We start from the raw sequence: 57,671 nt of genomic DNA, 5'->3' as shown, positions 1-57,671 counted from the left end.
GGCCGGCGATAACTGGAAGTGGGTTACCAGCGCTTTTGCTTCGCACAATCGGATGACGTTGTGGAACAACTTCACGCATTATCTGGACGATCCCGTTAATGGCGATCAACATCAGCAGGATGAGACGCGCACGATGCTGGGAGGCACATCGACTTACTCGCGAAATGACCATATCGGACGTTTTGAGAGCGAGACATCCGTGGGTGTCCAGGGGCGTTATGACATCCTGTACGTTGATCGCCGTCATACCCATGAGCGTGTAGCGCTTCGGGATTGTCCCGGCAGTTTGAATGATAGCGCTCAGTATGCGTGCAACGCCGACAACATTAATCTCGGTGCAGTGGGCTTTTACGTACAGAATACGACTCACTGGCTTCCATGGTTGCGAACAGTTGTGGGGCTTCGGGAAGACTATCAGGGTGGCATCGACGATAACCTTATCGATGGTTCGCGTACCGTCAAACATCAATGGCTTTTTCAGCCAAAGGGAAGTCTGATCTTTGGTCCATGGAAGCGAACGGAACTGTATCTCAGTGCTGGTCGAGCCTACCATTCGAACGACTTTCGTTCGGTATCGGGTTCGTACAATTCGGGCGAATTTACATCCGTCAGTGTACCCCTGATGACCTCAGCCGTTAGCGGCGAGATAGGCGTGCGCACAACTCCTGTGGATCATTTCCATATGCAGGCGGCTGTGTTCATCATCGATTTCGATTCCGAATTGAGTTAAGACGGCGACGACGGGGTGAATTCGCCAGGCCCTGCAAGCCGCCGGGAAGGTGTCGAGTTTTCTGCACAATACAATCCTCTTTCCTGGCTTGAATTCAACACAGACCTGTCTTTCGCGCGGGCCCGCTATCGGACGCACGATCCGGCTTATTACGGGATTGACGGGTTGTTCGTGACAAATGCCCCCAAGTTTGTATGGTCGTTTGGCGTTCTGGCTGATTCTCATGGTCCCTGGTATGGAAGCCTGCAGGTGCGCTGGTTGGGCGGATATCCGCTGGTGGAAGATAACTCTCTCCGGTCCTCAGGATATCAGGAGCTCAATATGATGGTTGGATACAGGTTCACAAAAAATCTCCGACTTGAAGCCAATGTTTTCAATATGTTCAATAACAGGGGGTACGCAGCGCAATACGCGTATGACTATCGCCTGACTCCGACTTCCACTGAAAGTAGTGGAGCGACAGGGCACCCGGTTGAACCAGTTTCCGCGAGATTTACGTTGACCGCGAACTTCTGATCTACGCAACCGATAAAATTCATCTTAGTATCCTGCTGATAAACCGTGCATTTACTCGCCCTGGCTGCAACAGGGTCAACTAATTGTTCGCTGGGCTCAGGACTCATAACCAGAACAAGACGGTTGCAGCGAGGCAGATGGCTGAGAAGAAGACGGTCGGGCATCTGTCATAGCGTGTTGCGACCCGCCGCCAGTCCTTGAGGCGGCCGAACATGATTTCGATGCGGTTGCGTCTTTTGTATTTTCGCTTGTCGTATTTGACTGGTTTTCCGCGGGATCTTCTTCCCGGAATGCAGGGCCTGATCCCTTTTTCCTCCAGGGCATCCCGGAACCAGTCAGCGTCATAGCCCCGATCTGCCAGCATCCATTCGGCCGGTGGAAGACCGTCCAGACGGGCAGCCGCCCCGGTGTAATCACTGACCTGCTGTCATGAAGAAGTCGAGCGGACGTCCGTTCCGGTCGGTGACGGCATGCAGTTTCGTATTCATCCCGCCTTTGGTCCGTCCGATCAGACGGCCTGGCCCCCCTTTTTTAACCGCAGGCTTGACGCCGTGCGATGGGCCTTGAGATAGGTCGCATCAATCATGATCGTCTGAGGCTCTACCTCGCCGGTAGTCAGTCCCTCCATCATGCGGATGAATATCCCCATAGCACTCCAGCGCTTCCAGCGGTTGTAGAGCGTCTTGTGTGGACCGTATTCCCGGGGAGCATCACGCCAGCGCAGACCATTTCGGTTCACGAAAATAATCCCGCTCAACATACGACAGTCGTCAACACGAGGTTTGTCATGGCTCTCCGGGAAAAAGGGTCGCAGACGATCCATCTGCTGGTCCGGCAGCCACTACAGATCACTCATCTTCTGTCTCCTCAAGGAGCCTGAATCACATCCTTCCGTCCATATCAATCGGTCCTGAGCCTAGTGCAAGCCACTACTTACTGCACCTTTGAAGCAAGAGTTCAGAAATTAAAAACCAATAGAATTCCTCTTTCATCGTGGCTCATGCGTTGACGGCGGTTCAACCGTTTTTGGAATGATGGCTTTATAATCTCGTTTTTTGTTTTCTTTTTCCAGTATCGATGGATTTTCAAGGATATTAATGGCTGTTGCAGCCATGATTTTGGCTGCATGCAGCATGCCCTTATGAGCAAGGGAGGACTTCCCCTGTGCAGTAGCCTGCCATGAATGAAGCGAGGTTCCGACTGCCATGGTGGTTGCAAGTAATTGCACGGTTGGTACAATCCAACTCACATCGCCAACGTCTGTTGAACCTAAGATATTTTTTGTGAAATAAGGCCGGTACGGAATAATCTCATTAAAGATAGAGACATTTTCCTGATAGGGAATTTCCATCATGCTATACGCGGATACGATGTCGGTTTGTGGAATGGTTGCCTGAATATCCTGAGCATAGTGATAGTCTGTCGGGCTTAAAGGTAGTGGACCAAGCTCTTCAATATTATGCTGCATCAGTTTTTCCAGCTTTGGCGCGGGCATGAGGTTAGCCATACCGCTTAAAACCTGGATATCAACTTGTGTTTCAGTCATCAGCGCGGCGCCATGCGCAATATTTTCCACTCGCTTTTGTAGCGGAAAAAGATCTTCCAGTTTTTCAGCGCGTATCATGTAACGAATACGCGTTTCTGACTGAACGACATTCGCCGCTTTTCCACCTGCATTTATATAAGCGTAGTGGATACGGGAGGTTGGCAGCATGTGTTCGCGTAAGTAATTGACACCGACATTCATAAGCTCCGCTGCATCCAGCGCTGAACGCCCGAGATGAGGGGACATCGCAGCATGGGATGACCGGCCGGTGAAAACAAAGTCCATGCAGACATTGGCAAGAGAAGAGGGAGGGCAGACAGTGGTAAAAGCGAAAGGGTGCCAACTAATAGCACAATCCACGCCATCAAATGCGCCATTACGGATCATGAACACTTTTCCCGCACCGCCTTCTTCAGCGGGGCAGCCGTAATATCTCACCGTGCCTGGTGTTCCCGTCTGTTCCAGCCAGTCTTTTACCGCTGTTGCAGCTGCCAGCGCACCCGCGCCTAATAAATTATGCCCACACCCATGCCCATTACCGTCTGGAGTAATCGGGGCAGGGTGGGAAACATTGGCCTGCTGACTGAGGTTGGGGAGTGCATCAAACTCCCCCAGAAAAGCAATGACCGGACCGCCTTTGCCACTTTCCCCCATGACAGCAGTTTTTAGGCCTCCTGCACACTCTGTAACCCTGAACCCTTGCTCCAAGAGCGTTTCTCTATGAAGTGCACAAGAAGAAACCTCCTGAAAATTTGTTTCGGGCACGTCCCACACACTCTCACTTAAAGTTTCAAAAACGGGGCCTTTCTGGTCAACTAGTTGCCAGATTGTTTTCTCATTTTGCAATTTCACGATCCTTTTTGTGGAAACTTATCTAAATTAGGGAGATTGGTAGCGTCATTTTTGGCCCGTTAAGGCATTAATATTTATTCATCAAAAAACCATCGTGAAATCATGCGCCCTTATTGACGGAAGATTGTGTGGGTGTATTTTATATCAACTATATTAAATAGTTAAATTATAAAGGCGCAGGGTAATGTCGTTGAGTGGTGATCTTTTTTTTCAACATATAAACCACACAAAAAAGCGGTATTTGCTTATTGGCGTCTGTGCGGCTCTTCCTCTTTCTGCCGCCCATGCTCAGAATACTCGGTATAGTAATAATGCCTCTGTTGCTCCGGCCGATGTGGTGGACGCAGGGACGTCTTCCAGTGAAAAATCAGAATCTGTCATTGTTACAGGGACCCATGCGACCAACCGGAAAGCCCGCGATAGTACATCGCCTATAACCGTTGTCTCTGCCGCAACTTTACGGAGGTCAGGCCAACTGAATCTGGCTGATGCAATAACGCGTGTTGACCCGTCCATTACCATGGCAACTTTACCGACAGAAACAGGGGCGCTTACCTCTGCAATTCGTATGCGTGGGTTGAACCCTAATGAAGTTTTGGTTCTTGTGGATGGCAAGCGCAGGCATACAACAGCCAATCTGACGGCAGCAGCAGGTCCACAGCAAGGGTCAACAGCTGTGGATCTGAATATGATACCAGCTAACGCAATTGACCACATAGAAATTCTGCGGGATGGTGCGGCCGCTATGTATGGGTCAGACGCCATTGCCGGGGTTGTCAATATCATCACAAAGAAAACAGACCATGGTCTGGATGCTTCGGCTCAAACAGGAGCGAATGCCTATAACGGTGACGGCTGGCAATATTCTGTTGGTATAGATGGCGGAATGAAGTTGGGGCGGGATGGCTTCCTGCATTTGAGTGGCCAAGTGTACCATACAGACCATTTCATCAACAGTTCTAAAAGTGTCTGGAGCCACCAATGGTCGCCAGGGTCTTCCTGGGCACCTACGTCTGATAAAAGTCTTTCCACGCCAGAAGAAACAAGAGGCAACCTTGCTCTGGAATGGGCAAAGCCTATTACGGAAGGGATAGAAAGCTACGGCTTGATTACTTATGCGCATCGTCATGCTGAGGCCATAGAGCACTACCGCCTGCCAACAGTAGCACCAACAGCATTCCCAGCAGGCTTCTCACCGCTAGAAATCATTGATGAGGACGACTACCAGGCCAATATTGGCCTCCGTGGCAAAAACCTTCTAGGATTTGATTGGGATATTAGCACTCTATACGGAGAAGATAATGACCGGATTGATAACAAAGATACCTTCAATTCGGGCTATTATAAAAAATATGGCTATTCTCCCACTAAAGTAAGAGCATCAAATTTCACCTTATCCCAATGGACCAGTAATCTTGATCTAAGGCGTAATTTCTCTATTGCTCATGCCATACCTGTCACTCTTGCCATGGGCGCTGAGCACAGGCTGGAAATGTATGGCATTCGCGCAGGCGATCTGGCTTCATATTCAGAAGGGGGGATGGCCTCTTCTACAGCGCTCTCACCCTATAATGCTGGCCATTGGGACAGAAATGTATGGGCCGGTTATATAGATGGAGATTTCCACCCACTTAAACATTGGGATCTCGATTTCGCTGGCCGTTTTGAGCATTATACGGACTTTGGCAACACAGAAAATGGTAAAGTCAGCACACGTTACGACTTTACCAAGCGTATTGCCATACGTGGGACAGTTAGTAACGGGTTTCGTGCGCCATCTTTGGCTGAAGAGCATTTCAGTAACCTCGGCGTAACCCCCACCGGAGCTTCGGGGCTGTTGTCAACAACCAGTGAGGCTGGTCGCTCAATTGGGGCACAACATCTCAAACCTGAACGATCTACCAATGTTGAAGGTGGCATTATTCTGGAGCCGATTGATGGCTTCCATATCTCGGCAGATGTTTACCAGATCAATATTCGAGACCGCATCATTGGATCAGGATTTGTGAATGGTCAGACGGCGTATGATGCTATTGCCCTGACAGGCATGGAGCTTCCTACAGGCGGAAATGTCGACCTTAACAACATCAAAGCCAACTATATGGCAAACGCAGCAAGCACCCGCACACAAGGTTTGGATCTTCAGGCTGACTACCTTCTGCATTTGCACCAATATGGAAACCTTACACTTTCCATGATGCTTAATCTCAATCGTACCCGCCTGCATCATGTTAATACAAATGCTGATGGCAACCCCTTGGTAAGTGCCCAGACAATTGGTTACCTCACCACAGCCTCGCCACGGAGCAAAATTGTGCTGAATGCATTCTGGAGCAACGGTGTGTGGGATGTAAATGTGCGCCAGACACGTTATGGGCAGACTACATCGCTGCTAACATATCAGGATCTAGCGCCTGCGGCCGTCAGATATTCCACATCTCAGTTTTCTGAATTCAGCAACACACCTGTCTGGATGACTGATCTGGAAGTGGGGTATCGCTTTAACCGACACTGGCATGCTTCCATTGGCGCGAATAATATTTTCAACCAACGGCCACGGCATGTTCCGACACAAAACAACTATCTTGGCACACGCCCGTATGATCAGGTTGCATCCAGTCTGCCTATTTATGGCGCATATTACTATGGACGCGTTAATGCAAGTTTCTAAAAGCAAGTCACTTTTTTCATGAAGAAAGAGGTGTTTTGTGCGGGTGTTCTTATGGTTCTAGGCCTTTTTCTGGTTCAGAACTTAGGGCGCAAGGCGGAAAATTTTATTCCGTACCAAACAGATATTTCCGTGCCTGTTGCACAGGATCTGCAAAAGCGTGTCCCGGCTGAATACAGGCGCAGTGGAGCGTTGTTGGTTGCCACTCACCCGACAACGCCACCCACGGTGTTTCTTACGCCAGATACGATGCAGTTGCAGGGCAGGGAGATCGATATCATGGCAGCTGTAGCCCAACTACTGGGGTTAAAGCTGTACTGGGCGAACCCTGGAAGCTTGGGAAGCACGGTCCTTGGGCTTGCCAGCCATCGTTATGATGTCGCTTTGGCTAACCTGAATGTAACAGAAACACGGCTCAAAAAAATAGATTTTGTTTCCTATTTTGATGACAAGCGCCTTGGCCTCCTAGGTTTGGCTACAACGCAAGGACAGGTGACCCAGTGGCATGATTTATGCGGTTTCACTATAGGAGCAGGATCTGGCACAGAAAATGCAACTGTGCTGCAAAACCATAGTCGAGACTGCAAACAAGCGGGGGCAGCGCCTATTACTGTCATGCTTTTTCCATCCCGCCCAGCAGGTGTTCAGGCTATTATTAGTGGGCGTGTTCCTTATTTTCTTGGCCCTTACGAAGGCGTAAAGGCCATGGCGCAAGGCAGCCACGGCCAAGTTGTTCTTACTGCTACACTAGACCGCCACGGAAGCTATGTTGGAATGGGCTTACCCCGCCAGTCCTCGCTAACACCGGTTATAACAGATGCAGTTAATCGTTTAATAGAGCTCGGCATTTACCAGAAAATACTTGGTAAATGGGGTATTTCTTACGGTGAAATTGGAAAAAGTTATAGCAATATGGATATTCTAAATTCCGTAGGCGCACAAAATGATGGAAGGGCCTTACATGAGCCATAACCTTGTTATTGTGCCCAAAACAAAAATTGCGGAACGCCTTGCGACCATAGTGGTTGCCGCCTGTGTTGCCGCACTTCTGTATTCAATTTTTAAAAACCCTCGTTTTGAATGGCAGATCGTTTTTGCAGATTTTACTGCACCAGCCCTGCTCAAAGGCTTGCTGATCACGCTTGAACTGACATTCTTTGCAGTTTTTTTTGGCTTTCCACTTGGTACTGTTTTAGCAGCAATGCGGCAGGCCGATAGTAGGCTACTACAAAGTGTAAGCTGGTTTTATGTATGGGTTTTTCGTTCTGTTCCCATGCTTGTACAGTTATTTTTCTGGTTCAATATTGCCGCGTTGTATCCGCGCTTAGTTTTGGCCCTGCCCGGTTTGGGCGAGCTATATTCTTTCCCAACAAACCATGTGTTGACCGGCTTTTCCGCAGCAGTTCTAGCATTGGTTCTTCATGACGCCGCATATACCAGTGAAATTATACGTACCGGCTTACGGAGTATTCCAACTGGACAGCGGGATGCCGCTCGGGCGTTAGGGTTTACCAATTCTGGCGTGATGTATAGCATTGTTTTTCCACAGGCATTCAGAGTCATTTTACCTGCTGCGGGCAATCAGATTATAAGCACATTAAAAGCAACATCTGTTGTTTCTGTGATAGCATTGCAGGATGTACTGTATTCTGCTCAGGAAATTTATGAACGCACATATGATGTTATACCGCTCCTGATTGTTGCCTCTCTCTGGTATCTTGTTGTCACGTCTCTCTTATCCATAGGGCAATACTGGGTGGAGGGGCGACTTTCGCGTAAGGATCAGCCGTTATGAGCGGTCTTGAAATATCAGGTGTTTCCAGAAAAATTTCAGGGAAAACCATCCTTGATGACATCAACTTAATTGTACCATCGGGACAGACTTGTGTGCTACTTGGCCCTTCGGGTTCTGGAAAGTCCACATTACTACGGTGCATTAATCATCTTGATCGTATTGATAGTGGCATTATTCGGCTGAACGGTGAAATCATCGGTTACAGACAAACTGGTGACAAGCTATACGAACTCTCCGGTCGAGAAATTGCACGCCAGAGAACCCAAATAGGCATGGTTTTTCAACAATACAACCTTTTCCCACATCTTTCCGTTTTGGAAAATATTGTCATTGCGCCAATTAAAATCCTCAAGAAAAAGAGAGGGGATGTTATAGATCAGGCATTGGCTCTTTTAAAAACTGTGGGTTTGGAAAGTCACGCAAATGCTCTCCCGCCATCACTCTCTGGTGGTCAGCAGCAGCGTGTTGCCATTGTCAGAGCGCTTATCATGCAGCCTGAAGTCATGTTGTTTGATGAGCCTACGGCGGCATTAGACCCGGAACTGGTGCAGAGCATGGCGAGATTGCTGAAGCAATTAAGCGAGCAAGCAATGACCATGGTGATTGTAACACACGAACTAAGTTTTGCCCGCGCTTTGCAAGGTAACGTCGCGTTTATGGAGAATGGTCGCATTATCGAACACGGCCCCTCACATGACTTATTTACCCATCCACAACATGTGCGCACTGCCGATTTTCTTCGTCAGTCTTGATAGTGAAATTTTGATAAGGACAAAGCTATGTCAAAACAAATGCATTTAGGCGTTTTTGTGCAAGCAACAGGGCACCATGTTTCAGGATGGAGAGTGCCAGAAGCGGAAACGGGGTCAGAAAACCTAGCACTTCTCCAGAAAATCGCCGCGATAGCAGAGCGTGGCAAGTTTGATCTTTTCTTTCTGGCGGATGGCCTGACATCAAGCCTGACAGCACATCCTTCCACCATGGTCCGATTTGAGCCTACAACTTTGCTGGGCGCAATTGCCATGTCCACCCGGCATATAGGACTGGCAGCGACGGTCTCTACTACTTATAGTGAGCCTTATCAGGTGGCGCGTACGTTCGCTTCCCTTGATCACCTCAGTAATGGCCGTGCAGCCTGGAACGTGGTCACAACCAGTTACGCACGCTCTGCTGCTAATTTTACCCGGTCCACCCACCCGGGTCACGACAACCGTTATGAAATAGCGGAAGAATTTGTCGACGTTTGCAAAGGGTTGTGGGACAGTTGGGACGATGGTGCAATTGTGGCCGACAAGACCAGCGGAACTTTTGCTCTGCCAAGCAAAATGCACCAACTAAACCACAAAGGGCAATTTTTTACGGTTCAGGGTCCGCTGAATGCATCGCGACCACCACAAGGGCATCCAATTATTATTCAGGCAGGTTCCTCAGTGCCTGGACAAAATCTTGCGGCACGTACAGCGGACATCGTTTTTACCGCACAAGGAGATTTGGCAGAAGCGCAAGCATTTTACGCAAGCCTTAAAGGACGCCTTGTAACCTTTGGTAGAGAGCGTAACGACCTTGTTGTTATGCCCGGTGTCTTCCCGGTTATTGGTCGTGACGAAAAGGAAGTAGAAGAAAACTATCAAAAACTAAAAGAATTGACGGATCTACCCAGTGCGCTTGGGCTTCTTTCAGAACGTCTTGGGCACGATGTTACGCAATTTGACCTTGATGGCCCACTTCCAGCAGATCTTGCTATTTCTGATGAAATCCAAAGCAGGGGTGAGCTCTTGAAGGCTCTTGCCTTAAGAGAGAATATGACCGTGCGCGAGTTAGCGTTACATGTTGGGATGGCACGTGGTCATAATGTACTAAAAGGCACCCCATCTGTTATTGCCGACCATTTGCAGCAGTGGTTTGAGAGTAACGCGGCTGATGGCTTCAATATCATGCCAGCATGGTTTCCGGGACAATTTGAACTTTTTGTAGACTATGTTGTTCCTGAATTGCAGAAAAGAGGACTGTTCAGGAAAGAGTATGAGGGCGCAACATTACGCGACATTTTAGGTCTGGAAAGGCCACAAAACAGCTTTGTCTCCAAAGTGTAGGAGCCGTTTTTTTATGCCTTATTCCCTAACATATCGTTTTTCAGAGCTGGCTTTAACGACACATCCTCCAGAAAGTGTGATTGAGCTTTCTCGGTCGGGTTTAATCGATTACCTAGGCTGCGCTTTTGCGGGCATTGATAATCCAGCCTATCAGAAAGTGAGAGCAGCTTTTTTGCCGCTGGCTGGGCAAAAAGGCAGCTTCCTCCTTGGTCAAGAGACAGTAGTGGACCCGGCAACAGCGGCATTATTAAACGGGACACTTTCGCATGTTCTCGATTTTGACGATATCCATTCCGACGTAAGAGGCCACCCCAGCATTGTGGTATTGTCCGCTCTGTTTGCATACTTGCCAAACATTCCGAATGTCACGGCTATCCAGTTCTTAGCGGCGTATTGTGTGGGAGTGGAGGCCATGGCGCGGTTAGGGCGTGCCATGCGCCATAGACATTACGAGACAGGCTTTCATGCAACAGCAACTTTGGGTCCTTTAGGTGCTACGGTTGCCCTTGGGTATTTATTAAACGTGACACCCGATTTGCTAAGTAATGCTTTAGGAATAGCGGCTACTCAAGCAGCGGGATTACGCGCTCAGTTTTCAACTGAAGTGAAGCCTATTCATGCAGGTTTTGCTGCACGTTCTGCTATATCAGCTATTCTCTTAACTCTTGCTGGTGTTGAGGGAAATAGAGATATTCTCGACTCTCAATTTGGATTTTTTAAAACATTAGGCATGGATGACGCACTGCCATCAATATGCCTGAACGGTTGGGGAAAAGAATGGGCCTTTGAAAATCCCGGACTAATTTTCAAGCTATATCCATGTTGTGGCGCTAGCTATTTGCCGATTTCTGCTTTCCTAGAGTTGCGTAAAAATAATAATTTTTCATTGGATGAAATAGAAAAAGTAATTGTTACGTTTCCTTCTGGAGGAGATGCAGCCTTGACTGTAACAAAACCAGAAACGGGTAGAAAAGGACAATTCAGTATTGAGTATATTTTGGCAGCTTTTCTTGTCAAAAAAAATGTTGATTTATCCTTGTTTAAAGATGACGCCATAGCACCAGACATTTTGTCTGTAATGTCACTCATTGCAAGAGAAACAGATTTTCAGGCTCCATCTCTGCAAGAAGCTCCAGAAAAGCGTTTTGCAAAAGTTACTGTCGTTTTGAAGAACTCCAGATCAATTTCCTATGCCTCACGTTCGTTGCCTGATGTTTCTAAGCAAGACATAAAAAATAAGTTTTTCCAGAACACAAAGTCTGTATTGAAGAAAAATTCCGACGTTTGGTATAGTGTTTACTTCATGAGATCAGTTGAAGATTTAGATTTATTTCTTAAATTTCTGAAGTAAAAAGTTGGTTTTCGTTACGTTTTTCCATGAAGTCAGAATTTATGGGCAACTCTGCCTTTCGGATATAATGATTGAGGGGCTTCATCTGAGGAGAAGCTGGAATTGCGGGTGTCTGGGATTCTGGCAGGCCAGAAGCGGCTCGCGCGTTCACCGGAATTACATCAAAACTGTGCTGCTCAAGGAATTCGTAAAACAGGATCTATAAAACAGGATCTAATAGTGAATTGCCCTAGGTTTTGTGGAGACAGAAAGAGCTGTGAGGTGAGAAGAATTCATGGGCAATAAACCGAAGCGTTTTCTGCCTGAATTTTACGAACTTGCAGCCTGCATGGTTCTGGAGGAAAAGAAGAACCGTCCTTCGCGGTGGTCTGCGGTGATGATGATCGCTCCAAAGCGGGATATTGATCCTAACATGCTGTCGAAATGGACCCGTCTGCATGGCGCGCCAATGGGCCTGCGGTGAGTGACCCGCGAACTGCAGCAGGCGAATGAAATCCTGCGCAAGGCGTTAGCATATTTTATGCAAGGAGAACTCGGCCGCCGCTTCAGACCATGACCAGCTTCATTGATGAGCACCGGCAGCCAGTATGTTATCGATGCATTAGATGCGGTTGCTCCTGCCCTGAATACATGGCCACGCAAAACACTCGGTTGGTAAACACCAGCAGAGGCACTCGACCAACTGCTCAAACAACATATAATCGAAAGTGTTGCGACGACCGGTTGAATCCGTCCAATATGTACCCATTTGCTACACGCAAAGACTGGCTGACGCTGAACTGGTCGCGTCTGTCGGAAGTGTTGGGGATCTCTATGATAACGCCCTCGCAGAGACTATTTAACGGACGTTATAAAACCGAACTCGTCTATCGACCGGGGGTCATGGAAAAACAGGGAAGCTGTTGAGTAGGCAACGCTTAAATGGGTCGCCTGGTTCAACAATCGGCGCCCCCTGTCCTCCACTGGAAACATCCCTCCAAGTGGCGCCCCCGCTCTTCTGCCAAAGCGAAAGCGTTACTCCGTTTTCGTGGCCTGTCCGTCATGAATGCTGTCTTTTTATCTTTCCGGGAGACCGGAGAGCGATCCCATCATCGGGCAGGCGGAAGGGCCACTGTATCACCTGTCCGGATTGTATGCATGTGGTGCGGAGGAGCCTGAAAGTACGGGACATCTTTGTTGAAATGGGATATACATGATGCATATCCATTGGGAGGGATGTGCCAATGCTGACCCGTACGACACTCTTTCTATCCAACCGCTCGCAGGCAGTGCGTCTGCCAAAGATGGTCGCCTTCGGGGAGCAAGTGCGTGACGTCGTCATTGTGTCCGAAGGTTCACGACGGATCATAGCCCCCGCTGACGCAGCGTGGGATAATTTCTTTGCGGCTCCCGGGTTGGATCTGGGAGAGCGGAACCAGCCGGTCATGCAGGAACGTGAGGCGCTCTGAATGCTGCGTTACCTGCTGGATACGAACCTCTGTATCCGGGTATTGCGAGATCGGCCGCAGGGGTTGCGTCCGAAGTTCAACAGTTGTGCGGAGGAACTTTGCATCTCGGACGTGGTTCTGTATGAACTGCTTTATGGCGCGGAACGCTCGTCTGATCCCGTGCGCACAAGACGTGAGGTCGAGCACTTTGGGGCAAGGCTGGCGATCCTGCCATTCGACAGTGAAGCGGCCGCCCATACGGCAGACATTCGGGCCGAACTTGAACGGAATGGCCGTATCATAGGTCCATATGACCTCATGATTGCCGGGCATGCCCGGAGCAGAGGGCTGATTGTGGTGACCGGTAATCTGCGTGAATTTCAGCGGGTAGAGGGTCTTCGAACCGAGGACTGGCTGACTGACACGGTCTGATCGAAAGAGGGCGCAGCGAGATAGAATATTGATAAAAACGATTGTTTATCAATCGACTATGTCATGCAGCGAGCCTCTCTACGAACCCGCTGACAAGCAGCAGTTTTCTTTGGTTGCAGGCCCCCGCAACCATTGATACCCTCAAAACCCCGCTAAGTCCCTGACTTGACGGGGTTTTTTGTTGCGCGTAACACCACACGCCTATCAAATTCCCCATCATTTCAATGACTTGGCGCCAGTAGGTTCAAATCGGGGTACCTGATACCCGCAACCAACTGCTTCGTATATTGGCGTAGAGGGGCGGGGCAGCGCGTATCCGGGCGCAGGAGAAAGAGCGGGGAGGGGGGAGAGAGTGACAACCTAACAGCTAGCTTGCTGGGAAGAATTGTTTCTGTCTGGGAGATATATTCCAATGAGGATAGAATAGCAAATGCTATATATATGATTATATACATGATAATTTTGTATATACTTTTTAATATAGCATATTGCATATAGTCGCAGTGTACGATCTACTGGGTCATCATGGCCCATCGCACTCACGTCAGCACTCCGTCTCCTGTCTCGAAACCTAGAGTCTCGCGCTTTGCCAAGCTGACGGAAACCGACAGTAACAGCCTGCCGGAAGCCTTTGCCACGGTGCATCTGTCGTCTGGCGACGCATCTTGGCTCCGGCGTTTTCTGGCCTTCGTGGGGTCGGGTTACATGGTCTCGGTCGGCTATATGGATCCCGGCAATTGGACGACCGATCTCCAGGACGGTGCGCAGTTCGGCTACACCTTGCTTTCCGTTATTATGCTGTCGAACCTGATGGCGATCCTACTCCAGGGCCTGTCAGCACGGTTGGGCATCGCGACCGGGCGGGATCTCGCACAGGCCTGTCGCGACCATTTTCCACCGGCCATCAACATCATACTGTGGCTGGCCTGCGAACTGGCCATCATCGCCTGTGATCTGGCCGAGGTCATCGGCACGGCCGTGGCGCTTCAACTCCTGTTCGGGATTCCTTTGCTTGCGGGCGCCGTGATCTCGGTGCTCGATACCTTCATTATCCTGTTCCTGATGAACAGGGGCTTCCGCTATCTGGAAGCCTTTATCATCGGGCTTCTGAGCATCATTGCCATTTGCTTCGCCGTTCAGGTCGTGGCGGCAGCCCCGCCTCTGGCGGGTATCGTGAAGGGTTTCCTTCCGTCGCCTGAGGTCGTGACCAATAGCCAGATGCTGTACATCGCGAGTTGCTGCTGTTCAGCCAAGTCATCCTGTCGATACAACTGCCCTTTGCCGTCATTCCTCTGGTCCTGTTCGTCTCCGACCGCCGAAAAATGGGCGAGTTCGTCATTTCCAGGAAACTCGCCGCGCTCTCGTGGATCGAGGCGGTTGTCATTCTGGTTCTCAACTTCAAACTGCTTTTCGACACGATTTCCTAGGCTCAACCGCCCTCGGGGCACCCTTCACAGAAGAACCATATCCTCATGCTCACCTCGAAATATAGCAAATGCTATTCCTATAAGCACAGGCATTCCGGGGAGAATTCCGGTCATAAATGCATCCGACTTCGCGCGAGTTCACGCGCTATGCTGTGTTCCTGCGTGGCTGCGGGACTGAGCTGGTTCTGCATGAACACGGCAAAGGCTGATGAAACTATCGCTCTGGGTACGGGCACTATGACCGTCAAGCCCGCATCAGCGACGCAGAATGTCGAATCTGCCCGCCACGAGAGAAAAAAAAGCGCACGGAAGAAGGCCACACCGTCTGGAAAATCGGCTCCGACCGACTCAAGCGCCCCTGAGCACATCAATGTCGTCGGCCACCTTAACCAGGAGCGCGCGCGCATTTTCCCCGGCTTGGGAGCTGTCGATTACCACATCGACCAGCACCAGATTACCACCACACCTGGGGGACAGAATGCGGCCTTCAGCCAAATCCTTCTGCGTGTGCCCGGCGTCGTGCTCGACAGTTATGGCGAGGTCCATGTGCGTGGAGAGCACGGGGGTCTCACTTACCGCGTCAACGGTGTGCTGCTGCCCGAAGGACTGAACGGCTTCGGGCAGGAACTTGATACCCGCATCATCCAGTCGGTGGATCTACTGACCGGAACCCTGCCAGCACAGTTCGGCTTCCGCACAGCAGGCGTGGTGGATGTGACCACCAAGACCGGCGACAGCCTGAAGCACAACCAGGTCTCGCTTTATGGCGGGAGCTACAACACGTTCGTGCCGTCCGCGCAGCTTGGTGGCCAGCATGGAAAGCTGGATTATTTCACCACGCTGTCGTTCACCCGTAACAATATCGGTATTGAAAACCCGAGCGATACCTTCCGAGCCGTTCATGATGTGACGGAGCAGGAAAAAGCCTTCTCCTACCTGTCCTACCATATTGACGATGTCAGCAGGGTGACGCTGCTCACCAGCGCCTCCTATGCGGATTTCGAAATTCCCAATTCGTTCAAGACATTCGATGTGAACAGCCCCGACTATACCACCATTTATGCTGTGGCCGGCGTGAATCCTCATGATCCGTCAATGAACTGGGCGAAGATGAATGACAGCCAGACGGAACAGAATTACTACGCTGTGCTCTCCTATCAGCGTACAACGGACAAGCTGAACTTTCAGGCATCACCCTATTTCCGTTATGGCCGGATCGATTACACGCCCGATCGCGATCGTGACCTGATTTATCAGGGTGTTTCCGAACATGAGGTCAACGACTTCACAACCGGCGGCATGCAGTTCGATCTGTCATACGAGGTAGCGCACCACCATACGTTGCGGGCCGGTCTTCTGGGGCAATACACGTCCGAACGGCTGGATACCAATACGTTGGCCTTTCCCGTCGATGCGCAAGGAAAACAGAGTTCGAATGTACCGGTGCGCCTGATCGACAACACAGGCAACTGGTCGGTCGAGGCCGGGGCGTATATCCAGGACGAATACAAGATCACCCGTAATCTGACGTTCAATTATGGTATCCGTTACGACCGGTTCGCGTCCTCCTTTGGCAACGAGGGACAGTTGAGTCCCCGTGCGAACATGGTCTGGAAACCGACACGAACCACGACCCTTCACATCGGTTATTCGCGCTATTTCGCTCCACCTTCACCCCAGTATGTCTATCCATCAACATTGGCCAAATTCGTAGGCACAACCAATGCTGCAGCTAACCTGATCAATGACGCGACGAAGGTCGAAAAATCAAACTATGTGGATGGGGGCATTCTTCAGCGCATCACGCCCGAGTTCCAGATCACACTCGATGCCTACGCCAAATGGGCGCACGATCTCACCGATCTCGGACAGTTCGGCCGTGCGGTGATCCTGGCACCATTCAGCTACAAACGTGGCCGGGTCTACGGTGCCGAATTCGGAAGTTCATGGAAACATGGGCCATGGTCATTATTCGGGAATTTTTCCTACGTAAAAACGTCGGCTCGTGACATCAATTCCGCACAATACCAGTTTGATACGGCTGAGCTGGCCTATATCAAGAGTCACGCCATCCAGCTTGACCATCAGGGAGAATTCACCGCGACAGCCGGCGCTTCGTGGACCACGAAGCACGATATGGCCTATGTCGATTTCGTCTATGGTTATGGCCTGCGCAGCGGCTTTGCGAACCTTGAGAAAGAGCCGGAATATGACGTGTTCAACATTGGCTACCAACACACCTTCACAAAGGTTCCATTCGGACACGACATCAAGGTGCGGGCTGATGTCGTTAATCTGTTCGATAAACGCTATCAGCTCAGGAACGGCAGCGGGGTCGGAATCTATCAGGCACAATATGGTCAGCGGCGCGGAACGTTTTTCTCAGTTGTTTCGGAGTTCTGACCGTTCATCACCGTATGGTTAGTATTCTCAAGCGAATGGAAGATAATAAGGGGCCGCGTAGTCGCAGGAGGCGCATGCACAAATCGCAGTTTCAAAGGGATTGGTCGGCCCCATGTCTGCTCTCTGGCAACGCAGATCGAAGGTCAAATGGCTGAGGTGAGGCGTAAACGGAACATCGGTATCGAAAGGAAAAGAGAGAAACCGGACATCGTAAAAAAGCAGAGACGCGAAGATATTCTAAATGTGAATTTCGGAAACAATCCTTAACGATCTGAATGAGGTGAAGCGGCGAATTCGATAAAATCTCGCAGATATTGAATCTCTTCGTCAGTTTCGCGGCGACCAAGAAATATCTGTTTCGCAATGCCTTTTTTGCCAAGTTTTACAGGGTAAAGTTCAAAGCGGGAGGCATACTCTTCCACCAGCCAGCGCGGTAGCGCTGCGACGCCCCTTCCATGGGTCACCATCACCAGCATGATGTCCGTCGTCTCAATCTGCTTTTGCTGCCGTGGGCCAATCCCGGCTGGTTGCAGAAACTGCGTGTAAATATCAAGCCGTTCTGACGGAACGGGATAGGTAATCAATGTTTCATCTGCAAGCTGCTCCGGCAATACGAACTTTTCCTCACGTAAAGGATGTTCGGGACCAACAGCCAGAACGAGTTCATAATCAAAAACCGGTGTGAACGTCAGGCCGGGTTTGTAAAGCGGATCAGGTGTGACCAGAATATCAACTTCATTACTGAACAGCGCGCCAATCCCACCAAACTGGAACTTCTGTCGCACATCCACATCAACCTTCGGCCATCTATCTAAATAGGGAGAGACCACCTTCAGGAGCCACTGATAGCAGGGGTGGCATTCCATGCCGATGCGTAGTGTACCGCGCTCGCCATTTGCGAATTGTTCAAGGCGATTTTCTGCAAGTTCAAACTGCGGAAGCAGACGGTTCGCCAGTGATAACAGCCATTCCCCTGCCTGGGTGAGCACGAGTGACCGTCCCTCTCGCCGCCATATCTTTACGCCGAGCTGCTGCTCGATCTTGCGGATAGAATGGCTGAGCGCTGGCTGGGTCAGATTCAAGCGCATCCCGGCGGCCGTCAACGAGCCCTCTCGCGTGACTTCCCGAATGATTGTCAGATGACTGCGCTCCAGAATACTCATGTCTCGTCCAATAAATGCATAAAATTCATATAATGATAAAAATATATCATTTTAATTCATTTTTATAAATGCTTATCGTGACGCTTCTGCGCGATCCATTCGGATAGTTTCCCATGGTTTCGACTGACAACTACCGCTTTCTTCGTTCTGGATTTAAATGCGGCCTCAATCTTCCGCCTGAAGCCTTCAGGAAAAAAGTGGGCGCTGCACCTCTTTCCGCCTGACATGACTGACACACTAAAAAGCAGGCTATCGGAAGAGTGCACCGACGTGGTTGTCTCTGCGCCTCTTCCTCCCACCGAAATCCCAATCCAGCGGTCTCTCAGACCGAGAGCTCTTTGCGAACAATTTCCACGCCTGCGCCTAAGGCATTGAGTTTGCCTCGCGCCACTTCGCGCGACAAAGGAGCCATACCGCAGTTGGTGCAGGGATAAAGCTTGTCGGCATCGACAAACTGAAGTGCCTTTCGCAAGATGTCAGCGACCTTCTCGGGCGTCTCAATGGTATTGGTTGCCACATCAATAGCGCCGACCATGACCTTTTTTCCACGAATGAGTTCAATCAGATCCATCGGAACGCGGGAGTTCTGACATTCCAGTGAAATCAGATCGATATTGGATTTCTGCAGTCTGGGAAAGATCTCTTCATATTGTCTCCATTCCTGACCAAGAGTATTTTTCCAGTCAATATTGGCTTTGATGCCATAGCCGTAGCAGATATGGACTGCGGTTTCGCATTTCAGTCCTTCAATAGCTTTTTCTAATGTTGCGATACCCCAGTCATTCACCTCATCAAAGAAAACATTGAAGGCGGGTTCATCAAACTGGATGATATCGACGCCTACCGCCTCCAGCTCTTTGGCTTCCTGATTGAGGATTTTGGCGAATTCCCAGGCCAGTTTCTCGCGACTTTTATAGTGGCCGTCATAAAGTGTATCGATCATGGTCATAGGGCCAGGCAGCGCCCACTTGATGGGCTTCTTCGTCAGTGTGCGTAAAAACTTCGCATCCTCGACAAAGACCGGCTTCTCACGCGTCACGGTGCCTACGACTGACGGCACACTTGCATCGTAGCGGTTGCGAATTTTAACCGTCTGACGGTTTTCGAAGTCGACACCACTGAGATGCTCAATAAACGACGTGACGAAATGCTGACGTGTCTGCTCACCATCGCTGACGATATCAATTCCGGCACGATCCTGATCGTCCAGGGTTAGACGCAGCGCATCCTGTTTACCCTTGATCAGTTCCTCACCCTGCAATTTCCAGGGTGACCAGAGCGTCTCGGGTTTGGCAAGCCATGAAGGTTTGGGCAGGCTGCCGGCCGTTGAGGTAGGGAGCTGTGTTTTCATAAGGGATGGCCTTGTGTTTCTGATTGATCAAACGGCGTAACTGGCAGACCACTGCTCAAGAACATCGTGATACGGCTTGATGAAATTCTCTTCCGTATATTTCCCCTGTGCGGTCGCCAGCTGGCTGCGCTCCTCGCGATCGTAGACAATTCGGGTATTTGAATAGTCCTGATGCTTCAGGCTCGGCTGATAACAATCAGCAGCAACAGAATTGGCATTGTAAATTTCAGGACGGTAAACTTTCTGGAAAGACTCCATCGTGCTGATGGTGCTGATAAGCTCAAGAGCGGAGTAATCAGACAGCAGATCGCCGGAGAAATAGAACGCCAATGGTGCCATGCTATTGGGCGGCATAAAATAGCGAACCTGCATTCCCATTTTTTCAAAATAGTAATCCGTCAGGGAAAATTCGCGCTGCTGATATTCAATACCCAATACAGGATGCTGATTTTCTGTCCGATGATAGATCCGATTGGTTGAGACACTAAGGCATATGACAGGGGGCTTCCTGAAATTATTTTTGTACGCCGTGGAATTCACAACGCTCTTAAAAAGATTTCCATGCAAGTTCCCGTAATTATCAGGAACACTAAATTCTGGCTTATCTTTGTTATATTTCGGTAGCAACACGCTGAAGTCATAGTCCCGCACATACGAGGAAAAACTGTTCCCTGTGAGACCTTCTATGCGCTTGTTGGCTTTTTTATCGACAATCGTCGTGTTCAGAACTTCGATCAGCGGAAAGCTGTCGCTTTTGCCAGAAAAATCGATATCCATGTCGACGGAAATGATTTCAAGCTCGACGGAATAGCGATCCCTATTGGGATTATCCCAATGGGCCAGATCATTGAAACGATTGTCAATCATCAGCAGGACATTACGCAGGTTTTCCTGACGGCTTTCCCCTCTCGCCAGATTGGCGAAATTGGTCGTGAGGCGCGTCTTATCGGATGGATGATAGTTCTCATCAAAGCGAAGTCGATTGATACTGAATGTAAAGTCCTTAATCATTATGGCTCTGCATCCCTTTTACCACGAAAAACCAGAATTTGATTTATGGGGATTCAAGATGGCCCCAATTTTCGTTTCCAGTTCTCTCAGGTCGTGGTCATCATCATGTGTACTGGTAAGCGCGGTGTCTGCTTTATGCCCGAATGATACAGTGAACAAAAATGATTTTATTTCATAAAAACATAAATATCGTTCATGGGTTGATGGAAGCAAAGCCTTACCTGGAGGAGATAAAGCCAGAGACATTATCAACGGGGCGCTTGTTTTCCGGCGTGTCGGCGAGCCAGACGGATGTTCTACATGCGAAAAACTGATATCTGCCTTCTGCCCCATCCATGATGTTCCAGCTTGCACGCTGGATGCGTTTGGCGGCATGTTACAGAGGCAAACGCTTCAATGGTCCCGCGCAAGCGGGTTAATAGGGAACTCCGTCACGCACTGGTCAGACGACCGTCCAGGCGCAAAGTCGGAGGCTGCTCCCGCAACTGTAGGCGGTATGCCGCTGGTTCGTTCGCTCTGAACGTGGACCACTGTTCCCATAGGGGACGGGAAGGTTGGAACCGGTTGGCCATGATCCGTGAGCCAGGAGACCTGCCATTGCTCAGCCACCAACCGTCGGGCGGGATGACCGAAGGGAGGAGAGAATATATGCCTGTCTGCCTCATGCCTCGGTCGTTCCTGATGAATCAGGCGACGGCTTTTTTCAGGCCAGAGTTTTTTACCCCATCATTTGTGGCCGATATACGAATGACGCTTTTGTGCTGCAGACAGCATTGATCCGTTAGACACTTGAGATTCAGTCACCGGACAGGGACGCATTCTGTCCGGTATTGGTAACGGGTACACTTGCTCAGAGAAACTGTGAGAGACGGTATGACGCTCCATGTCGGGGTGTTGCTTCGTTTCGCTTTGCGCTGAGCCAGTTGAAATGCCGAGGCAATGGAAAACGAGCTTCACCAAATTTCAGACCATTCAGCGTGCGCGGCAGAGATCGATTTAAGACGTGTCAGAACCAATCCTGACTTCTGGTATCCTGTCGCCTGGTTCCGTGAATTGGGACGGGAAAAGGCAATCGATGTCCGGTTTGCAGGACGGCATATCGTCGTCGTGCGTCCCAAAAGCGGTGTGCCTTACGCTCTGGATGGCCTGTGCGCCCATCGGCAGGTTCTGCTCGCCAAAGGAGAGGTCCATGGTGATCTTCTAAGCTGTATCGCTCATGGTTTGAAATATAATCGATACGGACAATGTGTTTCGCCCAATGTTTCTGCCGAAGCGCAATGTCTGCGTCTCAGGACCTGGGCCTGCCGGGAAAAAGATGGGCTCATTTTTGTTTTTATGGGGGATCAGTCTCTTGCGGACAAAACCCCATTCCCTGACTTTCCAAGGGTGAGAGACAGACGTTACCGCACGCGGCGCTTCGGCCAGGTGGTGAACTGTCATTACAGTTTCATGCATGAAAACCTGATGGATATGAATCACCAGGTTCTGCATAGCCGACTTGTCGGCAAAATGAAGCCACGGTTTCTGGGAATGGATCACGGAGATGATTTTGTTGAGGCCCGTTACACGTTTGCACGAACGGGCGGCAAGCAGCCTTTGAGTGAGGCGCTGATTTACGGCCAGAGACGCCGTGACGGTCGGGATTTTGCCTATCGGGACGTCATGACCATCAGGACACAATATCCCTATCAGAGCCTGCGTATTGAAACGCAAGGGATTGAGGATCCCGTGATGGAACTGTGGATCTCGTATCTCCCGCAGGACCGTGAGGAGCTGACCAACCGTGTCTTCGGTCTGTTGTCGATCAAACGACTGAAAGTGCCTTTTTTACTGGATATTGCCTGGCCAATAGTGGTCGCATTCACGGAGCGCGTCTTCTCTGAAGATCGCGAGATTGTCGAGTTGGAACAGGCCGCCTGGAAAGACCTCGGCGGAGATCACAATCAGGAAGTCTTCCCGGTTATCAAACAACTTCGCGATTTGCTCAGGCGGTGTGGTCAGATGCCAAAGAGCGCAGAAGAGGCCGACCCATGAGATTGCCTATTATCGAGCGGTCTTCGCATGTTCTTCATCCTTTGCTTGAGAAGATCCTTCTTCTGGCACCGGATCGAACCTGTGTGGTTTCCCTTTTGGGAAGTGATGTGTCTTTGCCAGAAGAAGAACAATTGCAGCAGAATGGTTATGAACTGTTTCAAATGATGGTAGCCGATTTACCAATCACGTATCACGAACGCGGCAACTATCTGGAAGCACATTTCAGGCCGCTTCTGGACGCGGCGATGGAGATGATAATGGCTCTTCCCGATATATCAGCAGACGCATCAGGGAAACATTACGCGCAAGCCTATATTGCGGTCCAGAACCTGATCGGGGCGCAAAAAGGCGCGATGAGCATGTATTGTCGCACATAGCACCGGACTATTGATGTCATGATCTCGTTGTCCTGAATTTCCGTTGTTCCGTTAGACGAAGTTTGCCGCCAGCAAGTGGACACAGGCTAGACGTATGATTGTTTAAAGAATTCGAACTAATAGGAGACAGGCCGTGAGTAATGTCATGGATTTCCCCGTTCAAAGCGGGGCCGCTAGACCCTATCTGGGCGCAAAAGATCTCACAAAAGAACAATGCCGATTCATCCTCTCCCTTCCGATAAGTGGCGAGTATGGTGTCCCCAAAGGGGATCATGGTAGCATTCGTGCATCATTGATATTGATGGGATATGTGGCCGCCGGATTTTCCGCGCGGTGGGGAAGCGCGGCGGCGCGTCTTACGCGTAGAGGCTGCAACTTGCATCGCAAATTGCTATCAGATGGTATTCTATGACGGAGTAAATAGAATATTTCAGACAAGATATTATCATTTATCACTAAAACTTATTATTCATTAGAAATGATATTTCTCTCGTTTATTTGAACATTTACCGGCGCTTTATAAAACCGAGACGTCTCATACCGATCGTGACGCCGGTTATATAGATGCTCAAAACACAGCACAGGGTGGGGAATATCACCATCAAACGAGCAGTAGGAGACCGCAACCACGACCAGAAGTCCATGTTGTGCGGTCCATACACCCACCAGCGGGACTTTTGTGCCGCACTGTCGAAAGCGGTGATCACTTCTCCCGTTCGTGCGTCAAGATAAAAGAGCGTTCCGTTTGCAGCGGCCATACGAATGACAGGGAAATGACGCGTGTGCGTGGGACGATTGAAATAGTACAGGTCTGGGGATGCCAGAAAGGTGGCTGATGCCCCTAACTCTGTTGTTGTGAGCGGAGACGGCGACAACTGGGCATCAAGCCGTTTGTGATTGCCAACAGAATCAGTAACGGCCAAGAAGATATGCCCTTTTAGAAACGCACTGCTTACGTCTGTCCAGTCAACCGTATGTAGACGGACGATACGGTTAAGAACTGCGAGGATTTCCTCGCCCGTCACACTTCCTGTCACATGCACGGCCGAACGCGCTTCTCGCTCGCTTGCAAAAACGCCGCCTGGATTCATGGTGAAAAAACCTGTAGTGATCCAAGACAAGGCAAGAAGGCCAAACATCATGCCGCCAAGATGATGGGCAAGATGCCAGCGACGATAATACGAAAATGGCCATCGACGTCTCAGACGTAAAAGGCCGATGGAAAGGCCGGTTGCAGTCAGAAACATTCCTATTCCCGCCAGCAAGATGACGGTCCATTTCCACATCAGAGGATTGCGTCGCAATATGGCAGGATAAAGCCAGTGTGGGATTGCACCCATCCAGGACCATGCGCGCGAACTCGTATCAGTCGCCTGCACCACATCCCCCGTCAATGATGATATATAAACGACAAGTTCTTGCGGACCTGAAAAGCGAAATCGTTCAAAACCAGTCAGTCTACCGGGAGTATCAAGCACCCACTGGTCATCCGTGGTCGTACCAGTAAAAACAGGCGGACTTTGCACCCCAACTGAGGATGCGTAAGCCGCCGCATTCATACTGGCATCGTTTGGTGTGATGGATCCCGCTCTTCCCGTCCTCAAATCAATGCTGACAGGCGGACCAGAAATAGGAACGAGGGTGAGAACTGGTTCGGAACCGGTCATGCTGAGGCGGAACGACTGGAAGCGTGCCCCATACTCGTTCAAGGCGTTAATCAGGGGCAGATGTGTAGGCAGATAGAAAAGACCATGTACTTTTTCAGCTGAGACACGATCTGGGGTAGGCCAAGGCTGCCACAGCATCACCATCCCTGAAAGGCACCACGACATCATGAGTATCCCCATGCTGATCCCCAGCCAGCGATGGGTGATATAAAGAGTTCTGAGCAGGCGTTTGCGAAGATAATGATGCACAGAAATTGTCACGGCCGTCATGATGAGGCCTCAAGCACACGTGCGGCCATAGGCGCACCCGAGCAGCGCCCCGCAAACAGACCGCCATACGCTGCGCCGTACACCACAATCGCGGTCAGCAACCCCCATCCTGCCTGCACCGCGCGGCTCACCAGTTCCGGTTCGGCCGGTTCATGCGCCAGAGCGGCCTGATGAGCCTCGTAGGCAATGGACAGGTTCACCTGCGATTCACCGAAGATCCGCGCAAAAAGGAAAGCGAGTATCCCGGCGAACATGCCGCGGGACAGCAGGCGACCCATCATGTTCTCAGATCCCCGTCAGTGACACGGGAAACCGAGGAGATGGCGTCCATCATGGACGAATTCATGCACCATGTGACCGGAGACGAGGGACGTCGCGTCCTGTTCCGCACCAACGAAATAAAGCTGCAGGGCGAACAGGAGCGTTCCGAAAACAACCCAAGGCAGCAGGGACTTCACAGGGATTGGCGCCGCTGCGGAAACGGGAGGAAGAGTGCGGGTGGTAATGGATGATTACTCCTTATGGCTGGCAGGCTATCAGAAACCCGCCTGAACACTGATAGAAAAAGACCGGGGCGCGCCCAGAAGCACCTGATCGGGATAGCTGGTGTCCGCCCACTGGATGAAATGCTTGTTGCCGATATTGTCGATACGGCCATACACGGTCACACCCTTGTAGGCATGCCATGCGGCGAAAACATTCACGAGTGCATAATCCTTCAGGGTCAGGGTATTGGCGTAATCACCCTTGCGGGAAGAGACGTATCGCATGCCTGCGCCCAGATCGAGGGGCAGGCCCTGCACACGGGACCAGATAGCCCACAGATTGGCGGTGACGGCCGGTACGTCCGGAACCTGATTACCTGACGCATCGACCGATGCGCTGGGATGGAAGGAGCCGTAACGTGAATAGGTATAGGCGACATTGCCGGAGAGGCTCCAGTGGCGATCGAGAACCAGATCGCCCTGCCATTCCAGTCCGCGCGATTTCTGCGCACCGGCCGTGGCCACCGTATCGACGCCGGTTGCGACGAGCATGCGGGTGCGTCGGATATCGTAGAATGCCAGTGTCGTCGTGAAGCGGCCATCCCACGCATTCGCCTTGATGCCGATCTCACCCTGCCTTGAATGGCTCAGACGCGTGAACTGGCCACGGTTGGCGAGGAACAGATTGGAGCCCGGCGGGTCTTCTCCTGTTGTATAGACCCCATACACGCTCACATTTTTGGTGATATCGAATACGGGACCGATACGGAAATTGTCGGGATTGTAGTGTCCCTTGAAGCTGGTGGCGGCGCTGTAACTGCCATCCTGATTGTAATTCTGCCGGTTCAGCGAAAGCCAGTCGTACCGAAATCCCCCGACAAGCCGCAGATCGTCGCGAATGGTCAGCACGTCTTCCATGAACAGCCCGGCCTGCACCATGGTCGTGGGGGATTTCTTGTAGGGATATTCCCCGGCGAAGTCTTCCAGTCCTGTCTGTTCAGGACTGGCGAGAGAAACGCTGTCGGCATAATCCGCGTTGGGAAAACCACGGTTGCGGATGAAGCGAAGATAGTAGGCATCGCCGCCGAGAATGAAGCGGTTCTTCATGCCAAAAATTGTGGAATCGAACCGGGCGTAGAGACTGTCGCCGACCTGATGCTGATTCTGGAAAACGTAGAATCTGTCGCGTCCGATGCGGCCCGGTGCAATCGTGTTTCCACTTGCGTCCGTGCTGCCGGCAGAACCGATATAACTGAGGCTTTCGGCGTTGTTCCACAGACGTTTCGAATAGATGAAGTAGCTGCTGTTATGGATCAGGATGTTTGGTGTGGCTTGCCATTCCAGATGAAGCGTTGGCGTGGCGTTCACCGAACTCGCCTGTGCATTACGCACATTATAATAACGCCACATCGAGGCTTTGGTAATGCCAAGCCCTTGTGAGGAACTGAGCAGACCGCCCACACGTCCCCCTGTCTGCGACAGATTGACCAGCGGTGTGCCGTAATAGGTGGAGAGGCGATCGGTCAGATAATCCATGCTCAGCCGAGCAGTGAATTTGTCCGTCGGCTTCCACAGAAGGGTTGTCGTGAAATCGTTCGAGTGAGGGTCAGCCCCTTTCACATAGCCATCTGAAGATGTACGACTGAAATCCGTGCGCAGAGCCAGTGTTTTAGTGATTGGCACTGAACCACCGATCCCGGCATTCCATGTATTAAAGCTGCCGTAGGACAGCAGGGCATTTGCATGCGGTGCATCGAAGGCGGGGTCACGGGTTCGCACATCTTCCGTACCGCCAACCGCACCCTGCCCATAAAGAACGGAGGATGGCCCCTTCAGGATCTGCACGCTTTCCAGATTGAAGCTGTTCTGAGGGCGGTTCACCATTGTGGTGGGACCGAAATAGATCCCGTCCCGCAGCACGAGGATCTGATTGCCGCTGAAGCCTCGCATCAGGAGCTGCGCAGGGCTTCCGGGCGAACCGCCAGATGTCACGCCGGGCGCGCTGTCTGCAGCGTCCTCGGCCTGGGCATAGCCACGCTGCATCATCAGGTCATGTGAAACGACATTGATGGTGGCGGGAGAATGCTGAATGGACAGACCCAGCTTGCCAGCGATGGCCGGAGCTGTCTTGAGCGTCGGGGTCTTGCCATAAGACGTTATCTCTTCGGGCGCGCCATTCCAGAGAGTGGACGGTTTCTTAAAGGGCTGTGCTTTTGCCTTCTTGGTTTGGACTGTTGCGGCACAAACAGACGAAACACAGCCAACACTGATAACTAATAGGCCAAAGACGCGGGGTACGGCACGCACGACAATTGCTCCGACAGGGCGTCACCGCGGTGGAAACGACCGAGCATCGTTTCGCCCCCGACACACCCCGTTCGGCAGCTCCGTCCGTGACTTTCACGCTATGGCAGGTCTCCTGGCTTGCTGGTCATCGGCAGGTCGGAGCCTTCCCGTCATCAATCGAAGATAACAGTGGCGTTTGTTCCGACAGCCTCACAGCATACAGTTGCGGGGGCAGCACCGGTATTGCACCGGTTTCCCTCTTAGCCTTCCATGTGGGAAACACACGGAAAGAACCATGGCTGGTTGTCTCTAGACAGGAAACAGCGGGTTCTTGTCAACAGAAACAACCTGTTTCCAGTTCTCGATTGTGAAAAGCAGTCTATGAATTCAGGTTCTGACACGAGAGGAAAAAGAATGGGTTTGTAACGGTTTTGTGCCGGTCAGGAAGTGATTATGCCACTCCTGCTTCGAAAGCGGGAAGGCTGCTTCCTACCTAAACTTGGTCGCGGGAAATCACGCTAGCTGTGTCCGCTATGCAGAAACGGCATCCAGCGATTTTATGCCCAGAATGTCGGCGGAAGCTGACATAGCTCTGGATGCATGAACTTTATGCTTTATGAGGGTAGGGGCCTTTATTTCAGTAGGAGGTCATGCGTGTGCCGAAAAAAGTTCATTAAAACAGCCTATTAATCTTGCTTTGCTCTCAACTTGCGGTTGCCGCAAGCTGAGAACCAATCCTGTCCCCGCACCATCTGAATTTGCGATGCGAACGCATCATGAACACCAGTCCGGAAACGGGCGGGGTTTTCGTTTGTTCGCTGCCCGACGCAACCGTCATGATGCCGACGAGATCGCCACGCACATTGATCTGTAGTTCCAGCTCTTCGCGCCGCATATTCGTCCGGTTGTCGCAGGTGCCCTCGTTGCTTGCCGTCGAGCAGCCGAGCAAGGTGCGGGAGATCATGGAGTACCCTCGCATCCATTCCATGGCGGATTGTCGTTGCCTCGAAAACGAAGCATATTTTCCTGCAAGAATTTAATGAGGTCAGACATGACTGTTCTGCGGCTGAACCACATCACTTTGGCAGTCAGAAGATGGTTGCTTGCTTCGGGACGGTTTGTCTCACACTCTGATCGACCACGGTAGACTGGCAGGCAATGCAGGAGGGCGAATGGGAGGAAACCATGCAAAATCTCAAAGGAAGGCCGAGCTTGCCAGTGCATGCTGCGCCAAAAGTGCCGTCGCTGAAGATGGTCTCGCATCCTTTTGGTCTTTGATGTGACGGAACATATAACTATGGTAAACCCGACATGGGCACCTTGGATGGGCTGATACCAAACTCTCTTTTGAAGAGTTTTGCAAAGTGCGAGCTGTTTGAATATCCAACCTGTAAAGCGACGTCTGTTACGCTTGTGGTTTGGCGCATAAGTAAAGATTTAGCCCTATCCATGCGAATTTTTTGTAAAAACCCATAGGGACCGTTCTGATAGTATTTTTGAAATCCGTCTTTTAAACGCTTTTCGGAGAGACCGACCCGTTCTGCGAGCATTTTGATTGTCCATGGCTCGGCGAGGTGCGTGGTCAGTAACGCGGCGGCTTCACGGATACATGCTTCGTAGCGACCCGCCTGGCGCCATAGTGCTGCTTTCTTGTCGCTGTCGAAAGCTTCCAGCACTTCATCCAGCAGGCACAGTGAAAAACCTTCCAGCATAAGAGAGCGTCTGCCATCTACTGCTGCCGACCGAAGTGTCCGTGCTGTAGCACCTAGCGTGAATGTGCGCGAGAGGCGCGCCATCCAACACGCGGCTTTTCCTATAACTTGGACAGGTCTGTCGTGGGATGTCGCCTTGGCAAGAAAACCGGGCATGAGCTGTTCTAGTAGATCAAAGCTCACCCTAAGTTCCAGCCCGCTGAATTTCTGGCCTGCTGTTAACCCAAAAGTTGTTTCCCCGGCTGCCAGATTACAGGCAACAATTACGTCTCCCGTCTGGTAGTTCAAACGCGGGGACGGTGCGTGATCGCTGCGATGCCGGAAAGTGCCGTAGGCGAGGCCTTCAGTAATAAGGACGATAACAAGCTGAGGGGAGGCGGAAAAAGTGCCCATGAAATCTCTGCGCGCATAGAGGTCGAACACACCTAGCTCCAGCCCCTCCCTAAGAGTGAAGGTGCGCATCCGGCCTTGTAAGGCCGCTTCCCGGCCGAGTTTGTCCACGTCCTTGTAATAGGACGGAGAAAACGCATGAGCCTGCTTCATTTGCGTGCGTGAAACACGCGATAAAATCTCTACGGACATGAGCGCTATGGCCTCAGGATTAAAAATAATAAGAATGATTATCAATTACAGGACCGGATCGCAATGGTTTGGTTCGATCGCGGTAGCGAGAAGCGTCAACTCCGATCATGACGGGAGGTGCCTTTCCACCTGCCGGAACAGACCAAAGCCCTGCACATGTCCTGTTGTTCATCTGACTGCTTGAGTATTTCGGATTATATAAACCGGTATAAACCACGGTTTTATGTAGTCAGTGTTTTTTCTGTTCTGACAGCCCTGAGCGCGCTTATCCCACTTGTTGTTCTAAGCCAGCTTTTTCGTTCTCTTCCTGCCCAGTCGGCTACGCGGATTGCGCTGTTTTTGCTCCCTGCCGTTTTTCTGCCGTTTCTGTGTCAGGGGGCAACATCTGTGCTCTGCCACAGGTTGGCATTTGATGTGGTCAGGGATTTACGCAGGGCTATTTTAAATCTCACACAAAGACTTCCGGCTGATTATACGGCCAGTCACAGAGCAATGTTAAAAAAACTGGCGCTTGATGACAGTGCCGAATTTGAGACGGCCATTGCGCATACTTTCCCCGATACAATTATCAGCCTTGTGACAGTTGTGGTCAGCCTGCTTTTTCTGGTGGTTATTTCCCCAGTCATGGCTTTGGCCAGCGTCGGACTATTGCCAGTAGCCGCATGGGCCTGGCGGCAGATCGGGCGTGTTGCCTCTGGCAATGGTCGGGCATGGCATCTTGCTGATGTCAGAATCAACCAGAACATCATGGCCTGTCTGGAAGGGCTGATGACCCTCAAGGTTTTTAACAGATCCCCGAGTTCCCTGCCTCCACTGACAGAAGCATTGCAAGATGTGGCGCATCTGGCGTGCGATATGACGCGCCGCTCCAGATGGAGCTATGTCATGGTGTTTATGTGCGTTGGCACAAACCTGCTTCTGGTGCTGCCATGCGCAATCATCCTGCACATGACGCATGGTCTTGGCCTGCCTGATTGCCTGTTTTCCATTTTGCTTGGCATTGGGCTGATGACGCCACTTCAGCGTCTTATGTTTGTTTCAGGCACGCTTCCACGCCTGCGCGCAACATTGGAGCGCCTTAACGCACTGCGTGCAGAAAGCACCGCGCAACCCGCAGCACTGCATCCGTCAGTGACGGTTCAGGCCGACAGATACTACGATGTTGTGTTTGAAAATATCAGCCTTGAACGCTTTGAAAATGAAAATGTGCTGACGTCTTTCTCGCTAACATGTCCTGCGGGGCAGGTAACGGGCATTGTTGGGGCCAGTGGGGCGGGAAAAAGTACGCTTTTGCAGCTTGCTTCAGGTAATCTCAAACCAACATCCGGCCGTGTTTTGATTGGCGGCCATGATCTTGAAACACTTGTGCCGCAAGCTATTGGGCAGCTGATTTGCCCGGTATTCCAGAATCCTGTGCTTCTTGGGCACTCCCTTGCGGATAATCTTCTTCTGTATCGCCCGGACCTTGCTGAAAGTGACATTACTGATGTTCTGGCCGAATGTGATCTTTCTGGGTGTGTCAAACGCTTTGGGTTGCACGGACCGATCGGGCGGAACGGAGCCCGTCTTTCTGGGGGGGAGCGTCAAAGGTTGGCCATTGCACGGGTTCTGGTCAGTCGGGCTCCCGTTATTCTTCTTGATGAACCAACAGCTTTTGTTGACCCGGAACGTGAGTTCCATATTCAGAAAGCTCTTGCGCGTGCGCTTGAGGGGCGTACGATCCTTATTGTCGCGCATCGGCTTGCCACTGTGCGTGAGGCCGCGCAGATCGCAGTTATGGAGCATGGGCACCTGACTGCTCTGGGGCGCCATGAAGACCTCATGGAAAAATCAGCACTTTATGGAACCTATGCCCGTCACCAGTTTGGCGATGGAGCCATGCCATGAAGGGATACTACAAGGTTCTGCTGCGCACCCTTATTGCAGACCCCGCGTTGCGCGCTGGGTTTGTGTATGGCTTGGCATCCTCTGTGGCTGAAGCGGCAGGCTACGTCCTGTTACTGCTCAGCGTGCAATGGATGGCCGAGGGGCGTAGCAGTATCACATGCGCACTGATGATCCTGTTAGGTCTGGCCGTAGCTTTTGGCCTACAAGCGCTGTTTCGCGCCCAGGGGTTGGTGCAAGATTTTACCGGCACGTATCGTGCCATGTCACAGATCAGGCTGCGCCTGCTTGATCATCTGATGGCGCTCCCGGCCCAGCGGCAGTTGCCAGACGAAAGCGCCAGGCTGCTGGACCTCATGACAAGCCGTTTTGCTGCTGTGCAAGATATTTTCACCCATCTGTGGGGCATTGTCATTCCCGGTATGGCTTTACCCGCTCTGCTTCTTGTCCTGATTGGGTTCCTTTCAGTTTCTGCTGCCGCTGTTCTGGCGCTCAGTTTACCGGCTGTTATTGGCATGATGCTGCTGGCATTCCGCCTGCTGGATAAGGCCGATGCCGGTCTTGCCTCTGCACAGGAAGCTTATGCGCAGGCTACACTGACGCTTTTGGAAGGTGCCGGTGAGATCCGTTTTTTTGACACACAAGGGCAGATTTCCTCTCGTGCAGAGGCGGCAACGGACAGCCTGAAAACAGCCCAGATGGCGCTTGAGGTGGCTCCTGCACCTGCCATTATGGGGTATGCCCTTGCCGCCCAGACCGGAATGGCTCTTGCCATTGGCGTGCTGGTCATGAGTTTTCAGCAAAAAGGTCTCTCCGCTGGTGCTGTTTTTGCAGCCATTATACTGACCTACCGCTTTACCCGCTGTGTTGTTGAATTGGCAGGCCAGGTTGCTGGGCTACGTTTTGCGAGGAATACACTCCACCGTATGAGCCAGATTATGGTGCGACCCAACATGACCCAGGCTGAAAAAGTTGCGGAGCCGGAGGGGTACTGCCTGCATTTTTCAAATGCCTCGGTTCTTTTTGATGCAGATAATCCCTCTGCTGGTGGCCTTGCCCCGATTGAAGGAACAATCCGCCGAGGTACAAAAATTGCACTTGTTGGCATTTCAGGTTCTGGCAAAACCACACTCGCACATTTGGCTCTTCGCCTGCAGGACGTTGGTGCAGGAGCTATTACAATAGGTGGGGTGGACCTGCGGGGCATGGACCGCAGTATGCTTGGCCAGAGCATTACTCTGGTGCCGCAGGACGTGCACTTTTTTGAAGGAACAATATCCGACAATATCCGCCTTGGTTGCCCTACGGCCTCTGAGGCGGCAGTGCATGATGCCATCAAACAAGCCCATGCTCATGAGTTTATTCAGCAGCTGCCTCATGGCCTCAACACAGAAATCAGGGCTGCCGCAACTGCGCTTTCCGGCGGAGAGAAGCAGCGCCTCGCCATAGCGCGTGCACTGCTTATGAACGCACCTTTACTGGTGATGGACGAAGCAACCTCGCAGCTTGATACGATGAGCGAAGCTGCCATTCGCAGCACCCTACAGCACATTGGGGGGGATCGCACAGTAATCACAATTGCTCACCGCCTGTGGATTGCACAGGACGCCGACGAAATCTGGGTGATGGAGAACGGTCACATCGTGGAGCGTGGCACGCACAAAGCCCTCATGTCTTTCAACAGCACCTATGCTCGGCTCTGGCACGCACAACAGCGCCCCCGGTCATGGGTTGCCCCCAATGCCCCACTGAACTGACCCTTACTCTCTTTGGAAAACAAGATATGTCTTACTTTAACACTCACACATCAGCACGGTGGCATCAGAAACTTTATAAAGGCCTTATGGCTGGCGGGGTTCTTGTATCCTGTTCTGCGCAGGCAGAAACAATAGCGGCCAAAAACAACACAAGTGCGCCAAAAGCCGCAAAGGAACATCTGGAGGTCGTTGGTGTCCGTCAGCCTCGGCGGCTGGACCAGACGGGCACAAGCGGGCAGTTTGTAACGGGCACACAACTCCGCCAGAAACAGGTGTGGGAGACAAATGATCTGGCGCGCGTGTTACCGGGTGTGCAGATTCAAAACTCGGGGAGCTTTCTTTTCCCCGCCATTACAGTGCGCGGTATTACCTCGGCGCAGGACCTCTATCATCCAGCTACAACATTTTATGTAGATGATGTTCCCGTGCTTCCCATTAACGCTATGCAGTCTCTTATTGGTATTGAGAGCGTGCAACTGCTGCGCGGACCACAGGCGGCCCTGTATGGCCAGAGTGCTGAAGGCGGCGTGATTGATATTGCAACGCGCCAGCCCGGTCCGCGTGCCCATGCCTCGTTCGAGGCCGGGGCGGAAAGCCGTTATGGTTACCATGTAACCGGCACGGCAGACGGCAGTCTGATAAAAGACTGGCTTTATGGCTCCATTGCCCTGACTTCTCAGGAGCAGCAGGGCAATGTGAGCAATCCGTCCACGGGTTCCAGACGTCTTGGTGGTTTTGAAAGCCGTGGAGGGCGCGCCACGTTGCGACTTGCGCCAACCGACCAGCCCTGGGAGTTGGCCTTTGCTGTTGATGGTTCCTGCAGTTACGGGAGCCAGGATGTTTATGTGGGCTTCAACAATTTGCGCGATCGTAAAATTGCAAGTGTTGTGCCGGGCACTCCCGACCCGCGTCTGAGCCGGTGTGGGCATGACGAATCTCTACACGGCGCCTATCATTTTGATGGGTGGAAACTCAGTGTCATAGCCTCATGGCAAGACAGCGATATTTCGCGTTCGTTCCCTTACTATTCGTATGTTTCTACCCAACCGGAGCAGTGGAGCGCTAATACGCAGGAACTGCGCTTTGGTACAGAAGGCAAACATCGTTTTTTTGACGTTGTAACGGGGTTTTATCATCAGACAACATATCAGGATCGTACAAGCCAGACGGCCGCTTATGTTCCAAGTTACATTCCCTACCCACTGACCGCATCGCATAACCGTGCGGAAACAGTGGCCCTTTATGGCAATGTTTATTGGCATATTTTGAAAAATCTGGATCTGGGGCTAGGTGGTCGTCTCTCGCGTGATATGTCCAGCATAGCGTTCAATTCGACCTATGGCGGGCAAACGCTTTATGCGGGCAATAAGAGCCGCAATCAGAACATGAGCCTCGGTAACGTTTCTCTCGATTATGAAGCTTTGCCGGGCTGGCATCTTCATGGCCGGGTCAGTCAGGGCTACAAGCCTGCCGGGTTTAACTACGCCCCAACAAGCATTGCAGATGCAACATCCTACAACCCGGAACGGGAGCTGAGTTACGAGATAGGGACGGTGTACCGACATAAGAAATTCTTTGTAAGGGCAGGGTATTTTTATAATCACTTACAGAACGAGCAAGTCTATGTTGGTCCGGCAGGCTACCAGACAATTGCCAGTGCCGCACGTGCACATGCCAGTGGTGTGGAAGGGGAGATTCAGTGGGAGTTCAGACCCGGTTGGATTATTGGGGCAGATGGCAATAGAACAATCTCGAAGTTCGATAGCTTTAATGATGGCGCAGGCAATAACTATGCTGGCCTGCGTATGCCTTACGTTCCTGAGTTTATGGCTGCGGGGCATCTTTCAACGCGGTTTCAAACGGGTTTTGGGCGTATTGAACCCGGATTGGATTTGCGTGTAACTGGCCCGCAGTATTTTGATATTGCCAACCTGCTAAAACAGCCTACGTACACACAGCTAGACCTAAGAACAACTTGGTCTTTCGGGAGCCGTTACGAGGTAATGGTTTATGCGAACAACGTAACCGACAAACTATACCGTACCTATGCCTTTACAGGGCCTGCGGGAAATGTGGCGCAGATCAGTTTTGGCAGAACTGTCGGCTTCAACCTTAAGGTTGCCATCGGAGATAACTCCAAATAATGAGAGCCGCCGCTACCAAAAATGGTTCAGCCCCTTTGTTCTACATCGGGGTTATTCCCTCCATTTGGGGTGTTTACATAGCGCAAGGCGTATTGGGCGGGCTTACGTTTGCCAGTCTGGTTCGACAGTCAGCCTGATCTCAATCCGGCCAGGCTGGTCTTCATCGACGGAACCGCCGTCTCGACAAAGATGGACCGAGCGGGAGCATCTATCGTTCTCCATCTGCCGTCTGCAATTTAGGAAGATGTTTCACATCGATATGGACATAACCGGGATCGTAATCCCGGAATGTTCCCGAACTGGTGCGGTCTTTGGGGCAGAAGGCAGCCCGTTCAATCCAGCATCTTTCAGAATACGCCAGATGCTGTCCCGATATATAAGGCAGGAAATGCCGCACTCTTCCTCCGAGGCTTTCCAGGTCAGTTTCCAGGGACGACTGCTGTGGTTCTGGCAGGCGTCTGAACCACGCCTGCGCCACTTGCGGACAGTTTCATCGCTGATCCCGTAGCGTCTGGCGAGCACGGATGCCGGTTCTGATGAACGCGCTATGTCAGCCCGGACGGCTGGTGTCGTGCGTGCCTGTAGATGGATCTGAAGCATCATTCGTTCTCTCTGCAGACGGAAGAAAACCATAGAGCGTAACACGGTATTTCCCACGCTACATCATCCCAATGACGTCTCATAACCTGACTGCTAGTCACCCACCCAATCACCATAGGAGGCATGGAATCATAGACATGCACATAAACCATGGGGTTTTTAGAACCCTCCAGATGGAGCGGTTATCATAGAAGAAGCCGTATCGAGACGAAAATGCACTGCATCAAACTGCTGGGGCAGCGTCTGACGGCCTAGGATTTCGACCGTCAGGTCACGGAGGTTCACGTCCGCGTCGCCATACTCAACCAAATTACAGCACTCGGAATCCCTCTCACACACGCCGTCCAGTAAAAGAGGGTCATAAAAGACCTATTCCCGCTCATATCGCTGATTTGTGCAACAGAGCCGGCGGAGATCATGGGGGAGGGCAGCAGCCAGGAAGTCTTACCGGGGTCGGGCTGGCATTGGCGGGCACTCTGTTCTTTTCACTGGGCAATATGGCGCACAGATCAACGAGCTTGTCCTGCTGAAGGAAGGGGAGCCGGTAGTTCTCAAGCACCATCCGAACGCATTCCGGGATGCGAACCTTAAAACACTTCTTGATGAGCGGGAAATTCGGAAACTGACCATTCTAGGCGCAATGAGCCATGTCTGCATCGACGCGACCGTCCGTGCTGCGGTTGACTTCGGATGCGACGTGACCGGGGTGCATGACGCGATCGCCACGCGTGATCTAGAGTTCAACCGGACAGAAGTTCCGGCAAATCAGGTCCATTCTGTATATATGGCGGCATTGGCATTCGCCTATGCAAAAGTCATGCCGACAGGTAAGATACTCCATACCTCGGAACGAGGTGTTATCGACAGCCATAGCTCCAGGGTTTTATATGAATATGATAATTAAAGCATTATCGTGAAAATATTGGCTATTTCAGGAAGCGCACGACACAACTCGACAAATACTGCGATGCTGCGCGCTCTGTCGTTCATGGCGCCAGCGACATTTTCTATCTCAGTATTTGATCAGGTGAGTGCGCTTCTGGTGTTCTCGCCAGACCTGGAAACGGGTGAACTTCCGCCACAAGTGTGTACCTTCATGGATCAGGTCGCTGCGAGTGACGGTCTGATCGTATCCAGCCCGGAATATGTGCGCAGCATTCCCGGAGGACTGAAAAATGCCATTGACTGGCTTGTCTCCGGTCATCTTCTTACTGAAAAGCCGATTGCCCTGATGCATGCTTCGCATCGGGGAGACGATATGCTTGCCGATCTGCGCACTGTATTCGGCACGGTCAGCAGTAAATTCTCCTGTGATCTTTTTCTTCGGTTCAGTCTCATGAACTTGACGTCCAACCAAATATCCGAAGTGCTGTCTGAGCCTCAAAATCGTGACAGGATCAAAGTGTTTCTGGAGAGTTTCTCTCTACTTGTACCGCAAAAGGCTGGCTTTTCATGAGTATCGTTGAAATGCCCGAACCGCCTTATTACGCTGTTATTTTCACATTAGTAAGGACAGAGACTTCCGGCAGGTATCATAAAACTGCTCTGGAAATGCTGAGACTAGCCGGAACCATAGCGGCCTTTCTGGGGATTGCGAAATGTGGCGCTGAAAGTCCGGATATGACTTCATAACTGCAGCTCAACAATCCTGCGAATATTCCAGAGCATGCGGCGGCGTAGTAACCCGCTGATGGGGCGGATCAGAAACCAGTACGGCGTAAAGCGTTGTCGGGCCTTGTCACTGAGGCAGAGAACACGTGTTTCGGTTATGAGGCGACACCTGCTCTTGCTGATGGGAACGACAGTAAAACCAAGAACCAGTTTACAGAGATCTCCCTGCTGTCCAGCCATGAAAGCGTTAGGAGAAGGAATGGAGCGCAGTCCATAATCGGGATGCCAGAACGCTCCAACCAGACCATAGGCAAGTGCGTGTTCGGTACGCGCCAGAAGCGTAAAATCTTCAAGATCCAGTGGCGGGGCAGACAGGCGCTTCATCAGTCGGCCAGGAAGTTCACGCAGACGGATAATCTGGCGCGCAAGGGGATCATTCTGTACGCGGAAAGCCGCAACAGCATCGAGAATATCAGATGCCTGACCTCGAATGATAATCGCGTGACGTTCAGAAAAATCATAATGTGGGAGCAGGATTTCGAAAGTGTTCATCTTGGTTTCAGTGTTACCAGCTGGTAGTGCGGCCATGTCGTGAAGGTGAGAGTAGTCTGGTCAAAGTCCAATGGACCATCAGTCGGATGTTGAAACCGACGAGGGCCGCCTTCTCGTAGTAATACACTTTGATTGTGCCACAGCCGTTCAAAATCCGGACTTCGGGATCGAAGCTCCTGCACGAGTGTTTCCGCCAGATGCGTGTCGCCATGGATGCTGGCAGCCCGGAATTCGGCAAGAACCCGTCGGGCACTGCCTTCCCAGTCATCCAGAAAGGTTCGGGCTTGGAGGTCGAAAAAGACATAGCGCAGCAGGTTGCGCTCATTACTGTCCAGCCATCCAACAAAGAGACGCCGGCCCGCTTTGTTGGCGACGCAGGCATTCCACAGGGGATCCAGCACATAACAAGGCATGGTTACCTGCTCCGGGAAAGTCCGGACGGGTTCCGGAAGACTGGATGCGGTGACTGGCCGTGAGGCATCGGGATCCTTCAACTGTGCCAGTTCAAACAGATAGAGCCTTTCGGCAGGGGATAGATGCAGAGCCGTGGCAATACGCGCCAGTGTTGTCGCCGAGCAGGAGACATTCCGCCCCTGTTCCAGCCATGTATACCACGTCGTGCTGATACCACAGAGTTGGGCGGCTTCTTCCCGCCGCAACCCCCGAGCCCGACGCCGTCCGGGCAGGACATGCAATCCAACGTCCTGGGGAGACAGGGCGTCACGCCGCGCACGCAGAAAGGCTCCAAGGGAGCGGTGCTGTTCAGAAGGAAGGTTCATGATGGTGGTTTTTATACCAGTATAAAATGAGACCTTATTCCTTCTTTTTGTATCCGGCAATCTGGCGTCGCAGATTACATAAGAGGCAGGTGAGAAAAGATGACGGATTCATACACAGCAAGGCATTATGGCGACCGGGCACAGGACTATGTTGCCAGCGCAGTGCACAGTCAGGGCAGCGATCTGGACAGGATCGAACGTCTTGTCGCGGGCGAAGGGCTGCGGCGCGTTCTGGACCTGGGCTGTGGAGGAGGGCACGTGACCTACCGTCTGGCGCCCCATGTCGAAGAGGTGGTTGCCTGCGATATCACCGCTTCGATGCTGCAGGTCGTGGCGCACGAGGCTGCCCGGCGGAATTTGAACAATGTTACGACGATACAGGCCCCTGCAGAAGAACTGCCATTTGACGCTGGAACTTTTGACGCCGTGTTCTGTCGCTTTACCACCCACCACTGGTCGGATGCTCTGGCAGGTCTGCGGGAGGCTCGACGTGTCCTGACTTCTGCAGGCATGGTTCTGTTCATTGATGTGACGGCTCCATCTTCTGCCCTGCTGGATAGCTGGCTGCAGTCGATGGAACTGCTGCGTGATGTCTCGCATGTGCGGGATTATTCATCTGCCGAATGGACGGCTTTTCTAGGACAGGCGGGGTTTGCTCTGGAGGCCTTTCAGACCCATCGCCTGCGTATGGATTTCACAAGCTGGGTGGCACGCACGAAAACCCCGAGTGAGCGGGTTGTGGCCATCCGTTCTCTGCAGCAGGCCGCACCGGAAGCGGTGAAGCGCTATTTCGGGATTGAGGCAGACGGAAGTTTCATGATTGATGTTGGCAGTTTTCGGGTGGCGCCGTTCTGAACTGATCTGTGATTGTGTCCGAGAAATGCAGGATGTGTAACCATCCGGACGACCAACAGTTTTCCAGCATTGTGGAGGGGAAGAGATGAGCCGGGAGTCCGTGCAGGCATTTTTCGAGGTAAATGCACCCGATATCGAACCGGTGGTGCTGACAGACAGTACGGTGACAGTGGCGGAAGCCGCTCAGGCGCTGGGTGTGGAGGAAGGGCAGATTGCCAAGACGCTCGCACTGAAAGTCGGGGATGAGCGGATCCTGGTTGTCATGCCGGGACGGGACGGCTGGATAACCGCAAGACGAAGGATACGTTCGGCAACCGGCCTCGCATGCTGCCTGCGGACGAGGTACTGGAACTGACAAGCCATCCCGTTGGTGGCGTGTGCCCCTTTGGGCTGCCGCAGCCGATCAGAGTGTTCTGCGACATCTCCTTGCGTGCGTTTGACGAAGTCTGGCCCGCAGCAGGTGATCGGAACAGTTCCGTATGTCTGACGCCGGAGCAACTGGTGGAACTTGTTGGCGCAGAATGGGTCGATGTCAGCCAGCACTAATGTCGGATTTCGCCTACTTTATCGACATTTTAAGGTCTGCATCAGTTTTCGGAGAACAGACGTCGTTTTCCCAACGATTCTTCTCTAAGCTCCAGTATTTCAGCTCCACGATATAGGGAGAGTCGGGGGTACAGTGTTATTTTCATTTTCGCCTCTTGAAGACTCTGAAGGGCAATCCAGATACAGATTGCTGGCTGCCGAAAGGGGGCGGCGTGCAGTCAGAAGCTGCATCAATCTTGTGTCCATGTTGCTCAAAGGAGAATATGGCTATGAGAGCCACTGTTGACTTTGCACCCCTGTTCCGTTCAAGCATCGGCTTTGACAGAATGCTGAACGCTCTTGATCTCGCCAACCGGATTCCGACGGTCGATAATTGGCCGCCTTACGACATCCTTAAGACCTGTGAGGATGATTACCGGATCGACATGGCGGTTGCCGGTCTTGCCGAGAATGACCTTACGATCACGCAGGAGCGTAATACTCTGGTCGTGACAGGGCGAAAGGCGCCCGAGCCGCAAGACGCGATCGAGTATCTCCATCGCGGCATTGCAGGCAGAGAGTTCGAATGTCGCTTCGCTCTGGCCGAGCATATGAAAGTCACCGACGCCCGCTTCGAGAACGGGCTCCTGTCCATCACCCTGAGGCGTGAGATACCGGAAGCGCTGAAACCGCGCCGTATCGCAATCACGTCGTCCACGACGCCTGCAGGGCAAGTTGTGCCTCAGATTGAGGCGCAGAAAGAGGCTGCCTGATGGCGTGACAAAAACTCTTCCCCGGTCGGCTGAACGACCAGGGGAAGTCTCGAAAGATCATGAGCATGAAAAGAATGAGAGGGGTTTTGTCGTGCCTGGCCCTGATTGCGCCTCTGCTGTGCCAATCGGGTGCATATGCTGATGGTGTTACCCGGAAGACCCAGACATCATTCGATGCAAGACCGGCACCGTCGACTTCTGCAACGCAAAAAAGCGAGCCGCGCACTCGTTATGTGGACGGCACAGGCGATATGCTGATTGACCGGCTGAATGAAAGCCAGTTGGATCAGAACTATAATGGGCCGGTTTATTATCCCGGACAGCCCATCCCGCCCTTCCGGGCGATCGACACAGATCATCTGAGCCGATCAGGCCAGGAGACAACAAAGAATACGCCTTCGTCGCACGTCATGTAATATGAACCTTAGGAGAAGGTGGCACTTTCTCGTGCCGCCTTCTCCTTGACAGTTCAGGCCAAGGGATATCTAGCCTTGCGGCAGGACGGGGCAGTGTCTTCGAGACGTGCCTGTTCCCGGGCATCTCGCGCGACGCGTGCATCCTGTTCGCGAACCAACCAGTAGACGATACCCAGAGCCAGAACAGCGGCTGAAAGAGCGAACAATTCTGCGGCGGTTACCTCATGCAGATCCAGCAGGATGAATTTGCGGGCAATCGCTAACAGGGCGATCAGAACTATGGTCCGCACCCGGATGACGTTCTCATGTTGGGCAAGAACGACCAACAAGGAATGCTTGAATTCAAGGGCGATGATGACAGTAAAGATCGCACCGAAAATCGTCTGAAAAACTGTCTGGTTGATAGGATCGACCCCGACGTCGACAACCAGATGCCAGACCGCCCCGATCAGATGCATCGTCGCAACGGCGCTGACCAGCATAATGAGCGCGATCAGGGTCAAGATGATCGCCTGTTCAAAGCGCTCGTAGAATGTCAGGCCGCTGAACAGTCTGATGAGGCGGGACCAGTCCCTGCTGTGCCAGGAACGTTTCATGGAAATATCATCCATAACCGTTTTCCCATCCAATAACTGAATTATACTGTTTCACGTCTTCTGTTGGGCTTTCCCACAACGGAGCGTATCGCCATGCAGGACACGACACAGATCAAAAGCGTTCACCGTCCGTTTGAACCGCATCGCTTCGTTCCTGCGGGAAGGGACTGCTTTTACAGGACACTCCCGGCATGCTCGTTCACGGAACCTGCCGTCCGCGTATCCACGGCGGGGGTCAAGGTCGTGGCCTCAGGCTTTTGACTCTCGGGCTTTCCAACGGTCAGTGATGATACAAGCGTCGAGCAGGCCTTGCCTCCGGTGCTCGACACATGAACGATCGGCGCCGACTGACCGTTCGAGGTCATCATAATTGTCTGCGTACAGGATGCGCTGGGCTCACCGATACTGACAGCTTCGACACGCTGCTCGGACATGACCTGCTTCGGCAGCCCGTGCTCAATAGCCGGAACGGCGCGTAACGTGCTGACCAGTCGTGCTGTCAGTTCCCGGTCGGCAGCCTCCATGACAGCGATATCGCGTGTCATCATGCGATCAAGGGCGTCAAACATCGCGATATCGGATATCGAGGGGGTGGCGGGAATATTCTGGACTGGCACCAGAATGCCAACCTGATGCCCCTGCGCATCAATGACGTGCAAATTACCCTGTGCTTGCGCTGGCATGGCAGCCACCCCGAAAGCCAATGTGGCGACAACAGCGCCAGCATGAATCATCCGCGAAAAATGCATTTTGGAATCCTCCGTATCTGATAAGCAGTGTCGGACGATGCAAGGAATATGGCGCGCAAAAAGCCCGTTAGCAAGACGGGAATGATGGTGAAAAACGCGCACATGAATGTCGACTGAGTCAGTATTTCACCTTACAGACGACGTTCCATTCAGCCCCACAACTACCTGTCGTCTTAATGGAAACATAGCGGACAGACTGCAGTCGCCCTCGTCTCAGCCTTACGTTTGTAAGTTTCGAAAGTGGACCGGCGACATACCCATCAGGTTCGTAAAAGCTTTTGCGAATGCGCTAAGCGACGCGTAACCGACACCAGCCGCTACATCCGTTACCCGTTGACCCTCGGCAAGCAGGTTTGCTGCGTGGAAGAGACGGGCCTGTGCGATCCAATTTTGCCATGTCATTCCGGTTTCTCCATGAAAATGGCGACGGAAACTACGTTCCGACATTCCGGCATGACGCAACATCAAATTTAGATTTGTCTGCCTGGGGCTGGTAAGGGCCGCTTCCATAACCCGCACGATAGACGGGTGGGTGGCACGCGGTAGCTTGAAAAGCCGGGCTGTTTTGGCTTGCATTTGCTCCGTGCAGAGCGGGCCAACGGTTTGAAAAAAACTCCGGGCAATGGGGTCGTGCTCTGCTGAACCGGGTTGCCAATGTACGGTGTGGAGCAACATCTCCTGCAACATTGTCGTTATGGGAAATGTCTGGATATGGTCCGTGGGGTCATGCGGAAAATATGCCGGATCAAAAATAGACGGAAACACCGTCCAGATCGCGGATCATGGTCCGATGAGGTGTTTCTGCCGGAATCTATATGGCATGAGCCGTGGGCAATAGATGATGGCCGTCCGGACCTTCGATCTGTGTCGTGCCGCGTCTTGCATATGTGATCTGGTGGCATGGATGGGCGTGCCAGTCATAAAAGATGACGGAAGACGGATTACAACGCCGGTTTTCCCCGGGCCATCCTGTCTGTTCTCGACAAGGACGCCTTGTGTCTCTCTGGAGGTCAGGTTTTTCATTGGCCGATATCCGCTCATTTATGGCCGGATAGCGTTAGACGGCCAACAGCCCTTTCCTTATCCTGAAATGCCAAGGAAAGGAATAAGATGTCTGCTTGTCGCAGACCTCATGACACCCGGATCGTTGACCAGTTTACACGCTCGGCAAAGCCATTTGCTGATTTGGCTATCCACGCAGAGGCGGAAAGCATGGTGCAGACGCTCGCTGCCTGCGCAGTGACCAGAGACATGAAAGTGCTTGATGTTGCATGCGGTCCAGGGATTATCGCGTGTGAACTGGCCCGCGTTGGCGCGAAGGTCACGGGCATCGCCCTGACATCCGCCATGATCGAACAGGCACGCCTGCGTGCAGACAGGAAGGGCGTGAAGGTGGAAGCCTGCGCGTGGCTTATGCGGCCATCAATCTTCTGGGACTCTCCAGCGCTCAGCCCCCACGACCTGTTTTGCCATTAACGCCCCACAACCAGCAACGCATTGGGATTGCCCTCAAAGCATGCAACGAGGTACATTACAAATAATGGGTTCTTTCAGCTTAGTTGTTACGCAAAAAATAGGAAATATATCGAAACTAAATGGATAATATATCATGATTGTTTGTATTTTCATCCAACCAAAAACATCGAGAACATTCATTTTTTAAGTGAAGGGTAAGGTCGTTCAATAATTTACTCTTCACTCTTGGTATGGTCCAGTAGAGATCGACAGTGAGGCGACGCCCTGGAACGATTTCGATCAGATTGCCCAGAGACAGATATCTGTCCACGAGGGCGAGCGGCTGTAATCCCCATCCAACACTGTTGAGTGTAAAATCAAGGAAGCCGTGCGTAGAGGGAATATAATGTATACGCCGTGGTAGATCTGTCTTGTGCAGAGCGTGCAACCATCGCGCCTCCAGGCCATCGTCTCTGTCAAAGCATATACAGGGTGCCTCCTTAAACTCGGCCGCAGTACCTCCAGCACTAAAGTATCTTGCCATAAAGCCGGGAGTAGCGCAGGCAACATACTGCATAGCCCCTAACAGGACGGACCTGCATCCCGGGACCGGCTCTGTCTGGGCCGTGATCGCGGCTGTGACCTCGCCTGATCGGAGACGATCGGCTGTACAAGTCTCGTCCTCGACAAGAAGGTCCAGACAAATGGCTGCGTCTGTAGCAAAGCGCGAGATCGCACCTGAAAACCATGTTGCAAGACTATCTGCGTTTACAGCAATTCTGAGAGTAACCTCAGGTTGGGACAAGAGGCCTGATGCATGGGAAAGATGAGGAATCTCTGCTTCGAGCAGATGAACCCTGTCCAGATGAGTTACCAGGGCCCGCCCCAGGTCTGTCGGCCTGCATGGTTGCCCTCGGATAATCAGTAGAGCGCCCAGTCTGTCTTCGTACCCTCTGACACGTTGAGAGACGGCGGAGGCCGTAATGTTCAATTTCCTGGCCGCGCCGTCAAAGGAGCCTTCCCGGATGACAGCACTGACGGCCGCAAGAGCATTATAATCCAACATCAATAAAGAATTGCTTCAGCAGGATAAGAAAATCAAGTTTTCCTTCATTAACTGTGTTGCGTAAGAAGGCTGAATGATACCTTTCATTATCAGCTTTTTTTCCGGATTTGCGCTTTCTGCCTCGCTGATTGTCGCGATCGGAGCTCAAAATCTGTTCGTTCTTCGCCAGGGTTTGAAGAAAGAGCATGTCGGTCCCATTGTCCTTTTCTGCAGCTTCTCTGACGCTGTCCTGATTATCGCGGGGGTGAGCGGCATGGGAGCTTTGTTGGGGGCGCTCCCACAAGTCACGAAAGGATTTACGCTCGCTGGCGCTGGATTTCTGTTCTGGTACGGCCTGAGAACTCTACGACAGACCACACAGTCAGAGAGCATGAAAGTTACTACAGGCGCTTCTGTCTCTTTGCCGAAAGCGTTGGCCTCCGTCGCAGCGTTCACCTGGCTGAACCCGCATGTTTATCTCGATACAGTTCTCTTGATGGGCACAGCGTCGACAGCGCAGCCACTCCACCTCAGATCCTTTTTTGCAGCCGGGGAGGCATCTGCCAGTTTTCTGTGGTTTGGAGCATTAGGCTATGGCGCACGCTTTTTGCAGCCGCTGTTTGCCACGCCAAAATCATGGCAGATTCTGGATCTTATTATCGGGTGTGTGATGCTTTTCCTCGCAATTCTTTTGCTGCGACAAGGACTCTAAAATTTCTCAAAATATAGGAAGATTTCAGTGCACTGGATTGCTCTTATTGTTGCTGGCGTCTTCGAGGTAATCTGGGCCTCTGCCATGAAGCAGTCAGAAGGATTTTCGAAGTTCTGGCCTTCTATAATCACGCTTGTAGGGATGCTGATTAGCTTCGGCCTTCTTTCCCTGGCTATGAAGTCGTTGCCTCTGGGAACGACTTACACTGTTTGGACGGGAATAGGCGCAGTTGGGGCATTTCTGGTTGGGATAGTCATCTTGGGGGAAGGGCTCACGCTGGTCAGAGCTTTAGCTGCAATTTTCATAGTTTGTGGCCTCATCTTAATGAAAATATCCAACAACGAATAATGTGCTTTATCATCAAGACGCTGCAATTGGTGATTGAAAGTTTTCTTTAAATACTGTGTCCGCTTTGTTAGGGCGTGTCGTCAGTTAATTCCAATGATGGCGGAGACGAATTGCACGGCTGCGAGGAAAGTTGACTTCAGCTTGTCATATCGTGTTGCAATACCTCTGAACTGTTTAAGTCTGGCGAAGGAGCGTTCGATGATGTTTCGTTTTTTATAAAGCGAGAAGAGGATTTTCCGTGGATTGCGTCGGTTTTTCTTTGACGGAATAACCGGTGTGATCTTCCGCTCTTCAAGCTTTTCGATGAGGGGATCGGCATCATAAGCCTTGTCGGCGGTGAAGACCTCGGGATCGACTTCATCGAGCAATGGCTCTGCTTCTGTGATGTCGGCCCTTTGTCCGGGCGTCAGGGAAAGAGCCGCAGCCTTTCCCGCGGCATCGACAATGGCATGGATTTTCGTGGTCAGTCCGCCACGGGACCGCCCGGTGGCCTGATCCGCCCCCCTTTTTTACGGGCACCCGCGCTATGCTGGTGAGCACGGACAATGGTGCTGTCGATCATCATGTATTCGTTGTCATGGTCAGCAGCCAGATGCCGGAAAATCCGCTCGATCAAGCCGCCTTCGCACCAGCGACGCAGCCGCCGGTGCACGTTCTTTCAGTCCCCGAACCGGGCAGGCAGATCACGCTAGGGAATGCCTGCACGGTAACGATACAGCACGGCTTCGATAAACAGACGGTTATCCGCAGCCGTCCCACCGACATGACCTTCGCGACCCGGGAGAAGATCTTTTATCCGCTCCCACTGACCATCGCTCAAACCATACCGTCGCATTCACACTCTCCCCGTTCCAGAAACAGGAAGAAAACATCACAGATCAAACGGGAGTACAAGCTTCATAATCCCCCCGTTTAACTGACGACACGCCCTAGCCATATCTTCTAACAGACGATCTTCTACTTTGCCCCTAAACTGCCTGTTTGCTCAAAGAATTAAGCTGACGGTCAGCAGTCGCCTCATGTGGGTCAAACGTTTACCGATCTCTCCTGATGTATCCATAGCAGTAACGATAGCTGGCAGTTTTAAAGTCGATATTGTGAAGATCACAGGCATGTGGAGAGAGATGTCCCAATCTGGCCCATGATACGTCTTTGCTGGACCATCATTCCCGTTGCTGTCTTCGCTGTCTGGTTCTCATCATGAGTGACTTGACAAACACTCCAATGAAAGCAGTCCATGAAAGACCGTATCCATAACAAGGCATTTCTTGATCGCATCATGACGGCTGAAGAGGCCGCAGCATTGATCTGGAATGGAGATGTCATCGCCACAAGTGGCTTTACTGGCGCAGGATATCCCAAGGCGGTGCCGGAAGCCCTTGCTCAACACATTGAAACGGCACACGCCTCTGGCGAACCTTTCACGGTGCGGCTCCTGACCGGAGCCTCGACGGGGCCGCAACTCGATGGCGCTCTCGCCAGAGTCAATGGTGTGGCGTTTCGCTGTCCCTACAACGGAGACACCGCGATGCGGACGCGGATCAATGAGGGCAGCACGCTCTATCTCGACATGCATCTCGGGCAGGTGGCGCAAAAGGCGCGGCAGGGGCAGTTTGGCAGGCCTGATGTTGCGATTGTCGAAGCGGTCTCCGTCACACCGGATGGACAGCTTATTCTCAGTTCTTCCGTCGGCAACAGCCCTGCATGGGTGCAGATCGCGGACAAGATCATCATCGAGATCAATACGTGGCAGAACCCGGAGCTTGCAGGGATCCACGACATATGGGGAGGCGTGCGGATGCCACCAGACGGGCAGGTCATTCCCCTGATGCGTCCGGGTGACCGCATCGGAAGCGGCACACTTCCGATCGACTTCGACCGCCTGGCCGCTGTCGTGATCACGGACGAGCCGGACCGTAACGCGCCCTTTGCGGAGCCGGACACGACCGCTCGGGAGATTGCCGGGCATGTCATGGAGTTTTTCGAACATGAGGTGAGGCAGGGGCGGCTTCCACCATCGCTGCTGCCGCTCCAGAGTGGTGTTGGAAATATTGCCAATGCCGTGCTGGAAGGTCTGAATACGAGCCGATTTGAGAATCTGACCGGATTCAGCGAGGTTATCCAAGACGGCATGCTGTCCATGCTGGAAAGCGGGCGCATGACGGTCGCCTCAGCTTCTTCCTTTTCCCTGAGTCCGGAAGCGGCGCAACGCATCAATGACAATGCCGCGTTCTTCCGACAGAAGATCGTGTTGCGGCAGCAGGAAGTTAGCAACAGTCCTGAACTGATCAGGCGCCTTGGGATCATCGCCATGAATGGCATGATTGAGGCGGATATCTATGGCAACGTCAATTCTACCTGCGTCATGGGATCACGGATCCAGAATGGCATTGGTGGCTCGGGTGATTTCGCGCGCAATGCGTTCCTGTCTCTCTTTGTCTCTCCATCGACCGCCAAGGGCGGCAAAATATCCGCTTTTGTGCCGATGGTGCCCCATACCGACCATATCCTGCAGGACGTGCAGATCATTGTCTCCGAACAGGGGCTGGCGGACCTACGCGGGCTTGCTCCGGTTGAACGGGCGCGGGAGGTTATCAACAAATGTGCGCATCCGGATTTCCGGCCTGCTCTACAGGACTATTTCGAGCAGGCCCGTCAGCACAGCTTCGGCCAGCATATTCCTCATCATCTGCCGGCAGCCCTTGCCTGGCATCAGCGTTATATGGAAACCGGAAGCATGGCGGGCTGAACAAGTGCCGGAAACAGGATGACTGAACTTCTGATTGTCTTTGTGGTAAGCGATGGCGTCCAGTTGATGGATATAGCCGGACCAGCCGATGTTTTCGCAGAAGCCAATACTCTTCATGGCAGGCTGCTTTATCGATCTGTCATTGTGGCACGAGAGAAGGATATCCGGAGTTCCAGCGGTTTCAGCCTGAGGGCTGACCTGCTGCTGAGTGATGTCAGCAGCAGATGCGTTGATACGCTGCTTGTAGCGGGCGCACCTGACGCCGCCACAAGACCCTGTGATCCGGTTTTGACCGGCTGGCTGCGCCAGGAAGCCCCCCGTGCCCGTCGTTTTGGCTCAATCTGTGGAGGCGTCTTTCCACTGGCGGAATCCGGCCTGTTGGATGGACAGACCATCGCCGCGCACTGGGCTGATGTGGACTGCGTCTGCCAGCGGTTTCCCGCCGTCACTGTGGATGCGGATGCGATCGTGCGGGAGGAAGGCGCTCTGCGGACTGCGGCCGGTGTGTCATCCGGTCTCGATCTGGCGCTTTCGCTGGTGCGGGAGGATCTGGGCGAGCGGATTGCCCGTGATGTCGCACGGCAACTCGTGCTGTTCTACAAACGGCCCGGCGGTCAGTTACAATATAGTCGGCAGAGAGAATTGTCTCCGGCCGGGCGGTCGGCATTGCAGTCCCTGCAGCGCCGGATCATGCAGCAGCCGGATGCTGAATACAGTGTAAAAGCGATGGCAGAAATGGTGGCGCTGGAACGCCGGCAACTGACGCGGCTTTTTGCTCAGGAAACGGGGCTGTCACCCGCCCGATGGGTCGAGCAGACACGTCTCGCCGTCGCGCGTGGGCAGCTTGAAGAAGGACGGAAACCGCCAAAAGTTGTGGCGGCGGAAGCAGGTTTTGGGTCTGTCAGGGTTCTGCGAAGGCTGTTCCAGCATCATCTGGGCGTGACTCCCGCCGAATATAGGAAGCGTTTTGGGCAACTGCGCTGATCCCGTCTGTGCCTCAGATCAGCTTTTTCTTCTTTTATGCGTCAACGACTGCTTCTCTTCATGCCACGCGTGCGAGAGCTGTGCTGGCCAAGGCCACCAGACCGATCAGGACAGCACAGCCGAGTCATCCATGATGCGTGTAGAGAGGGGCGGGAGCAACAGCGCCGATGCTTCTGCCCAGATAATAGCAGGTGAGATAGAGACCGGTTGCCGCAGACCGTCCTTCCCTGGCATGCCGTGCGGTATAGCCGGTGGCGCAGGATTGTCCGGCGAAGACGGCCATGCAGGACAGAGCCAGTCCAATTACGAATAGGAGGAAGATGGACGGAAAGGGTTAGGACGTTGCGAGGCGATTTCATGTGTTATCGACGTTTCCCAACGCAACCTTCCGCGCACCATGGTTCTCTCGTGGAGCGAGACCATACAACAGAATCTTGATGGGACTGCATGTGTCAAAAAATACGGATCATACGCAGTTGCATGAGCAGCAGGAAGCATCGTCTGGCCGTTGCAAAGCGAGCCGGATCGTTCTCCCCGCGAAACTGCCTGTTGCTTCAACGGAAACAGAGTAGATAGGCGGCAGTCGCCCTCTTCGGAGACGTCGTGAGCACTAGCGCCATGACCCGACACCGGACATCATTGACTTCGCTCTTATACACAAGGCAACGAAACTGCTATGACCAACACCATATGGGCTAGGCTTGTCCCAGAGCTAACCTGCGCGAGCGTTACCGACAGCATGCGCTTCTATTGCGACCTCCTAGGCTTTCAAGTGCGCTACGAGAGGCCCGAGAACGGCTTTGTTTACCTATGCCTCGCCACTGCGCAGATCATGCTGGAAGAGGAGCATTCCGACGCATGGACTGTAGGGTCGCTGGATCGTCCGCTCGGGCGTGGGATTAACTTCCAGATCGAGGTAGACGCTATCCAGCCGATCCATGATCGGCTTCGCTTGGCCTCGGTCGCCTTGTTCCGCGAACAGAACGAGGTATGGTATCGTCAGGACGAGATTGAGCATGGGCAAATCGAGATGCTGGTTCAGGATCCTGATGGCTACCTTTTGCGCTTGACCGAACTTTTGGGAACGCGCCCTGTGTCGAGCGTATGACGCAACTGCGAATGTCCGACAATGCGGGTTCGATCCCATAAGTGGACTGGCAGCTTAATAGAGAGGAAGAACGAACCCGATAGCGGACAAGGAAATTTGTTCTCTCTATCGTGAGGTTCGGAACCCACTTCAGAAATTCAGCATCATGATGCTAATAGACGCCGTGCTATCGCTATCCTTGGGCATTAAGGATATAAAGATATTCCCTTTTACCAAGGGTATGTGACAACCTTCGCCGGGATATTGCCATTTAGAGCCTCCTTGCCCGACGCCAGCAAGAGTAAGGTATCTCTTGCGTAAAGCTCCCCTAAAACTGAATTAGGCCAATATGTGGTCCGGCGCGCTTTCGATAAAGCAGGCTTTCTTGCTTTGATCGTAATCAGCTGTTTTATCTGAGGACTCCATCCTTGATGACTGACAGCTGCAAGATCCTTATGATCTTTCCGCTTTTTAACTCTGGTTCGTTCTGGAACTACAAGGAAGCTTGTGAGCTGACTGGTGCACGCTACCCAGCGGCACCTCTTGGCCTGATCACCGTGGCAGCCATGCTTCCAGAGAACTGGGACGTCAGGCTGATCAATCGCAACACGGAACTTCTGACGGAAGAAGATTTCGCGTGGGCCGATATGGTGATGACCGGGGGAATGCTTCCACAGAGAAATGATGCCCTACATATCATCGACATATGCCGGGCCAAGGATAAGCCTGTGGTGGTGGGAGGGCCGGATGTCACATCCAGCCCACCTGTCTATAAGGCCGCAAATTTTCAGGTTCTCGGGGAAGCTGAAGAGATCATGGTCAACTTCATCTCGGCGTGGCGAAACGGTGCCAGGGAGGGTGTGTTTGAAGCACCTATGGGCAAGACAGACGTCACAAAAAGCCCTCTGCCGCGTTTCGATCTGCTGAAGCTGGACCAGTATCTGCATGTCGGGATTCAGTTCTCACGCGGATGTCCGTTCAGTTGCGAATTCTGTGACATCATTGAACTGTATGGCCGTGTGCCGCGTACCAAGACGACCGGACAGGTCATGGCAGAACTGGATGCGCTCTATACCCTCGGTTATCGCGGACATGTCGATTTTGTTGACGACAACCTGATCGGCAACAAAAAGGCGCTTAGGAAGTTTTTGCCTGATCTCAAGCAATGGCAGGACGAGAAGCGCTTCCCGTTCGAGTTTTCGACCGAAGCGTCGATCAACCTTGCCGATGATGCCGAGTTGCTGAAGGATCTTGCCGATAGCAATTTCTTCGCCGTGTTCGTGGGGATTGAAAGCCCGGATACCGACACACTGGTCATGACGCAGAAAAAGCAGAACACCCGCCGGAGTCTGCAACAAAGCATCGAGACCATCCATGCCGCGGGAATTTTCGTGAATGCCGGCTTCATTGTGGGCTTCGACAGCGAGAAAGGGAGCGTCGCTTTGGGCATGATCGAGTGTATCGAAGACACGTCGATCCCTGTCTGCATGGTGGGGCTGCTTTATGCTCTGCCGACGACGCAGCTTACACGCCGACTGCTGGGGGAAGGGCGTCTCTTTGTGGATGACGGCCAAACGCAGTCGGGTGATCAGTGTACAGCCGGCCTGAATTTCGAGACCAGTCGTCCACGTCGGGATGTGCTGGACGATTACCGGACGGTGCTCAGAACAATCTATGAACCGACCGCCTATTTCGGTCGTGTACGCAGATTGGGACGTATGCTCAAACGCAAGCATGCCCATCGGATGATCAAGGGAGATCTTCGCAGTTTCTTCCGGCTGCTCTTCCGCATCCATCGGGCCGGTCCGGGCTCGGCGACACAGTTCTGGCGGATGCTGGCAGACTGTGCCCTACACAATCCAAAAGCGCTGCCATATGTGGTTATGACCAGCGCGCTATATTTGCACCTCGGCCCCTTTGCGCGGCAGGTTGTGGCAGAGATTGATCAGGAAATCATCAAGCTCGATCAGGGGCGCTGGCAAAGGCCGCTTCTGCAGCAGAAGCTTGCCGAGGAATTACTTCAGCCTGCCTGAGCTCGTGACGATTTTTTGTCCATCAAGTCGGTATCTAAACGCAGATGCTGGTTCTGAGGCGACATTAGAAAGATTTTTCCGATGGGAGATCAGAAGAGCGTCAAGATTTTGCCTTTACGACCCGTAAAGCCGAGTCTGCTTCCCCCTTAGTCGCCTGTCTGTTCAGTGAACATTGAGCAGACAGGCGGTAACCGCCTAATGTCGGACATAACATCTTTTTATGCGTCTTCCACATAACGGACATTGTTACGTCATTTTGGTAGGGTGGACCTTTCTCTCAAGATGCTTTCCTCTCTGAAAAGATATCTGTTGTGAGCTGGTGGATAGATTAGTGACATAATCGTTTGTTTCAATGGTAATTCAATATTCCTGATATCAAGCAAAAGCTTTTGATAACCGGTTCGAGAACAGATTTTAAACGTGCCGGGAAAAGAAATTCCGATATCGGCAGCAATCATTCAGTAGTTGATTTAATCGCAGGAGATTGGGCAGCTGGGCAAACCTCATCCTGATCTATACGGATGTCACGGTCATGTCGGAACTCTGTGTTCTCATCGCCCCATTTCTTGAGAGCCATGATGATTGGCTCTAGGCTACGCCCTCGCACTGTGAGGCTGTACTCCACCTTTGGCGGAACCTCAGGATAGACCGTCCGCAGCACGAACCCGTCATGCTCCAGTTCGCGGAGCTGGGCCGTCAGCATGCGCTGAGTGATATTGGGCAGACGTTTACGAATTGCATTAAAGCGCAGGGTGCCCTCAAACAGATGATAGAGGATCACCCCTTTCCATTTTCCGTCAATGAGCTGAAGCGTCGCCTCAACGGCACAGCCGGGACTGCAATTGAGTGATTTATGGCGAATACGGGCCATGATGGTATCATTTCCGATACTATGGGCGTTAAAAGTGCGTTTTTGTCGGAAGAGAGTATAACGCTCAAGCTTCTCCTTACTCAACAGAGGAGCAGAAACCATGCGCGCTGTCGGCTATCAGAAGCCTCTTCCCATCGAAAATCCGGCTTCACTCCAAGACATTGATCTGCCGAAACCAGTTCCGTCAGGACGGGATCTTCTGGTGGAAATCAAAGCTGTGTCGGTCAATCCTGTCGATACGAAAGTGCGTCGCAGCGCCTCGCCAGAGGCAGGGCAATGGCGGGTTCCGGGTTGGGACGCAGCCGGAATTGTTGTCGGAGTTGGACCTGACGTTACGGATTTCTCCATCGGAGATCAGGTTTTCTACGCGGGAACGCTCGATCGTCCGGGAACCGATGCCGAGTTCCATCTGGTCGATGAGCGAATTGTCGGCCGTAAACCCCACTCCCTGAACTGGGCTGAGGCTGCGGCTCTGCCGCTGACAGCAATCACGGCCTGCGAGATGCTTTTCGATCGTCTTGATATCCGTCGGTTAGTGCTGGGAATGAAGCCATCCGTTCTGATCATCGGGGGCGCAGGTGGCGTCAGCTCCATGGCTATCCAACTGGTCCGGGCTCTGACTGACGTTACGGTCATTGCCACAGCTTCCCGCCCCGCAACGCATGACTGGGTGAAGTCCCTCGGGGCACATTATGTGGTCGATCATAGTAAGCCGCTGGCTCCGCAGGTCGTGGCACTTCCGACCGGCGCTCCCGGCTTCGTCTTTTCCACAACGCAGACAGATCAGCATCTGGCGGACATTATCAAACTGATTGCTCCTCAGGGGCATTTCGGCCTGATTGACGATCCGACTGAACTCGACGTTTTACCCCTCAAGAAGAAAAGTCTGTCCCTCCACTGGGAGCTGATGTTCACACGTCCGCTGTTCGAAACGGCAGATATCAGCGCACAGGGGAAACTGTTGAATGAAGTGTCCCGCCTTGTGGATGAAGGTCGTATTCGCACTACGCTCGGCAAAAATCTCGGGCCCATCACGGCTGCCAATTTGCGAGAGGCGCACATGATGATTGAAAGCGGTCAGACAAAAGGAAAAATCGTGCTCGAAGGTTTCCCCGCCTGAAAGAAAAAGATCATGACTGGAACAGCAAAAAAACGCGTCAAGACATGGTACGAAACTGGCGACACAGCATTGCTTGCGGAAAATATTGTCTGGAATGTTCTCGCCACTTTTCCTGAAGGTGGACAGTATGTCGGTCGAAAAGCCGTAGAAGAGCAGTTTTTCACCCGGATAAAGAGTCACTTTTCGGATTACGTGAGGCATCCGCACAGTTTTATCGCCGAAGAAAACAGTGTGGCGACAACAGGGGTTTATCGCGTGCGGACCAGACAGGGTCAGTCGGGCGATATTGCATTTGCACATTTCTGGACAGTGAGAGACGGCCAGATCTCGGCGCTGCATCAGGTCGCAGATACAATCACAATACAGAAACTGCTCATGACCGGAGAATATAAATCATGATTGAAGAAGAGCACCTGATGACCCAGAACCGTACGGGTGGGCGGTTCGACCTCAATAAGATTGCCACGGCGTTCCCGGAAACGGCGGACACGATGCTTCTGGATACCTATCTGACAGACAAATCGGAAGCCAGTATCAGGGTCTTTCGGATTTATCGGGATGTGCCGCCGCATTATCACACCCAGTGCGATGAAGTTCTTCATGTTCTTTCCGGAGAAGGAACATTCTGGATTGATGACCCGGCCACTGAAGCCCCGTTTGCACCGGGCCACCTGCTGGTTTTCCCGCGACGGGCCGTACATGCACTTCCTTGTATTTTAAGCAGTCCTGTCGTTTTTCTTGCCATCGACACGCCACGACGGGCACCGGACGACGTGGTGTTTATCAATCCTGCCGAAGGTACGCCTTCCGGTTTTATTGCAAATATCTGAAGTTATGTCGCTCAGCGGAAATGAACAAAGGCAGCCTCCTTCGAGAGGATATCTGCAAAAAATCGCCATAGCGGCAGTCATGAGTTTCATGTCTGCATGCGCACAACCTGATCCATCCCATGCCCAGACCATCAGGGTCGAAGCGACGACCACCTCAATGGACTGGAACGCAGTAGCCCTCGGCAGCGGTCATGTGTTCGTAGCAGGCCCTCGCTGGACCGGGTTTCCCGGGCCAGCCGTGGGCGTTCTGACGAAGAGAAAAGGCATAAAGCCGTTTCCGAATGCCGACTGGAACGACTGGAAGCCCGGAATAGACCCGACACATCGTTTTGTCAGCGTGAATGCGCTCCACATGGCCCCTGACGGAACACTGTGGGTAGTTGATACCGGAACTCCGTCTTTTGGAGGTGCACCCATATCGGGAGGAGCCAAGCTTGTCCGGATTGATCCGGCAACCGGCCACATCCTGCGTATTTATCCTTTGGGATCGGAGATTGCACAGGCGGGGAGCTACATCGACGATATTCGCTTTAACGACAGACATGCCTATCTGACCGATGCTGGGAAGGGGGCACTCATCGTATTGGATGTTGAAACAGGCAGTGCCCGACGAGTAATGGTCGACGATGCCTCTACGGTCGCATGGGCAGAACGGCCTATTGTCATGGACGGTCATAATGTGGAGAACCGCCCACATGAGCCCCTGCTGGTGAATGTCGATCCATTAGGCTCAGGACCCATTGATTTGTGTAGGGAATTTTGATTCAGGCTCTGCAAGGAGACTGAAGATGAGCGACCTGTTTTGGCTGACGGATGAACAGATGGAGCGTCTGCGGCCGTTCTTTCCCAAGAGCCATGGTAAACCTCGCGTTGATGACCGCCGCGTGCTGAGCGGCATCATTTTTGTGAACCGCAATGGTATGCGCTGGCGTGATGCGCCCCGGGAATACGGTCCGCACAAGACGCTCTACAACCGTTGGAAGCGGTGGGGTGACAAGGGCGTCTTCTTAAGTCTGGC

The 57,671-nt window shown here is 52.3% G+C and carries 51 protein-coding genes, 9 pseudogenes and 2 riboswitches (1 of these 62 running past the window's edge); of the genes and pseudogenes, 38 read left to right on the top strand and 22 right to left on the bottom strand.

Features of this window, described 5'->3' with window-relative positions; translation table 11 throughout:
- Both AD948_RS10710 and AD948_RS18745 read left to right on the top strand, forming a co-directional pair.
- A protein-coding gene (locus tag AD948_RS10710) for a TonB-dependent receptor (protein WP_248845998.1) crosses the window boundary here: on the top strand, positions 1-730 show its end. The gene continues 839 nt to the left of window position 1, outside the view; 730 of the gene's 1,569 nt are visible here — the last part of the coding sequence; its start codon lies beyond the left edge, outside the window; it ends in the stop codon at positions 728-730.
- A gap of 15 nt (positions 731-745) precedes the next feature.
- On the top strand, positions 746-1,246 hold the full coding sequence (locus tag AD948_RS18745) for a TonB-dependent receptor domain-containing protein (protein WP_237938453.1): 501 nt from the start codon (positions 746-748) through the stop codon (positions 1,244-1,246).
- Positions 1,247-1,349: 103 nt separating this feature from the next.
- On the opposite strand, the pseudogene AD948_RS17810 reads toward AD948_RS18745, so the two are convergent.
- Together AD948_RS17810 and AD948_RS10695 are read right to left on the bottom strand one after the other, a co-directional pair.
- Positions 1,350-2,084 (bottom strand): annotated as a pseudogene (locus AD948_RS17810) (IS5 family transposase).
- A gap of 150 nt (positions 2,085-2,234) precedes the next feature.
- Positions 2,235-3,644, bottom strand: a complete 1,410-nt coding sequence (locus AD948_RS10695; RefSeq protein ID WP_237938452.1) for an amidohydrolase — start codon at positions 3,642-3,644, stop codon at positions 2,235-2,237.
- A 184-nt stretch (positions 3,645-3,828) separates the two neighbouring features.
- Between AD948_RS10695 and AD948_RS10690 the strand changes: the two genes are divergently transcribed.
- From AD948_RS10690 to AD948_RS10635, 12 genes and pseudogenes are all read left to right on the top strand, one after another.
- Positions 3,829-6,315, top strand: a complete 2,487-nt coding sequence (locus AD948_RS10690) for a TonB-dependent receptor plug domain-containing protein (protein WP_082782403.1) — start codon at positions 3,829-3,831, stop codon at positions 6,313-6,315.
- 18 nt (positions 6,316-6,333) lie between these two features.
- Entirely contained in the window at positions 6,334-7,284 is a 951-nt protein-coding gene (locus AD948_RS10685) for a transporter substrate-binding domain-containing protein (RefSeq protein ID WP_061471949.1), read from the top strand.
- Positions 7,274-8,107 carry an amino acid ABC transporter permease gene (locus AD948_RS10680; protein WP_169797408.1) on the top strand — a complete coding sequence of 278 codons (834 nt, stop codon included), beginning with the start codon at positions 7,274-7,276 and terminating at the stop codon, positions 8,105-8,107. The genes AD948_RS10685 and AD948_RS10680 overlap by 11 nt, the downstream gene beginning before the upstream one ends.
- Entirely contained in the window at positions 8,104-8,859 is a 756-nt protein-coding gene (locus AD948_RS10675; RefSeq protein ID WP_061471945.1) for an amino acid ABC transporter ATP-binding protein, read from the top strand. Before AD948_RS10680 ends, AD948_RS10675 begins: the two co-directional genes overlap by 4 nt.
- A gap of 27 nt (positions 8,860-8,886) precedes the next feature.
- Entirely contained in the window at positions 8,887-10,200 is a 1,314-nt protein-coding gene (locus AD948_RS10670; protein WP_061471944.1) for an LLM class flavin-dependent oxidoreductase, read from the top strand.
- Positions 10,201-10,213: 13 nt separating this feature from the next.
- Positions 10,214-11,551 (top strand): MmgE/PrpD family protein, encoded by a 1,338-nt coding sequence (locus AD948_RS17805; protein ID WP_082782401.1) that lies wholly within the window; start codon positions 10,214-10,216, stop codon positions 11,549-11,551.
- Between the two features lie 274 nt (positions 11,552-11,825).
- Positions 11,826-12,014: a hypothetical protein gene (locus AD948_RS10660; protein ID WP_061471940.1), complete on the top strand. Its 189-nt coding sequence runs from the start codon at positions 11,826-11,828 to the stop codon at positions 12,012-12,014.
- A 271-nt stretch (positions 12,015-12,285) separates the two neighbouring features.
- Positions 12,286-12,596: pseudogene (locus tag AD948_RS18740) on the top strand (integrase core domain-containing protein); the annotation flags it as partial.
- 178 nt (positions 12,597-12,774) lie between these two features.
- The gene (gene vapB / locus AD948_RS10655) at positions 12,775-12,999 is read left to right on the top strand and encodes a type II toxin-antitoxin system VapB family antitoxin (protein WP_061471938.1); all 225 of its coding nucleotides are present in this window, start codon (positions 12,775-12,777) and stop codon (positions 12,997-12,999) included.
- Complete coding sequence (gene vapC, locus AD948_RS10650) at positions 13,000-13,410, top strand: type II toxin-antitoxin system tRNA(fMet)-specific endonuclease VapC (protein ID WP_061471936.1); 411 nt, start codon at positions 13,000-13,002, stop codon at positions 13,408-13,410.
- A 525-nt stretch (positions 13,411-13,935) separates the two neighbouring features.
- A pseudogene (locus tag AD948_RS17800) lies at positions 13,936-14,837 on the top strand (Nramp family divalent metal transporter).
- A gap of 189 nt (positions 14,838-15,026) precedes the next feature.
- Entirely contained in the window at positions 15,027-17,240 is a 2,214-nt protein-coding gene (locus tag AD948_RS10635; RefSeq protein ID WP_248845997.1) for a TonB-dependent receptor, read from the top strand.
- Positions 17,241-17,503: 263 nt separating this feature from the next.
- On the opposite strand, the gene AD948_RS10630 is transcribed toward AD948_RS10635, so the two are convergent.
- The 3 genes from AD948_RS10630 to AD948_RS10620 form a co-directional block, all read right to left on the bottom strand.
- Complete coding sequence (locus tag AD948_RS10630) at positions 17,504-18,403, bottom strand: LysR family transcriptional regulator (RefSeq protein WP_061471930.1); 900 nt, start codon at positions 18,401-18,403, stop codon at positions 17,504-17,506.
- Positions 18,404-18,725: 322 nt separating this feature from the next.
- Positions 18,726-19,754, bottom strand: coding sequence for a methionine synthase (locus tag AD948_RS10625; RefSeq protein WP_061471927.1), 1,029 nt, complete (start codon positions 19,752-19,754; stop codon positions 18,726-18,728).
- A 27-nt stretch (positions 19,755-19,781) separates the two neighbouring features.
- Positions 19,782-20,765: a DUF1852 domain-containing protein gene (locus tag AD948_RS10620; RefSeq protein ID WP_061471925.1), complete on the bottom strand. Its 984-nt coding sequence runs from the start codon at positions 20,763-20,765 to the stop codon at positions 19,782-19,784.
- Between the two features lie 380 nt (positions 20,766-21,145).
- Positions 21,146-21,378, top strand: a riboswitch (cobalamin riboswitch).
- Positions 21,379-21,704: 326 nt separating this feature from the next.
- Between AD948_RS10620 and AD948_RS10610 the strand changes: the two genes are divergently transcribed.
- The gene (locus tag AD948_RS10610; protein WP_061471921.1) at positions 21,705-22,799 is read left to right on the top strand and encodes a Rieske 2Fe-2S domain-containing protein; all 1,095 of its coding nucleotides are present in this window, start codon (positions 21,705-21,707) and stop codon (positions 22,797-22,799) included.
- Between the two features lie 83 nt (positions 22,800-22,882).
- Positions 22,883-23,176 (top strand): hypothetical protein, encoded by a 294-nt coding sequence (locus AD948_RS10605; RefSeq protein ID WP_237915041.1) that lies wholly within the window; start codon positions 22,883-22,885, stop codon positions 23,174-23,176.
- A gap of 506 nt (positions 23,177-23,682) precedes the next feature.
- On the opposite strand, the gene AD948_RS10600 is transcribed toward AD948_RS10605, so the two are convergent.
- The 6 genes and pseudogenes from AD948_RS10600 to AD948_RS10575 form a co-directional block, all read right to left on the bottom strand.
- On the bottom strand, positions 23,683-24,987 hold the full coding sequence (locus tag AD948_RS10600) for a hypothetical protein (RefSeq protein WP_248845996.1): 1,305 nt from the start codon (positions 24,985-24,987) through the stop codon (positions 23,683-23,685).
- A 176-nt stretch (positions 24,988-25,163) separates the two neighbouring features.
- Positions 25,164-25,394 (bottom strand): annotated as a pseudogene (locus AD948_RS10595) (CbtA family protein); the annotation flags it as partial.
- Positions 25,395-25,409: 15 nt separating this feature from the next.
- On the bottom strand, positions 25,410-25,619 hold the full coding sequence (locus AD948_RS17790) for a CbtB domain-containing protein (protein ID WP_082782400.1): 210 nt from the start codon (positions 25,617-25,619) through the stop codon (positions 25,410-25,412).
- 30 nt (positions 25,620-25,649) lie between these two features.
- Positions 25,650-27,905: a TonB-dependent receptor gene (locus AD948_RS10585; RefSeq protein ID WP_082782399.1), complete on the bottom strand. Its 2,256-nt coding sequence runs from the start codon at positions 27,903-27,905 to the stop codon at positions 25,650-25,652.
- Between the two features lie 85 nt (positions 27,906-27,990).
- Positions 27,991-28,197: riboswitch (cobalamin riboswitch) on the bottom strand.
- Between the two features lie 390 nt (positions 28,198-28,587).
- Positions 28,588-28,848, bottom strand: coding sequence for a hypothetical protein (locus AD948_RS10580; protein WP_167385436.1), 261 nt, complete (start codon positions 28,846-28,848; stop codon positions 28,588-28,590).
- 331 nt (positions 28,849-29,179) lie between these two features.
- Complete coding sequence (locus tag AD948_RS10575; protein ID WP_061471911.1) at positions 29,180-30,178, bottom strand: helix-turn-helix transcriptional regulator; 999 nt, start codon at positions 30,176-30,178, stop codon at positions 29,180-29,182.
- A gap of 156 nt (positions 30,179-30,334) precedes the next feature.
- Here AD948_RS10575 and AD948_RS10570 point away from each other — a divergent pair, with 156 nt between their 5' ends.
- From AD948_RS10570 to AD948_RS10560, 3 genes are read left to right on the top strand one after another with little or no spacing between them, the layout of a single operon-like run.
- The gene (locus AD948_RS10570; protein ID WP_248846000.1) at positions 30,335-32,065 is read left to right on the top strand and encodes an ABC transporter ATP-binding protein; all 1,731 of its coding nucleotides are present in this window, start codon (positions 30,335-30,337) and stop codon (positions 32,063-32,065) included.
- Positions 32,062-33,819, top strand: coding sequence for an ABC transporter ATP-binding protein (locus AD948_RS10565; RefSeq protein ID WP_058988574.1), 1,758 nt, complete (start codon positions 32,062-32,064; stop codon positions 33,817-33,819). The genes AD948_RS10570 and AD948_RS10565 overlap by 4 nt, the downstream gene beginning before the upstream one ends.
- A 26-nt stretch (positions 33,820-33,845) precedes the next feature.
- Positions 33,846-35,963: a TonB-dependent receptor gene (locus AD948_RS10560; protein WP_061471907.1), complete on the top strand. Its 2,118-nt coding sequence runs from the start codon at positions 33,846-33,848 to the stop codon at positions 35,961-35,963.
- Between the two features lie 214 nt (positions 35,964-36,177).
- Here AD948_RS10560 and AD948_RS18980 read toward each other — a convergent pair.
- A pseudogene (locus AD948_RS18980) lies at positions 36,178-36,563 on the bottom strand (IS481 family transposase); the annotation flags it as partial.
- 171 nt (positions 36,564-36,734) lie between these two features.
- Between AD948_RS18980 and AD948_RS17780 the strand changes: the two are divergent.
- The 3 genes and pseudogenes from AD948_RS17780 to AD948_RS18730 all read left to right on the top strand — a co-directional run.
- A pseudogene (locus AD948_RS17780) lies at positions 36,735-36,914 on the top strand (IS5/IS1182 family transposase); the annotation flags it as partial.
- Positions 36,915-36,957: 43 nt separating this feature from the next.
- Entirely contained in the window at positions 36,958-37,467 is a 510-nt protein-coding gene (locus AD948_RS10550; protein WP_061471903.1) for an isochorismatase family protein, read from the top strand.
- A 9-nt stretch (positions 37,468-37,476) separates the two neighbouring features.
- Positions 37,477-38,019: an NADPH-dependent FMN reductase gene (locus AD948_RS18730; protein WP_061471897.1), complete on the top strand. Its 543-nt coding sequence runs from the start codon at positions 37,477-37,479 to the stop codon at positions 38,017-38,019.
- A 170-nt stretch (positions 38,020-38,189) separates the two neighbouring features.
- Here AD948_RS18730 and AD948_RS10535 read toward each other — a convergent pair whose 3' ends face one another.
- Together AD948_RS10535 and AD948_RS10530 are read right to left on the bottom strand one after the other, a co-directional pair.
- Positions 38,190-38,726: a hypothetical protein gene (locus tag AD948_RS10535; protein WP_061471893.1), complete on the bottom strand. Its 537-nt coding sequence runs from the start codon at positions 38,724-38,726 to the stop codon at positions 38,190-38,192.
- Entirely contained in the window at positions 38,723-39,505 is a 783-nt protein-coding gene (locus AD948_RS10530; protein ID WP_061471891.1) for a helix-turn-helix transcriptional regulator, read from the bottom strand. The genes AD948_RS10535 and AD948_RS10530 overlap by 4 nt, the downstream gene beginning before the upstream one ends.
- A 99-nt stretch (positions 39,506-39,604) precedes the next feature.
- Here AD948_RS10530 and AD948_RS10525 point away from each other — a divergent pair, with 99 nt between their 5' ends.
- The 4 genes and pseudogenes from AD948_RS10525 to AD948_RS10510 all read left to right on the top strand — a co-directional run bounded on the left by AD948_RS10525 (position 39,605) and on the right by AD948_RS10510 (position 42,074).
- Positions 39,605-40,360, top strand: coding sequence for a class I SAM-dependent methyltransferase (locus tag AD948_RS10525; protein ID WP_061471890.1), 756 nt, complete (start codon positions 39,605-39,607; stop codon positions 40,358-40,360).
- 85 nt (positions 40,361-40,445) lie between these two features.
- Positions 40,446-40,906, top strand: a pseudogene (locus AD948_RS10520) (YbaK/EbsC family protein).
- Positions 40,907-41,175: 269 nt separating this feature from the next.
- The gene (locus AD948_RS10515) at positions 41,176-41,658 is read left to right on the top strand and encodes an Hsp20 family protein (protein WP_061471985.1); all 483 of its coding nucleotides are present in this window, start codon (positions 41,176-41,178) and stop codon (positions 41,656-41,658) included.
- Positions 41,659-41,723: 65 nt separating this feature from the next.
- A complete protein-coding gene (locus AD948_RS10510) occupies positions 41,724-42,074 on the top strand; it encodes a hypothetical protein (protein WP_156479004.1) in 351 nt (116 codons plus the stop codon).
- 53 nt (positions 42,075-42,127) lie between these two features.
- On the opposite strand, the gene AD948_RS10505 is transcribed toward AD948_RS10510, so the two are convergent.
- The 3 genes from AD948_RS10505 to AD948_RS18725 all read right to left on the bottom strand — a co-directional run bounded on the left by AD948_RS10505 (position 42,128) and on the right by AD948_RS18725 (position 43,995).
- Positions 42,128-42,685, bottom strand: a complete 558-nt coding sequence (locus AD948_RS10505; RefSeq protein WP_061471886.1) for a phosphate-starvation-inducible PsiE family protein — start codon at positions 42,683-42,685, stop codon at positions 42,128-42,130.
- A gap of 158 nt (positions 42,686-42,843) precedes the next feature.
- Positions 42,844-43,419 (bottom strand): hypothetical protein, encoded by a 576-nt coding sequence (locus AD948_RS10500; RefSeq protein ID WP_061471884.1) that lies wholly within the window; start codon positions 43,417-43,419, stop codon positions 42,844-42,846.
- Between the two features lie 219 nt (positions 43,420-43,638).
- A complete protein-coding gene (locus AD948_RS18725) occupies positions 43,639-43,995 on the bottom strand; it encodes a helix-turn-helix transcriptional regulator (RefSeq protein WP_248845995.1) in 357 nt (118 codons plus the stop codon).
- Positions 43,996-44,529: 534 nt separating this feature from the next.
- On the opposite strand from AD948_RS18725, the gene AD948_RS10490 reads away from it, so the two are divergent.
- Positions 44,530-44,895 (top strand): class I SAM-dependent methyltransferase, encoded by a 366-nt coding sequence (locus tag AD948_RS10490; RefSeq protein WP_061471882.1) that lies wholly within the window; start codon positions 44,530-44,532, stop codon positions 44,893-44,895.
- Positions 44,896-45,010: 115 nt separating this feature from the next.
- Here the strand turns inward: AD948_RS10490 and AD948_RS10485 are convergent, their stop codons facing one another.
- Positions 45,011-45,940 (bottom strand): LysR family transcriptional regulator ArgP, encoded by a 930-nt coding sequence (locus AD948_RS10485; RefSeq protein WP_061471880.1) that lies wholly within the window; start codon positions 45,938-45,940, stop codon positions 45,011-45,013.
- Entirely contained in the window at positions 45,927-46,223 is a 297-nt protein-coding gene (locus AD948_RS18720; RefSeq protein ID WP_248846002.1) for a hypothetical protein, read from the bottom strand. Before AD948_RS18720 ends, AD948_RS10485 begins: the two co-directional genes overlap by 14 nt.
- Here AD948_RS18720 and AD948_RS10480 point away from each other — a divergent pair.
- Together AD948_RS10480 and AD948_RS10475 are read left to right on the top strand one after the other, a co-directional pair.
- Positions 46,113-46,631, top strand: coding sequence for a LysE/ArgO family amino acid transporter (locus AD948_RS10480; protein WP_248845999.1), 519 nt, complete (start codon positions 46,113-46,115; stop codon positions 46,629-46,631). The genes AD948_RS18720 and AD948_RS10480 overlap by 111 nt on opposite strands.
- A gap of 27 nt (positions 46,632-46,658) precedes the next feature.
- A complete protein-coding gene (locus AD948_RS10475; RefSeq protein WP_061471876.1) occupies positions 46,659-46,979 on the top strand; it encodes a DMT family transporter in 321 nt (106 codons plus the stop codon).
- An 80-nt stretch (positions 46,980-47,059) separates the two neighbouring features.
- On the opposite strand, the pseudogene AD948_RS17775 reads toward AD948_RS10475, so the two are convergent.
- Positions 47,060-47,814, bottom strand: a pseudogene (locus tag AD948_RS17775) (IS5 family transposase).
- A 402-nt stretch (positions 47,815-48,216) separates the two neighbouring features.
- Here AD948_RS17775 and AD948_RS10460 point away from each other — a divergent pair.
- Positions 48,217-49,728: an acetyl-CoA hydrolase/transferase family protein gene (locus AD948_RS10460; RefSeq protein WP_061471870.1), complete on the top strand. Its 1,512-nt coding sequence runs from the start codon at positions 48,217-48,219 to the stop codon at positions 49,726-49,728.
- Between the two features lie 18 nt (positions 49,729-49,746).
- Positions 49,747-50,712, top strand: coding sequence for a GlxA family transcriptional regulator (locus AD948_RS10455; RefSeq protein ID WP_061471869.1), 966 nt, complete (start codon positions 49,747-49,749; stop codon positions 50,710-50,712).
- A gap of 58 nt (positions 50,713-50,770) precedes the next feature.
- Here AD948_RS10455 and AD948_RS18910 read toward each other — a convergent pair.
- Positions 50,771-51,050, bottom strand: a pseudogene (locus tag AD948_RS18910) (MFS transporter); the annotation flags it as partial.
- A gap of 338 nt (positions 51,051-51,388) precedes the next feature.
- Here AD948_RS18910 and AD948_RS10445 point away from each other — a divergent pair.
- Positions 51,389-51,820: a bleomycin resistance protein gene (locus AD948_RS10445; protein ID WP_061471865.1), complete on the top strand. Its 432-nt coding sequence runs from the start codon at positions 51,389-51,391 to the stop codon at positions 51,818-51,820.
- A 410-nt stretch (positions 51,821-52,230) separates the two neighbouring features.
- Positions 52,231-53,832: a B12-binding domain-containing radical SAM protein gene (locus AD948_RS10440; RefSeq protein ID WP_061471864.1), complete on the top strand. Its 1,602-nt coding sequence runs from the start codon at positions 52,231-52,233 to the stop codon at positions 53,830-53,832.
- 454 nt (positions 53,833-54,286) lie between these two features.
- On the opposite strand, the gene AD948_RS18530 is transcribed toward AD948_RS10440, so the two are convergent.
- A complete protein-coding gene (locus AD948_RS18530; protein ID WP_248845993.1) occupies positions 54,287-54,703 on the bottom strand; it encodes a winged helix-turn-helix transcriptional regulator in 417 nt (138 codons plus the stop codon).
- 100 nt (positions 54,704-54,803) lie between these two features.
- On the opposite strand from AD948_RS18530, the gene AD948_RS10430 reads away from it, so the two are divergent.
- The 5 genes from AD948_RS10430 to AD948_RS10410 form a co-directional block, all read left to right on the top strand.
- The gene (locus tag AD948_RS10430; protein WP_061471859.1) at positions 54,804-55,823 is read left to right on the top strand and encodes a zinc-binding alcohol dehydrogenase family protein; all 1,020 of its coding nucleotides are present in this window, start codon (positions 54,804-54,806) and stop codon (positions 55,821-55,823) included.
- A gap of 12 nt (positions 55,824-55,835) precedes the next feature.
- Entirely contained in the window at positions 55,836-56,222 is a 387-nt protein-coding gene (locus AD948_RS10425; protein ID WP_061471857.1) for a nuclear transport factor 2 family protein, read from the top strand.
- Positions 56,219-56,653 carry a cupin domain-containing protein gene (locus AD948_RS10420; protein ID WP_061471855.1) on the top strand — a complete coding sequence of 145 codons (435 nt, stop codon included), beginning with the start codon at positions 56,219-56,221 and terminating at the stop codon, positions 56,651-56,653. Before AD948_RS10425 ends, AD948_RS10420 begins: the two co-directional genes overlap by 4 nt.
- Positions 56,654-56,741: 88 nt before the next feature.
- Positions 56,742-57,416, top strand: a complete 675-nt coding sequence (locus AD948_RS10415) for a major royal jelly family protein (protein ID WP_248845992.1) — start codon at positions 56,742-56,744, stop codon at positions 57,414-57,416.
- Positions 57,417-57,441: 25 nt separating this feature from the next.
- Positions 57,442-57,671 (top strand): IS5 family transposase (locus AD948_RS10410; protein ID WP_061471853.1); only part of this gene is annotated, 230 nt, incomplete at its 3' end.

Origin of the sequence: Acetobacter senegalensis, assembly GCF_001580995.1 — a bacterium.
Lineage (GTDB): Bacteria > Pseudomonadota > Alphaproteobacteria > Acetobacterales > Acetobacteraceae > Acetobacter > Acetobacter senegalensis.
Note: the sequence above shows the minus strand (reverse complement) of the source record. Positions and strands in the feature narration are given on the sequence as shown.

Coding starts and splice junctions, on each gene's coding strand:
- AD948_RS10430 (WP_061471859.1), top strand. CDS start 54,804: ATGCGCGCTGTCGGCTATCAGAAGCCTCTTCCCATCGAAAATCCGGCT.
- AD948_RS17805 (WP_082782401.1), top strand. CDS start 10,214: ATGCCTTATTCCCTAACATATCGTTTTTCAGAGCTGGCTTTAACGACA.
- AD948_RS10510 (WP_156479004.1), top strand. CDS start 41,724: ATGAAAAGAATGAGAGGGGTTTTGTCGTGCCTGGCCCTGATTGCGCCT.
- AD948_RS18530 (WP_248845993.1), bottom strand. CDS start 54,703: ATGGCCCGTATTCGCCATAAATCACTCAATTGCAGTCCCGGCTGTGCC.
- AD948_RS10670 (WP_061471944.1), top strand. CDS start 8,887: ATGTCAAAACAAATGCATTTAGGCGTTTTTGTGCAAGCAACAGGGCAC.
- AD948_RS10610 (WP_061471921.1), top strand. CDS start 21,705: ATGGAAAACGAGCTTCACCAAATTTCAGACCATTCAGCGTGCGCGGCA.
- AD948_RS10675 (WP_061471945.1), top strand. CDS start 8,104: ATGAGCGGTCTTGAAATATCAGGTGTTTCCAGAAAAATTTCAGGGAAA.
- vapB (WP_061471938.1), top strand. CDS start 12,775: ATGCTGACCCGTACGACACTCTTTCTATCCAACCGCTCGCAGGCAGTG.
- AD948_RS10515 (WP_061471985.1), top strand. CDS start 41,176: ATGAGAGCCACTGTTGACTTTGCACCCCTGTTCCGTTCAAGCATCGGC.
- AD948_RS10680 (WP_169797408.1), top strand. CDS start 7,274: ATGAGCCATAACCTTGTTATTGTGCCCAAAACAAAAATTGCGGAACGC.
- AD948_RS10525 (WP_061471890.1), top strand. CDS start 39,605: ATGACGGATTCATACACAGCAAGGCATTATGGCGACCGGGCACAGGAC.
- AD948_RS10690 (WP_082782403.1), top strand. CDS start 3,829: ATGTCGTTGAGTGGTGATCTTTTTTTTCAACATATAAACCACACAAAA.
- AD948_RS10490 (WP_061471882.1), top strand. CDS start 44,530: ATGTCTGCTTGTCGCAGACCTCATGACACCCGGATCGTTGACCAGTTT.
- AD948_RS18725 (WP_248845995.1), bottom strand. CDS start 43,995: ATGCAAGCCAAAACAGCCCGGCTTTTCAAGCTACCGCGTGCCACCCAC.
- AD948_RS10460 (WP_061471870.1), top strand. CDS start 48,217: ATGAAAGACCGTATCCATAACAAGGCATTTCTTGATCGCATCATGACG.
- AD948_RS10485 (WP_061471880.1), bottom strand. CDS start 45,940: ATGTTGGATTATAATGCTCTTGCGGCCGTCAGTGCTGTCATCCGGGAA.
- AD948_RS10445 (WP_061471865.1), top strand. CDS start 51,389: ATGACCAACACCATATGGGCTAGGCTTGTCCCAGAGCTAACCTGCGCG.
- AD948_RS10660 (WP_061471940.1), top strand. CDS start 11,826: ATGGGCAATAAACCGAAGCGTTTTCTGCCTGAATTTTACGAACTTGCA.
- AD948_RS10415 (WP_248845992.1), top strand. CDS start 56,742: ATGTCTGCATGCGCACAACCTGATCCATCCCATGCCCAGACCATCAGG.
- AD948_RS10505 (WP_061471886.1), bottom strand. CDS start 42,685: ATGGATGATATTTCCATGAAACGTTCCTGGCACAGCAGGGACTGGTCC.
- AD948_RS10535 (WP_061471893.1), bottom strand. CDS start 38,726: ATGAACACTTTCGAAATCCTGCTCCCACATTATGATTTTTCTGAACGT.
- AD948_RS10600 (WP_248845996.1), bottom strand. CDS start 24,987: ATGGTGATGCTGTGGCAGCCTTGGCCTACCCCAGATCGTGTCTCAGCT.
- AD948_RS10630 (WP_061471930.1), bottom strand. CDS start 18,403: ATGAGTATTCTGGAGCGCAGTCATCTGACAATCATTCGGGAAGTCACG.
- AD948_RS10420 (WP_061471855.1), top strand. CDS start 56,219: ATGATTGAAGAAGAGCACCTGATGACCCAGAACCGTACGGGTGGGCGG.
- AD948_RS10625 (WP_061471927.1), bottom strand. CDS start 19,754: ATGAAAACACAGCTCCCTACCTCAACGGCCGGCAGCCTGCCCAAACCT.
- vapC (WP_061471936.1), top strand. CDS start 13,000: ATGCTGCGTTACCTGCTGGATACGAACCTCTGTATCCGGGTATTGCGA.
- AD948_RS10620 (WP_061471925.1), bottom strand. CDS start 20,765: ATGATTAAGGACTTTACATTCAGTATCAATCGACTTCGCTTTGATGAG.
- AD948_RS10455 (WP_061471869.1), top strand. CDS start 49,747: ATGACTGAACTTCTGATTGTCTTTGTGGTAAGCGATGGCGTCCAGTTG.
- AD948_RS10570 (WP_248846000.1), top strand. CDS start 30,335: ATGTCCTGTTGTTCATCTGACTGCTTGAGTATTTCGGATTATATAAAC.
- AD948_RS10530 (WP_061471891.1), bottom strand. CDS start 39,505: ATGAACCTTCCTTCTGAACAGCACCGCTCCCTTGGAGCCTTTCTGCGT.
- AD948_RS10685 (WP_061471949.1), top strand. CDS start 6,334: ATGAAGAAAGAGGTGTTTTGTGCGGGTGTTCTTATGGTTCTAGGCCTT.
- AD948_RS10635 (WP_248845997.1), top strand. CDS start 15,027: ATGAACACGGCAAAGGCTGATGAAACTATCGCTCTGGGTACGGGCACT.
- AD948_RS10560 (WP_061471907.1), top strand. CDS start 33,846: ATGTCTTACTTTAACACTCACACATCAGCACGGTGGCATCAGAAACTT.
- AD948_RS10580 (WP_167385436.1), bottom strand. CDS start 28,848: ATGATCTCCCGCACCTTGCTCGGCTGCTCGACGGCAAGCAACGAGGGC.
- AD948_RS10425 (WP_061471857.1), top strand. CDS start 55,836: ATGACTGGAACAGCAAAAAAACGCGTCAAGACATGGTACGAAACTGGC.
- AD948_RS10500 (WP_061471884.1), bottom strand. CDS start 43,419: ATGCATTTTTCGCGGATGATTCATGCTGGCGCTGTTGTCGCCACATTG.
- AD948_RS10440 (WP_061471864.1), top strand. CDS start 52,231: ATGACTGACAGCTGCAAGATCCTTATGATCTTTCCGCTTTTTAACTCT.
- AD948_RS10565 (WP_058988574.1), top strand. CDS start 32,062: ATGAAGGGATACTACAAGGTTCTGCTGCGCACCCTTATTGCAGACCCC.
- AD948_RS10575 (WP_061471911.1), bottom strand. CDS start 30,178: ATGTCCGTAGAGATTTTATCGCGTGTTTCACGCACGCAAATGAAGCAG.